This is a genomic window from Vibrio sp. 947, assembly GCF_033339115.1.
Taxonomy (GTDB): Bacteria; Pseudomonadota; Gammaproteobacteria; order Enterobacterales; family Vibrionaceae; genus Vibrio; species Vibrio alginolyticus.
Genome location: NZ_JAWOTX010000034.1, coordinates 1 through 52,057 on the forward strand (window position 1 = coordinate 1; position 52,057 = coordinate 52,057).

The 52,057-nt window shown below is 42.1% G+C and carries 49 protein-coding genes; 27 read left to right on the top strand and 22 right to left on the bottom strand.

From position 1 onward, the window contains the following. From R7Q39_RS26375 to R7Q39_RS26385, 3 genes are all read right to left on the bottom strand, one after another. Nucleotides 1–892: PAS domain-containing protein (locus R7Q39_RS26375; protein WP_318077063.1), on the bottom strand; the 892-nt coding region annotated here is incomplete at its 3' end. Between the two features lie 50 nt (nucleotides 893–942). Next, nucleotides 943–2,850, bottom strand: coding sequence for a methyl-accepting chemotaxis protein (locus R7Q39_RS26380; RefSeq protein WP_276404799.1), 1,908 nt, complete (start codon nucleotides 2,848–2,850; stop codon nucleotides 943–945). 120 nt (nucleotides 2,851–2,970) lie between these two features. Next, nucleotides 2,971–4,287 (bottom strand): EAL domain-containing protein, encoded by a 1,317-nt coding sequence (locus R7Q39_RS26385; RefSeq protein ID WP_225478009.1) that lies wholly within the window; start codon nucleotides 4,285–4,287, stop codon nucleotides 2,971–2,973. Between the two features lie 190 nt (nucleotides 4,288–4,477). Here R7Q39_RS26385 and R7Q39_RS26390 point away from each other — a divergent pair, with 190 nt between their 5' ends. Both R7Q39_RS26390 and R7Q39_RS26395 read left to right on the top strand, forming a co-directional pair. Next, nucleotides 4,478–4,843, top strand: a complete 366-nt coding sequence (locus tag R7Q39_RS26390; RefSeq protein ID WP_225478008.1) for a hypothetical protein — start codon at nucleotides 4,478–4,480, stop codon at nucleotides 4,841–4,843. Between the two features lie 9 nt (nucleotides 4,844–4,852). After that, entirely contained in the window at nucleotides 4,853–5,275 is a 423-nt protein-coding gene (locus tag R7Q39_RS26395) for a hypothetical protein (RefSeq protein WP_225478007.1), read from the top strand. 39 nt (nucleotides 5,276–5,314) lie between these two features. On the opposite strand, the gene R7Q39_RS26400 is transcribed toward R7Q39_RS26395, so the two are convergent. The 4 genes from R7Q39_RS26400 to R7Q39_RS26415 form a co-directional block, all read right to left on the bottom strand. Next, on the bottom strand, nucleotides 5,315–6,190 hold the full coding sequence (locus tag R7Q39_RS26400) for a hypothetical protein (protein ID WP_276404800.1): 876 nt from the start codon (nucleotides 6,188–6,190) through the stop codon (nucleotides 5,315–5,317). 16 nt (nucleotides 6,191–6,206) lie between these two features. Next, a complete protein-coding gene (locus R7Q39_RS26405; RefSeq protein ID WP_225478005.1) occupies nucleotides 6,207–6,677 on the bottom strand; it encodes a hypothetical protein in 471 nt (156 codons plus the stop codon). 9 nt (nucleotides 6,678–6,686) lie between these two features. Next, nucleotides 6,687–7,196 carry a hypothetical protein gene (locus R7Q39_RS26410; protein ID WP_053411085.1) on the bottom strand — a complete coding sequence of 170 codons (510 nt, stop codon included), beginning with the start codon at nucleotides 7,194–7,196 and terminating at the stop codon, nucleotides 6,687–6,689. Nucleotides 7,197–7,264: 68 nt separating this feature from the next. Continuing rightward, nucleotides 7,265–8,428: a hypothetical protein gene (locus R7Q39_RS26415; protein WP_225478004.1), complete on the bottom strand. Its 1,164-nt coding sequence runs from the start codon at nucleotides 8,426–8,428 to the stop codon at nucleotides 7,265–7,267. Between the two features lie 313 nt (nucleotides 8,429–8,741). Here R7Q39_RS26415 and R7Q39_RS26420 point away from each other — a divergent pair, with 313 nt between their 5' ends. Then, nucleotides 8,742–9,062 (top strand): hypothetical protein, encoded by a 321-nt coding sequence (locus tag R7Q39_RS26420; RefSeq protein WP_225478003.1) that lies wholly within the window; start codon nucleotides 8,742–8,744, stop codon nucleotides 9,060–9,062. Between the two features lie 54 nt (nucleotides 9,063–9,116). On the opposite strand, the gene R7Q39_RS26425 is transcribed toward R7Q39_RS26420, so the two are convergent. Then, nucleotides 9,117–9,530, bottom strand: a complete 414-nt coding sequence (locus tag R7Q39_RS26425) for a hypothetical protein (RefSeq protein WP_225478002.1) — start codon at nucleotides 9,528–9,530, stop codon at nucleotides 9,117–9,119. Nucleotides 9,531–9,842: 312 nt separating this feature from the next. On the opposite strand from R7Q39_RS26425, the gene R7Q39_RS26430 reads away from it, so the two are divergent. After that, nucleotides 9,843–10,169, top strand: coding sequence for a hypothetical protein (locus tag R7Q39_RS26430; RefSeq protein WP_169600725.1), 327 nt, complete (start codon nucleotides 9,843–9,845; stop codon nucleotides 10,167–10,169). A 37-nt stretch (nucleotides 10,170–10,206) separates the two neighbouring features. On the opposite strand, the gene R7Q39_RS26435 is transcribed toward R7Q39_RS26430, so the two are convergent. Then, the gene (locus R7Q39_RS26435; protein ID WP_053411090.1) at nucleotides 10,207–10,710 is read right to left on the bottom strand and encodes an OmpA family protein; all 504 of its coding nucleotides are present in this window, start codon (nucleotides 10,708–10,710) and stop codon (nucleotides 10,207–10,209) included. 563 nt (nucleotides 10,711–11,273) lie between these two features. Here R7Q39_RS26435 and R7Q39_RS26440 point away from each other — a divergent pair. Together R7Q39_RS26440 and R7Q39_RS26445 are read left to right on the top strand one after the other, a co-directional pair. Next, complete coding sequence (locus R7Q39_RS26440; RefSeq protein ID WP_225478001.1) at nucleotides 11,274–12,158, top strand: DNA replication terminus site-binding protein; 885 nt, start codon at nucleotides 11,274–11,276, stop codon at nucleotides 12,156–12,158. 55 nt (nucleotides 12,159–12,213) lie between these two features. Next, nucleotides 12,214–12,861, top strand: coding sequence for a hypothetical protein (locus R7Q39_RS26445; protein WP_225478000.1), 648 nt, complete (start codon nucleotides 12,214–12,216; stop codon nucleotides 12,859–12,861). A gap of 66 nt (nucleotides 12,862–12,927) precedes the next feature. Here R7Q39_RS26445 and R7Q39_RS26450 read toward each other — a convergent pair whose 3' ends face one another. From R7Q39_RS26450 to R7Q39_RS26500, 11 genes are all read right to left on the bottom strand, one after another. Next, nucleotides 12,928–13,146, bottom strand: coding sequence for a hypothetical protein (locus tag R7Q39_RS26450; RefSeq protein WP_225477999.1), 219 nt, complete (start codon nucleotides 13,144–13,146; stop codon nucleotides 12,928–12,930). A gap of 9 nt (nucleotides 13,147–13,155) precedes the next feature. Beyond that, nucleotides 13,156–14,466: a hypothetical protein gene (locus tag R7Q39_RS26455; protein ID WP_225477998.1), complete on the bottom strand. Its 1,311-nt coding sequence runs from the start codon at nucleotides 14,464–14,466 to the stop codon at nucleotides 13,156–13,158. 119 nt (nucleotides 14,467–14,585) lie between these two features. Beyond that, nucleotides 14,586–19,286 carry a conjugal transfer protein TraG N-terminal domain-containing protein gene (locus R7Q39_RS26460; RefSeq protein WP_225477997.1) on the bottom strand — a complete coding sequence of 1,567 codons (4,701 nt, stop codon included), beginning with the start codon at nucleotides 19,284–19,286 and terminating at the stop codon, nucleotides 14,586–14,588. A gap of 2 nt (nucleotides 19,287–19,288) precedes the next feature. Beyond that, nucleotides 19,289–20,713 carry a conjugal transfer protein TraH gene (locus R7Q39_RS26465; protein WP_225478017.1) on the bottom strand — a complete coding sequence of 475 codons (1,425 nt, stop codon included), beginning with the start codon at nucleotides 20,711–20,713 and terminating at the stop codon, nucleotides 19,289–19,291. Then, entirely contained in the window at nucleotides 20,713–21,753 is a 1,041-nt protein-coding gene (traF, locus tag R7Q39_RS26470) for a conjugal transfer protein TraF (RefSeq protein ID WP_225477996.1), read from the bottom strand. The genes R7Q39_RS26465 and traF (R7Q39_RS26470) overlap by 1 nt, the downstream gene beginning before the upstream one ends. 123 nt (nucleotides 21,754–21,876) lie before the next feature. Next, complete coding sequence (gene traF, locus R7Q39_RS26475; RefSeq protein ID WP_053410900.1) at nucleotides 21,877–22,152, bottom strand: conjugal transfer protein TraF; 276 nt, start codon at nucleotides 22,150–22,152, stop codon at nucleotides 21,877–21,879. Nucleotides 22,153–22,191: 39 nt separating this feature from the next. Continuing rightward, the gene (locus tag R7Q39_RS26480; protein WP_225477995.1) at nucleotides 22,192–22,713 is read right to left on the bottom strand and encodes a FlhC family transcriptional regulator; all 522 of its coding nucleotides are present in this window, start codon (nucleotides 22,711–22,713) and stop codon (nucleotides 22,192–22,194) included. A 3-nt stretch (nucleotides 22,714–22,716) separates the two neighbouring features. Further along, complete coding sequence (locus R7Q39_RS26485) at nucleotides 22,717–23,031, bottom strand: hypothetical protein (RefSeq protein WP_258520394.1); 315 nt, start codon at nucleotides 23,029–23,031, stop codon at nucleotides 22,717–22,719. Nucleotides 23,032–23,211: 180 nt separating this feature from the next. Further along, nucleotides 23,212–24,891, bottom strand: a complete 1,680-nt coding sequence (locus tag R7Q39_RS26490) for a hypothetical protein (RefSeq protein ID WP_225477993.1) — start codon at nucleotides 24,889–24,891, stop codon at nucleotides 23,212–23,214. A 1,011-nt stretch (nucleotides 24,892–25,902) separates the two neighbouring features. Further along, on the bottom strand, nucleotides 25,903–27,342 hold the full coding sequence (locus tag R7Q39_RS26495; protein WP_225477992.1) for a hypothetical protein: 1,440 nt from the start codon (nucleotides 27,340–27,342) through the stop codon (nucleotides 25,903–25,905). 131 nt (nucleotides 27,343–27,473) lie between these two features. Beyond that, nucleotides 27,474–27,800: a hypothetical protein gene (locus R7Q39_RS26500; RefSeq protein WP_318077064.1), complete on the bottom strand. Its 327-nt coding sequence runs from the start codon at nucleotides 27,798–27,800 to the stop codon at nucleotides 27,474–27,476. Between the two features lie 319 nt (nucleotides 27,801–28,119). Here R7Q39_RS26500 and R7Q39_RS26505 point away from each other — a divergent pair, with 319 nt between their 5' ends. Continuing rightward, the gene (locus R7Q39_RS26505) at nucleotides 28,120–29,052 is read left to right on the top strand and encodes a ParA family protein (RefSeq protein WP_053409734.1); all 933 of its coding nucleotides are present in this window, start codon (nucleotides 28,120–28,122) and stop codon (nucleotides 29,050–29,052) included. Between the two features lie 2 nt (nucleotides 29,053–29,054). Beyond that, nucleotides 29,055–30,308, top strand: a complete 1,254-nt coding sequence (locus tag R7Q39_RS26510; protein ID WP_225477991.1) for a ParB/Srx family N-terminal domain-containing protein — start codon at nucleotides 29,055–29,057, stop codon at nucleotides 30,306–30,308. Between the two features lie 113 nt (nucleotides 30,309–30,421). Here R7Q39_RS26510 and R7Q39_RS26515 read toward each other — a convergent pair whose 3' ends face one another. After that, nucleotides 30,422–30,808 (bottom strand): hypothetical protein, encoded by a 387-nt coding sequence (locus tag R7Q39_RS26515; protein WP_225477990.1) that lies wholly within the window; start codon nucleotides 30,806–30,808, stop codon nucleotides 30,422–30,424. Between the two features lie 12 nt (nucleotides 30,809–30,820). After that, on the bottom strand, nucleotides 30,821–31,903 hold the full coding sequence (locus R7Q39_RS26520; protein ID WP_225477989.1) for a PRTRC system protein D: 1,083 nt from the start codon (nucleotides 31,901–31,903) through the stop codon (nucleotides 30,821–30,823). 1,067 nt (nucleotides 31,904–32,970) lie between these two features. On the opposite strand from R7Q39_RS26520, the gene mobI reads away from it, so the two are divergent. The 19 genes from mobI to R7Q39_RS26615 form a co-directional block, all read left to right on the top strand. After that, nucleotides 32,971–33,465 carry a conjugative transfer protein MobI(A/C) gene (gene mobI / locus R7Q39_RS26525; RefSeq protein ID WP_053409738.1) on the top strand — a complete coding sequence of 165 codons (495 nt, stop codon included), beginning with the start codon at nucleotides 32,971–32,973 and terminating at the stop codon, nucleotides 33,463–33,465. Further along, complete coding sequence (locus R7Q39_RS26530; RefSeq protein ID WP_225477988.1) at nucleotides 33,465–34,172, top strand: hypothetical protein; 708 nt, start codon at nucleotides 33,465–33,467, stop codon at nucleotides 34,170–34,172. The genes mobI and R7Q39_RS26530 overlap by 1 nt, the downstream gene beginning before the upstream one ends. Before the next feature lie 15 nt (nucleotides 34,173–34,187). Continuing rightward, nucleotides 34,188–37,001, top strand: a complete 2,814-nt coding sequence (mobH, locus tag R7Q39_RS26535) for a MobH family relaxase (RefSeq protein WP_225477987.1) — start codon at nucleotides 34,188–34,190, stop codon at nucleotides 36,999–37,001. Nucleotides 37,002–37,010: 9 nt separating this feature from the next. After that, nucleotides 37,011–38,882 (top strand): conjugative transfer system coupling protein TraD, encoded by a 1,872-nt coding sequence (gene traD / locus R7Q39_RS26540; protein ID WP_072161358.1) that lies wholly within the window; start codon nucleotides 37,011–37,013, stop codon nucleotides 38,880–38,882. 9 nt (nucleotides 38,883–38,891) lie between these two features. Beyond that, on the top strand, nucleotides 38,892–39,530 hold the full coding sequence (locus tag R7Q39_RS26545) for a DUF4400 domain-containing protein (protein ID WP_225477986.1): 639 nt from the start codon (nucleotides 38,892–38,894) through the stop codon (nucleotides 39,528–39,530). Between the two features lie 49 nt (nucleotides 39,531–39,579). Further along, nucleotides 39,580–40,575, top strand: a complete 996-nt coding sequence (locus tag R7Q39_RS26550; RefSeq protein ID WP_225477985.1) for a S49 family peptidase — start codon at nucleotides 39,580–39,582, stop codon at nucleotides 40,573–40,575. A 125-nt stretch (nucleotides 40,576–40,700) separates the two neighbouring features. Beyond that, nucleotides 40,701–41,090, top strand: a complete 390-nt coding sequence (locus R7Q39_RS26555) for a hypothetical protein (RefSeq protein WP_017190581.1) — start codon at nucleotides 40,701–40,703, stop codon at nucleotides 41,088–41,090. Between the two features lie 68 nt (nucleotides 41,091–41,158). Continuing rightward, the gene (traL, locus tag R7Q39_RS26560) at nucleotides 41,159–41,473 is read left to right on the top strand and encodes a type IV conjugative transfer system protein TraL (RefSeq protein ID WP_053409744.1); all 315 of its coding nucleotides are present in this window, start codon (nucleotides 41,159–41,161) and stop codon (nucleotides 41,471–41,473) included. Between the two features lie 11 nt (nucleotides 41,474–41,484). After that, nucleotides 41,485–42,135: a type IV conjugative transfer system protein TraE gene (locus R7Q39_RS26565; protein ID WP_225477984.1), complete on the top strand. Its 651-nt coding sequence runs from the start codon at nucleotides 41,485–41,487 to the stop codon at nucleotides 42,133–42,135. Between the two features lie 8 nt (nucleotides 42,136–42,143). Next, nucleotides 42,144–43,385, top strand: a complete 1,242-nt coding sequence (locus tag R7Q39_RS26570) for a type-F conjugative transfer system secretin TraK (RefSeq protein ID WP_318077065.1) — start codon at nucleotides 42,144–42,146, stop codon at nucleotides 43,383–43,385. A 12-nt stretch (nucleotides 43,386–43,397) separates the two neighbouring features. Then, nucleotides 43,398–44,744: a TraB/VirB10 family protein gene (locus tag R7Q39_RS26575; RefSeq protein WP_225477982.1), complete on the top strand. Its 1,347-nt coding sequence runs from the start codon at nucleotides 43,398–43,400 to the stop codon at nucleotides 44,742–44,744. A gap of 33 nt (nucleotides 44,745–44,777) precedes the next feature. Then, nucleotides 44,778–45,173, top strand: coding sequence for a hypothetical protein (locus tag R7Q39_RS26580; protein ID WP_225477981.1), 396 nt, complete (start codon nucleotides 44,778–44,780; stop codon nucleotides 45,171–45,173). A gap of 123 nt (nucleotides 45,174–45,296) precedes the next feature. Further along, entirely contained in the window at nucleotides 45,297–45,746 is a 450-nt protein-coding gene (locus R7Q39_RS26585; protein WP_225477980.1) for a hypothetical protein, read from the top strand. 185 nt (nucleotides 45,747–45,931) lie between these two features. Continuing rightward, a complete protein-coding gene (locus R7Q39_RS26590) occupies nucleotides 45,932–46,795 on the top strand; it encodes a hypothetical protein (RefSeq protein ID WP_225477979.1) in 864 nt (287 codons plus the stop codon). Beyond that, a complete protein-coding gene (locus tag R7Q39_RS26595) occupies nucleotides 46,773–47,402 on the top strand; it encodes a TraV family lipoprotein (protein WP_225477978.1) in 630 nt (209 codons plus the stop codon). The genes R7Q39_RS26590 and R7Q39_RS26595 overlap by 23 nt, the downstream gene beginning before the upstream one ends. An 11-nt stretch (nucleotides 47,403–47,413) precedes the next feature. After that, on the top strand, nucleotides 47,414–50,029 hold the full coding sequence (gene traC / locus R7Q39_RS26600) for a type IV secretion system protein TraC (protein WP_225477977.1): 2,616 nt from the start codon (nucleotides 47,414–47,416) through the stop codon (nucleotides 50,027–50,029). 120 nt (nucleotides 50,030–50,149) lie between these two features. Continuing rightward, the gene (locus R7Q39_RS26605; RefSeq protein ID WP_225477976.1) at nucleotides 50,150–50,746 is read left to right on the top strand and encodes a hypothetical protein; all 597 of its coding nucleotides are present in this window, start codon (nucleotides 50,150–50,152) and stop codon (nucleotides 50,744–50,746) included. Continuing rightward, nucleotides 50,747–51,427 (top strand): hypothetical protein, encoded by a 681-nt coding sequence (locus tag R7Q39_RS26610; protein WP_225477974.1) that lies wholly within the window; start codon nucleotides 50,747–50,749, stop codon nucleotides 51,425–51,427. A gap of 89 nt (nucleotides 51,428–51,516) precedes the next feature. After that, nucleotides 51,517–52,057: hypothetical protein (locus R7Q39_RS26615; protein ID WP_318077066.1), on the top strand; the 541-nt coding region annotated here is incomplete at its 3' end.

A 52,057-nucleotide genomic window follows, 5' to 3' on the forward strand; every position in this document is an offset into this window, starting at 1 on the left:
TTTGTTCAATGATATCGGTGACAACATTTTTGCCGTGAACAGTGTGTTTGCCAGTTTCCTGCGATATATCATGCGCAACTTGGGCCGCTTCTGAAACTGCTTGTTCCTGCTCAACCTGACTGGTGATTACAGTCGCAAACTTTACTACTTTATAGAGCTCACCATTATCGTTGTAGATCGGATTATATGAAGCCTCTAACCAAACCACATTCCCATAGTTATCTAATCGCTTATACCGTCCGGTAGCATACTCACCTTTAGCAAGTTTTCGCCAAAATTCTCTGTATGCTTCTGAATCAACTTCATCCTGGCTGCAGAAAATGCGATGGTGCTTACCTGATACTTGAGTAACGTCATTAAAGCCCATTGCTCGAAGAAAGTTAGAATTCGCATTCAGTATTGTTCCTTCTGGAGTGAACTCAATGACAGCCATCGACTTGTTCAAAGCTTTGAGCAAATCAGCATGTTCACGTGACGTTGTTATGGTACGCGTCAATTCTGATGCAATGACCGAAAACTGAATCAACACTCCTTTTGTGTCAAATACTGGGAGTATCAATACTCGCAACCAAACCTCACTTTGGCCACGAGCTTGAATCTGCATAGCGCCATTCCAAATACGCTTAGCCGAAAGTGAAGCTACCATGCTTTTATAATGATCTGTTGATCTACAATTTTTTGGTGCCAATTCTCCAATTGGCATATCCAAAATTTCGTAAATGTCTAACTCTAGTTGAGATAAAAACTTTTCGTTGGCAGAAGTTATCTTTCCGCTTGAATCCAGTGTAAGAGTAAGCAAATCCTTCTGAATACCCTCACTTACTTGTTCTAACGAGAAAAGTTTCTCTTTTGTCGCTTCTAGCTCATTTTTTAAAGCAGTATTAAAGAACATAGAATACACCTAAATTACTATTCGTATCTGAGGCCACCAGCAACCGCACTTTAGTTCAGCTTGAATCGACCTACGATTGCATTGAGCTTTTGGTTCATTGCTGAAATTTCATCTGACTGACTTACAACACTTTCTCCGTTCTCATTTAGGGAACGAACAATGTCTTGAATCGCGCTCATGTTCTGGTTCACTTCACCAGTTACCGATGACTGTTCCTCGGCTGCAGTGGCGATCTGGAAAGACAGGTCTTTCACAGACATGATTTGTGTGACCAGTTCGTTCAACGTAGCGTTGACTGACTCAGTGCTATCAAGTGTTTTCTGGCTTTCCATTCGTGTAGATTCCATCAAACCCAATACATCATTGTTACCCGCCAAAAGTCGACTTAAGGCATTCTCAACTTCAACAGTGCTTTCTTGAGTACGTTTTGCTAGAGCTCTAACTTCATCAGCTACCACAGCGAAACCGCGACCTTGCTCACCTGCTCGAGCTGCCTCAATTGCTGCGTTAAGAGCCAGCAGGTTTGTCTGATCGGCAATATCACCAATCACATTTAAAATTCCGCTGATGCTTTCAGTTTCTTTTGTTAGGTGGCTCATTTGGCTACTGGTTTTCTCAACGTTTGACACCAACTGAGAAACATTTGCTTTTGCCTCGTCTAGAACCTTAATCGATGCTTCACCAATGGTCGCAGCATCTTGGGTTTGAGCTGATGACTCACTAGCGTTTTGTGCAACCGTATTAGCTGTCGCGCTCATTTCTTCAATAGCGGTGACAATCATGTCTGTCTCTTGAGCGTGTTGACCAAGCACATGACTGTTATCCGACGATGACATTTTTAGCTCAGAAGCATTGGACTCTAATTCTTTTGCAACCTCTTGAACTTGAATCATTAGGTTCTGCAGCTGCGCGATAAATTCGTTTATCCCTTTAGCTATAGCGCCAATATCGTCATCAGTTTTAACATCAAGACGCTGTGTAAGATCACCATCCCCACTTGATAGGTTTTGAATGGTATCTTTAAGAGCAATAATCGGTTTGTATAGCAGATTCAGAACGACCATCGTGGCAACGATGCTTAATACCGCACATATGATAGTTATGATGATTGAGTGATTTTTTGTGGCGTTGAGCTTCTCAAACACCTTATCTTTGTCCATTCCAACCATTAAATACCAACGTTTATCACCAAAGATAATTTCGTCGATGAACATTACTTTATCCGTTCCATCGATCGTGTAATCAACTACCGAGGCGCCGCGGCTTCCAAGTTGTTTACTCACTTCGCGCAGCGAAGAGTCTTTCGCAATGTTCTGTCCGTTTTTCACATACTTTGAACTACTCGTCAATACATTCCCTTGTTCATCTACGATTAGAGATATAAGGCTATCAGTGGCGAATTTCTTTACTGCATCTGAAAGGATGGTGAGGGGAATATCCGCTAGTACCACGCCATTACGGTCAGCTTTCATACCTATGGAAACCATCAGCTCCTTCGTCGTGGCATCTTCGTATGGGTCTGTATAAATCAATCCACTAGTGGCCATCGCACTTTGGTACCAAGGGCGTTTTCGAGGGTCATAGGAAGGTGGATTTTTGTGATTGGTCCATCCTGGTACATCAGCTGAGCAAAATGCATCACCGTTTGAAAATCCAACTGTTAAATTCGGGATGTCACCGGCTACTGCCGCCAATCTCATTCTTTCTGCATGATTATCCGTATGCCCATATCGAGCATATTCATTGGCAACCTGCTCAACGGTTGCGGCTTTGTTCTCTAGATATTTCGTGATTGCGTTCTTTTCTGCAGCAACCATAAACTCTGTGTTGCTGTATATGGAATCTTTAAAGTCGTCGTAGTAACTCGTAAAGTTAATATAACTCGACACACCCACAGCCAGTGTTATGACCGATAACATCGCTAGGATAAGCGTTTTTTTAAATCCAAGTTGGCTCATTGTTTCCTCATCTCTAAATAAAACGCATAGTTCTCTTAGGGACAGCGGCCCCTAAAAGTAACTACTTGTTTATGGAATTTTGCCGTTCTGAGTTCTATCGCTCAGTTCTGGCGTATGATCTTATATTGAATAGTCCGGGGCAGGACGACCAAAGAAGTAACCCTGCCCTATATCACACCCAAGAGCTAACATTGCATCTAACTGCTCTTGGGTTTCGATTCCTTCTGCTACAACTGACATGTCCACGATGCTGGCCATCTCGATCGCGGCCTTCGTTAGTACTATCATTTTCTCGTCATCGATGTTGTTACAAAACATCCTGTCCAGCTTCACAATGTTGGCTGGCATGTACATGAGATACGAGATGTTGCTCATACCGGTACCAAAATCATCAATAGAAATTTGGTAACCTCTTGCTTTAAGGGCGGCAAGAACTTCTAACCCCTTGTCACCCTTTCTAACGCCTACAGTCTCTACGATTTCAAACTCTATTAAATGCGGTGGCACTTTATATTTTCGTTGTGCTTTTTGAATGCTTAGTAGGCTGTTCTTATCCAATAGACATGAGGCATCTAAGTTCATGGCCACTGTTATCTCTTTACCTGAATCCAAGAACTCTCGACACTTAGCGAAGCCTGTATCTATGATCCACTTGTTGAGCTCACCCATTAGGCCATACATATTTACCCAGTTCAGAAAGTACGGCGGTAATAGAATGCCTAGCTCTGGGTGATTCCAGCGGATAAGAGCTTCCACACCAACTACAGTGGATGTTTTCAGGTCAACCTTCGGCTGATACCAGAGTTGAAACTGCTTTTGGCTGATAGCTCGTTTAATGTCGTACAGTGAGAAGGCCATAGCATGGGATGCAGAATCTCCACCGAGATCTCTTGAATTGCGGAATTTTGCTAAAGAGGCAACAGTACTATTGATTAACTGGTTTAAGGTGTCACCGCTTTCTGGATAAACCCCAAGGCCGGCGGCGAGTTGAATCAGTGATGGTGCTGAATGAATTGTGTTTAGGTCTTGGCCAGTTCCTGTTTGTAGTAAATGGTCAATGATTTTGGATATGCGTTCCCTTGGTACATCGTCATGCAGTGATATGAAGAAAGTATCTGATTCGACTTTTGACAGGGTGAAGTTTTCTGGTGATACGAGCTTACTGATGACCTCTATAATCCAAGGTTGAACCATCTCAATCTGTTTTTCTGTTTCTATGTAGCCATATTCTTCGTTCAACCGGTCTTGGTTACTTACCTTTAAAGCCAGCAAGAAGAACCGTTGTTTGAATGAAATGAGCAATTCAATTTCACTGAAAAACTCCCGACGATCTAACACCTTCTGGATAGGAGAAACTAACTCACTCAGTGGAGCTTTGACGGCTCTATTTTTGCCTTGCTTACTCTTATCCAAAATTACTGTCTCGTCTTCAATCATTGAATTCTGCTCGTAGTGGAACAACGTACAGAATGATTATATACAAAGTTTTTTAAGAGCGTAAGACTTTGCTGTTGAAGATATTCACAGACGGTGTATAACAGAGAAAAGTTTGCTGATTTAAAACTTACTGGTTTTAAATTGTTTTGAGTTTCAATGTCAATATAAAACACAGAGTTAGGTATAAATAATGAACAAAACCCTAAGCACAGTCCTGGTAACTTTGACGTTAGTTTCAGCCCCTGTACTTGCAAAAAAAATCCCCGAGTGGGTTTCGAGCACTCCTGCGGGGCAATCTGTTTATTGCGTCCCAGCCGGCGCTAACATCGATATGGCTCGTAAGGTGGCTTTGCAGTTCGCGTCAGAAGACCAAGGCCGAGGCTTTAACAAGGTTGATGTTTCTGGTTCGGAGAGTGCAAAAACTATCGCACGTGACGGCGCGGTAGACAGCCAATACAACATGAATACTGAAACAATCGCAACCGGCATGAAAAAATCGGTCCAATTGCTCGATGAAGCAATGGTTGATGGTTCTCTATGTGTTTTGGTCAAGTAAGGTGTGAATATGAATTCTGATCAAGGCAAATCAGCAGCACCTAACCATATTGTCCGTTTGCGCTATCCGGGTAAGGTTGAACGAACTGTTGGCCAAATGCTGGTGGTTTTAACGGGGGGAGCGATACTCTTTTCAATGTGGTTCTTCTCTGGTGACATGAACACTTTCGATACTGTTTTATGTTGCTTCCTAACTTGGGTGATTACTGTAATGATTGCCATTGCTCTAAAGGAAATGCCACCAGCGAATGAGTATTCAACCGACCCGTACATCTTATCAGTAGTCCTGATTGCAGCATTCCTTATTGCTCCAGTCCTATCAGATACGGTTGCCCTTTTTTATATGAAGCTACCTTTCTACGCTTTATCCATATTTACAGGACAGTCACTTGATACCTTTACAAACATGCTTTTCATAGATGTGCAGGGATAAAAAAAGGTGCCAATCGGCACCTTTTTTGTGTTGTTATGTTTAAAACAATCTGTAAGGAGAACCGTTATTTTCCCCATTCTTGATGAAGTACTGATCCCAACCTCGAACATCAAAAGATACCCGCTTACCTTGCACCTCGATGTATACCTTTTCTAACTTAACGCCATCCACGACCTTTGCCCGTGCAATAGGCCTAATAATCGCATTAATCATGTTTTGTGCATCAGCTTTGGAAGCTGGCTTGTAGATCAACGCAACCTTATTACCAACCTTCGCGCAGTGTTGACTGAAAGTAATGTCTCTACCGTAAACTTTTCCATAAACAGTATTGCTTATGTTGCTTACAGAGCATGTCGGTTTTTCTAGGTTTACAATCCCAAATCGGGCACCATAGTCAGTGTATTGGTTCTCTCTGTTCGCATATAGTATTGCGATGTAGTCATCGTTGGCGCTGAATGCAGGTTTTGGTAATCCATAGAGTGATTCTGACTCTTTAAGCCAGAAGTTATCGAACTGTGTTGGTTCGTTAAACTCAAGGTTATATCCATATTCTGCGCTTGCAACAAAGCCGTCACCATTAAATTTGAGCTGACGACCAGTTAGTTTCTGGTTTAATGAGCCGCGCTCCGGGTCAAGAAATTTAGCTTCTCTCGTTTGGATAGAACCATCACGGTTGAAATATTCTCTTAGGCGGTACAGCCCTTTCTCTAATTTATGTGAGCTTACTGAACCATCATCGAAGTGAGTGTAGTTCTCTTCGGTTTCAGTAACGTAGAACGTTGGCTTTTCTACAGGTTTCCTTTCTTGGATGCAGGGCTCACCCAAACACATTCGAACTTTTTTCTCGCTTGTCGTTGAGCACCCATTTAAAGCCAATAGTGACAATCCGACTACAAACAACCCTTGCTTTTTCATAGTTACATCCGTCTTTTTATTTTAATCCCAGCAAACAACTAATCTTTGTTGCTATTTCATTCTTTTTCTTATCATTTACTTTGCAATAGAACACAGATTCATTCAAATGATCATTGCTTATTACAAAGTAATACTGCTTGTCTAACGCCCCTGTTTCTACAAGGTTAAACTCTTCAAATGGTGCGCTCACTTGCTGTTTCTTATCGCCTAGCTTTAGTCCGAAAACCCTACTCTGGATTAGTAAGTGAGTTTTCTCTGTGTTCAGACCAATGTGCTTTCGATAACCAAAGGGAATAACAGACAACATGAATATTGGAATAGCCCAGTTCGGCATCGTATAACCATAGAGCATCGAATGATAAGCGCTGCTTAAGCATACGAACCCTAAAAACCCAGAAAGACATAAGAAAGCTTTAGAAACGGCAGATACGCTAAAACCAAAAACCTTCTGGCCATTAATCTGAGTGTGGAATGGAAGTACTAACATCTTTTCGTCCTAGTGCACTTTTGAGTCTGATGGCATGTCATTTATTAACACTGGCAAGATTACATTATCCAAGACTTGCTGAGCGCATTCTGTTCCTCTTGGCGTAACCTTCGGTGTAAGTAGCTTGCTTCTCAGATTTTTGCAGTCCTCTGATGTCAAGCCAATAGATTCTAACTTAACCTCTTTCGACCATTGAGCTGTTACAAGATGACTAAGTACAGAGTGAACAAAGCCTCGACGTCCAGACGGCATAGTCATGTCATTGCTTTGAGCAATACTGTGTATTGGTACTTCTACATGTGGCAGCTCAACTCTCGGAGATTTGAGTAGTGAGTGAACTTGAGAATTTAATGGTGTGCTTGTTACGCGGCCGCTATGAGTGTCTACCCAAAACTTGAGTTTCGCCACCCCTGAATCTGTTTCAGAATTTGCGATCAATGACATCGGATCGCGGTGGTAGTAAACATGTGACACGACAGCAACTGCGAGCATCTGGTTATCGCTCAATTTCTCTAACATCCTTTATTAATTCTCTTCTTCGATTGTTTTTTCCAGTATCAGCTATCATGCATATTGCACAATACCTATCATTTAACCTGGGCGATGGTGACTCTTTTACCGGTTTTGATTTCAAGCACTTCTACTGCTTCGTCAAAGGACATTTCTGCATCTACTAAAGCGGATAGCATTAATATGATTTGTTCGTCACTAAGGACGTTATTCGGTACAACTGTGGCTATTTTCTTAAATCGAGATACATGCCACTTCGTAAACCTACGATAGTAAGCCCCATGATAAGGACCAAATGCTATCGGTTTGACCTCTTCAACTACCTTTGCATTTGGAGAGTATTTCTGAATATTCTTCACCGCTACAGAATCCGCTTCCGCGAGGATAAATATTGATTTTTTAACGCCTTGCAACCCTTTGCTGCTTAACTCACTCAACGATTCATCACCAACAGCACAAGCGGGGATTCGCCTTGCTAACAAGAGACTTGCCAAAATCGGGTCTTCGACAACAAGAAGCCACTCAGACTTTAAATTGACCGGGTGGTTCAAATGACAAGGTGAACTGGGCTTGATGCTAATATCAAAACTAGGTTGGTTTTGTTGGAGGGAATCATTGTAACCCCATAGGAATACATCGTGATTTGGTAGTACCCAAGGTACAACTATACCGTTTTTAATCTTGCGTACAGACTTATAAAGGGACGTAGGAAGTCTATCCGTCACAACATTTTGAATTGCTCTACTTGACGGAAGGTACCCAATTGGCGCTTTGAACAGTAATTCCTTCTCCCAACCACTGCTCAATAAAGATTCTATAGCGTCATCATTATCTTTTAGCCACAGACGTAATTGGTCAAGCAGCCATCTGGTTGTAATCGCGGATGATTTTTTAGATTCAGTTTCTGCTTTATCGTGGGGCTCTGCAGTAATGTCAACTATCGGTGGTAACGCAAATCCAGCACTCTCAAGTAGACGTTTAGCTGCCTCTTGTTCTGTTACCTCGTCTAGTAGGCATAAAGCGCTTACTAGCGTTGTGTGTTGATGACAGCTATTACAGCGAATGCTTGCGGTACCAAAGTAATGGAAGGCATTATTACCCCAACAAGACGGGCATACGAGGCTACATGATTTACCATCACTCTTTTCAATCGGTCGCAATCCATTAAACAGATCGTTTCTAGTTAACTTGTACAACGGATAAAACTTTTCGGATAGATACGTATTTAGCCTGTTTGACACTTGCAAACCCTCCTGACTACTTCGTAATCATTATAAAGCGTTTGAAATTGTTTAACAGGTAATATGCGAAAATTCGAGTGGTAGTATTGCACTAGACCAAAAGTAATAATCACTTGCATTTAGGGTAGTAGAGGCTGATTTAATGCCCTTACATTGCATAGAAAAATCATCACAACTAGAAAAAAATAATTTGATAATAGCCTTAACTGGTTGCCCATTTGCAACTGTCACTTAGTGCGATAGTGCCACACCATAGGCATAGAGAAGCACAATACATGTATTTAATCGTGTATAGAGAATAAGAAAAGTTAATATGAAGCAAACACTTGAAAAACCAGAACAGGAGATGCCTCCATTGGCCATTGAAGATCGTCTAATGGACGCACAACAAGAAGGGTTCGAGATTGTAGCAGCTATTCGAGGCTTTCGAGTGGCACTTTCAACTCTTGTATATTTTTATATAGAACTTATTGCTAAGAAAAAGGAGCAGGAAGTAGAGATAGGTTTCTGGCCGGGCATGACTGATAACTTAGACAATGCAGTTCAGACGCTCGCTGGCATCAAAGACAAACACCCAACTGTTGTGATCATTCCTCCAAAAGACCCGCAGCTACAAAATAACTTGAACACTTGATTTGTTCTATTAGGTTTATTTCAAAAGTTTGTTCCAACCCTAAGCAAATCTGCTTTAGGGTTGGTTTTTAAGGACGCGAACAATTTGCTGGTTTGGGTAATTACCACAGAAGTACTCGGTAGCCTCTTCTGTCTCTCTGTAAGGTACAAACACAGAGCTGTCCGAAACGCTACAGCACAACTTGGTTCCATCTTCTAGTTTTGAAACGATTGAATATTCTGGCTTGACTGGTAACACAAACAAACATGAATCGTTACCCTTGCCATCCATTTTCGGAGATAGCTCTACCCTGGCGTCAACCGAGGGCCAATCTTGCATTGAAGTAGGCTTTAGAATTGACCAATCAATTTGACGGTCTAAGAATCCATATACCGCATAATTCTGTGTAACGTTGCTAACTACATTCTTAGCAGCCCAGCCAATAGCTAGCCCTAATGCAATTAGTTTTAAATCTATAAACAACTTCACACGACAGCCCCATAGCAAATTGGTTTTAAGATTGTCATTTAGTAACGCTCTTGATTGAAATCGTGGTCATACTACCAAAAACATTAAGAAATTTAACGCTTCGACTATCAAAAAAATTTATATTGATAATTAACTGAATAATTTCTCTACAAAACAGCCTTACCAATTAAAAGACAACTAGTTGATACATAGCGCATAACTGCCAATGACATACGTAATAGGATAATCAAGTCAATGACAAAAGAAGTATGTTGTCATATGATTACACTTATAAAACGCTTGTTATTAAAATCGAAGTATTAAGGAGTTGAAATGGTTTCTGCATGGCTTGGAGCTATCAGTGCACTAGACCGTCGTCTAGGTACTGGGAATATGACATTAAAAGAATACATGACGATCGCTTATGTACATGAGCAAACATCTGTAAGTGATGAAGATTTAGCAATGTTCGCTACTCACAACGAAGATTCAGACTTTGGTAATTCGATAATCAATCGACTGCTTGAGGCTGGTCATTTAACTCGTGATGAAGACACGAACGCGATCATCATTTCAGAACACGGTCATCACGTAATTGATGAAGTCCATCGTTTATGCAAATCAAGGCTTATTCAGCCAATTTTCGCAAACCCAAACTAGCTTAAAGGCGCTCAACTGGTTGAGCGCCTTTATATTTCTAGTAAAGCAATTCGACCCTACGGTTTCGCGCTCGAGCTTCATCTGAACTACCAGGATCTGCAGGATGTGTTTCTCCATAGCTCACACAAGTTAACTGTTCTTTTCGTGCTCCTAGAGTTTCGAGCATTTTACAAACATTGTTAGACCGCAGCTGACCAAGCTTTAAGTTAAAGTCGGCAGAGCCTTTCGAATCAGTAAAGCCAGCCACTAAAAGACGGATGCTTTTATCAGATGAAAGATAGTTCACATGCTGCTTGAGTTGTTCATTCCATTTCTGCTCAACTACAGATGAACTAAATGTGAAATAAACTGTGTGTTGAGGTGGTTGCGACAACAGGATTGGTTCTACCCTGTCACTAACTGCCGCTTCAACCGCCAGTTCAATCTGCTCACTTCGAGTCATTTTAGCTGCTTGGTTCTTAGCCATTTGTTCTTGCATGTAATTCTGGTTGTTATCCTCAAACAAGTGTTCAGGACCTGTTAGTTGTCCGACAGATGTCATTGGTTCTTCTTGAGATTCATCTGCTGGTGGCTGAAAAAGGCTACAGCCAGATGTCGATAAGATTAGACTTATCAAAAAACTCGTGTGAACTATCCTCATTTCAAACGTAAACCTCAATCTCCAATAATTTTAATCACATTCTAACGCTTATGATTGAAGGTGAAAACTTTTTTAAATCGATTGTGTTTGGCATGAGAATTGTTAAGTAAAAACAAGTGTATATGGAGATACCACGGGTTTATTTCGAAATGTTTACTGTTTAATGACACGACTAACTTTATAAAACGCTTAGTATTTACATCCTTTTACAAACTAACTGTATTGAAACCGTAATGAAATTTGCAGATAATTAAACACTGCTCGTAGCACTACTACAGACAGTTTTTGAAACTGATATGAAAAAGCAATAATTTCCCATAAATTTAGTGATTTACGTTAAATATCTTAAAAATTAGACAACATAATTATACAGATTGGGATATTATAAGGTTACAAGTTAGACAAAATGTGTATAGATTACATACATAGCTTTTGGAATGAGTAGTTTCTTAGTAGGTTTATGAATGGCTGATGCAGATTTAAAGATCAAACAAGAACTTTTAAATCAAATGGGAATCATAAATGAGCTCTTTGTTGAGTTGAGTGATTCCATAAATGCATCAGATCTCATTGGTGCGGAAGTCTACAAGCTACCAACAGTTCCAAAAGCAAAAGAGCATGTCGATGTTACCGAAATTCCAGTCGAATCGATAAAAGACGAATTCGCACTTTATGAAGGACTTCGTTCTTACAAAAAATTGTACGGCGAAGAAGGTATCTCGACCAAAGTTGTTTTTAGACTACCCGGCTACATACAAGTGGGAAGTTCTAATAGCAACATAAAAGAAATTATCGGCCGCATTAATAAGCATAAGGACTTATTCAAGTCTGCAGTGCTAAAAATAGATGGCCCCAAGAAAAAGCATGACATTGTTCATTCGCTATTTCCTGGATTGATAACTAAGCAGCTATACCGTAGTTTGTATGCTGTCGAAAACATAAGCTACATGGGCTTTTTCTGGACGAATAAGTTCGTTACGTACAAAACAAACAAGGATGAAGTAATTGCTTCCATTAAGAAGCAAATCAAGCATCCACCTAAAGGGAAAGACCCCAGAGAATGGGAGTCATTTTTGAATGGGGAAGTTACCGATATTCAGCGTCTACCCGCTGGTTCGGAGTTACGTATCAAACGCCCAGTTAGGGTAAGTGCAGCCGTAAATACTGATTGTGAGGAAACGCCCCAATTAAGCGCGCATCTCCCCATAATTATTGTTCAAGATCAACCCGTAACCGTCAGTCCTCTGTTGGATTACGATTCATCGCTTAGACGATGTGTAAGATCAGACTCAAAGATTGGCGGTAGGCCAATCATAAAAAGGCTACACCTCTACCTAAAGAGGCAGTAATGTCCAAATACACGAAGACCCTAGCCCGATCTTCGATAAAAGAAGTGTGACGAATATGAATAAAGAAATTAGTACAATTGAAACTAAAGATACCGACACTCTGGCGACTCCAGAGGACATGCTTTCTTACGAAGAAGTTCAGCAGTACGCTCATGAGAACAACATCAAAAGCATGCGTGAATGGTTCGGATTCCATAATGTTCGTAAAGGCGGCACACCTCGTCCACGCAACATTCCGGGAGATCCATCAAAATATTTTGGTCGTAGAGACCAGTGGGTCAGCTGGCCAAGTTTCTTAGGCACTGCAACCAAAGCAACACAAATCATCAAAGATGAATTCTGCGACATGTCAGAATGTAAGAAGTGGTTTGCTGATAACAAAGTTTACACGGTCACTCAGTTTCGTGAAATTTCTAAATCCGGTAAGCGACCAGGCTTCATTCCATCAGCCCCTGATAAAAAATACGATGTGAAGTTTTCAGAATTATTGTGCCCAAAAAAATCAGCTTATGTGACTTTTGAAGAAGCGAAGAAGTTAGTCAAAGGCTATGGGTTCAAAAGTTATCTAGAATTTCGTGAAGGTCGCCGTAACGACCCTAAGAACCTGTCAGTGGTGCCATGTAACCCAGACAAGCATTATGACCAAAGCAACGAATGGACTAGTTGGCCAGATTTTCTAGGATACTCTCGCCTAAGAAAGTAAGAATATTTGTCATTATATTACCACAAGTAAAAAGCCACCCTCGCGGTGGCTTTTTTGATCTTCATACTATTGAAATCTATCAAACAGTTCGTCTTTTAGATTCAACCCTTGTTCAACGATAGTGCTTAGATGACCATTCAAATATTCATTGTCAATTTCAGCTAAGGGCTTTGGTAACACGTTTCCATAATTCATAATACGATCGATAAATGATTCATTCGAACTGGCATAAACATTACTACCGACAATAATAACGAACAACATTGCTAAAACTTTGATTTTCAAACCGACACCTTAATCCGTAGTTACATAACTTGTATAGCTGAGACTTAACTTTCTCATTTTCTCGGTATCGCGCAACCGTTCTGATGATAATGGGACATAGACGTTAAACTCAGAATTATCCTTAGTAAACCAAACATACGGTGTAGCCTTATCCCACACAGGAGAGACGTATTCATTTTGGCTGTTACCTGCACCACCAGCGATGCATTGTTTTCCAATCTCATATCCCAACAAAGAGATTTCTGAGCAGACGCGGTATTTAGACAAGGCCTTGAGAACTGCTATCTTATCGGGATCAAGTCGTCCATCAATCTTGTTACTTGCTTTATCATACGTGACATTATCAACACCATAACCAACTAGATACCTACCGGGCTCTCTTGCGTTATCATCCAATTGGGTCACTGTTATTGCATCTTGCAAGCCGGCCACCGCTGTTCCTGGATGGTAAGTGAAAACCTTATTATTTGTAGAGACACGCGTATCTGGATAGTCACTCCAGTCTCCTTCCGAGACTCCAAGCTCCTTTGTCACCCACTCTACAAGATCTTCTGCGCCATCCGTACTGACTTTCAGCTTTAAGCGAACCCCACTTGTGCCATCACTATTAACAACGGGAACTTGCTGAACAATTTCATATGACACATTCTCTTTCAACTTACCAAGTAAAGCTTTGTATGTAGTTTTCTTGTTTTCTTTACCAATTTGCTTTAGGTCATACTTACCCTTTTCTGTTAGCAAATCTTCTAGAAATTCAGTGTCCACACTTCTCGCCGTTTTGCTTTCTGGCAGGCGACTAATCAGTTCAACAATTTCGTTCCTCTTACTCTGACGCTCTTTTAATTTCGCCACATCAATGCTATCGCCATTGAGTACATAAGATTCAAAACGTTCATCTTCAACAATCAATTTTTCTAGAACCTGCTGAACCTTTTTATCAAGGTACATTTGTTTCAATACCTTGTCTGCCAGTTCGGTATCGATGACAGCCTTAACAGATACGGTTGCACAAGTACCATCTTCACTGACACAGGCGCCGATGGATTCATCTGTTCGTCTTGAGCTAATTGTCGCGCCATTTAACAACCAGCTCGCCCGGCTTAGATACCCATTGCTATCCATGCTCTTTATTGATAACACTCTATCGGTAACCTGCTCACTGATACTTTCAAAGGCTTTTTGTTCTGCTATAGACTTTGCTGAGTTTATGCTATCGAATTCACCAAGTTGATAAACACCAGTCCCCGTAAATGGGATTTCTTGAGCAAATAGCCCTGATGAACAAAGCGAAAGCACTGAAATTAGGACAACTTTCTTCATAAACTTAAATCACATTCCTTTATCTAATTAACAATATGAAAACACACATCAATCCTTCCGCAATAGCAAAAATGAAAAAAGCCAGAGCAATTGCCCTGGCTTAATGGTTTTATTCAACCCTATTTTTCAATGGAAAGATTACTACCCTTTGATTCACTGTTATATAAATAATGGTTCTCACCGGTTTGCGTGTTCTCTAACTTCACGGATTCCATGCCGAAGTTAGTACCACTGGCTACCTTGGTAAATTCTTCACCACCAATTTCCAACTTACTACCGTTTTCGGCTTGCATCATATCCTTGAAACCATCAGCGGTAACATCGATACGATCTGGAGCACCATTAGTACCAGCCACTGTTTTAGAATCTATCGACACGGATGAATCACCACCCTGACCTTGCGCGGCATTACCAGCATTAGCAGGTGTTGTCGTGCCTTGGTCACCGTTACCAGCAGGTGCGTTATCACCATTCGAGCTCGGTTTAGTATCTGCGCCTTGGCCTTGAGCGGCATTACCAGCATTAGCAGGTGCTGTCGTGCCTTGGTCACCGTTACCGACAGGTGCGTTATCACCATTCGAATTCGGCTTGGTATCTGTACCTTGTCCTTGCGCAGAGTTACGTGCATCAAACCCAGTTTGAGTATCTAGCTTTTGAATTGCACTCTCAAGACGTGCGCCTGCATCTTCCATACCTGGAGTCGCCTTAAGCGCCTCTGCAGCATTAACTAAACCGCCTCGCATTTGCTCATACTGCTTCATCTGCTCAACGCTTGTTGTCTCACCAGTGCCAAAGCCCATGAAACCGTTTTTCTGTTCCGAACCGGACATTGCAGTATCGATGTTAGCCTTGTTCAATGCAGAAACATCTTTGCCACTAATGGCGTCAGAAATAACTTGATTACCGACTTTGCTTAACTCGTTATAGTTGTCGCGGCCATTAATACCATCACGGTAAGCACTGGTTGCAACAGATGCAGTATGTTCGTCCTTTTTCGACTCCATGAACTGTTCAGCCTGTTCAACTCGAGAACTCAAAAGTTGATAGTCAATTGTAGCGGTCTGCCCTTTATTCTCCATCTCGCTCATGATTGCTCGACCACCAGCAATATCGTTTTCCAACCGGTCGAATGCTGCTTCCTGTACCTTGTGGCCATACTGGTTAGCACCCTGCATTCCACCAGTATTAACATTGAAGCTACCCTCCGCAGCCTTTATCGGGTCATACTTATCATTCGTAGCCATTTGAAGGCCGGCGTTTGCCTGAGACAATGACAGCTCACCGCTATTAACTTTGTTAGCTAGTCCCGATAAGACATCTTTATCAATGCCAGATACGCGTTCCATAGCTGTGTTCACGGAGTTGACATTACGTTGCATTGTGTCAGCAAGAGCAGCATCTTCTTTGTCACCGGTTGCACGTAGTCGAGCAATTTCAGTTTCTGCGCCTTTAGCCGCAGCTAATGTCCCTAATGCTTCTTTCCTTTCTTGGTCGGTAGCATCAGATCGCAATCCATTAGACACGCTCTCAACCAAATCAGAATGTTGAGTTTTAGAATCCTGGCCAGTAATTTTTGCTGCAATATCTTTACTCACACCTTCACTAGCTGCCAACCTTTCTGTAGCTTGTTCTTGTTTGGTTCCATTGATTGTATTGTTTAACCACTTACCAGTATCTGCTGCACTTTGAGCTAAAGGTTCAAGTGCTTTAGCTGTTGGTACTATTCCATCGGTTAGTGGTTTAACAATCGCAGGGACCTCGTTTTGGGCGGCTCCTGTTCTGTCATCAGCCTTCTTAAGAACTTGGTCTGCCTCGCCTTGCTTAGTTGGATCAGCTACAACCTTTTCCTTAACCGCATTCTTATTTTCTTCATGGGTCTGAGATGGGTTTGTTGTTGCAATTACTGCCTGCTGACTTGCAACTGCAGCGACCGCACCAGCACGTCCTTGTTGATTAGCGGCCACGACAGATTGTTGAGTTGGACCGCCGTCCTGTGCTGCTGTTGGAGGTGGGCCGTTTTTAAGAGGCGCTTCTGCTGCTGCACCAATATTTCTTATATCGTTAGCTGCTGCTGCCCACTGTTTCATTCCTCCACCCATGTTCTCATTTAAAGTATCAAGATAGTTTGCACCTGCTTGAAACCTTTGGCTTCCGCTATTTTTCATAATATCTTTAAAGGCGTTGTCGGCATAACGACCCGTTGCTGCCATGCGAGCTTGTAGTGACTTATCATTACCTACGTCTTGCTTGATAGCTTGATCATACTCTGCAGCGTATTGGTCAGTCGTTTTAAACTGACTTGACATACCTTTCAGTGATTCACCATCTTTAGTACCAGAGAAATCTTTAAGGGCTTTCATATCACCATTAAGACCCGGTTCGTAACCACCTTGCTTTTTAAAGTCATCGAATTTCTGACGCTGTTCCGCATCCATTGAACCTAATGCTGTCTTCTGAGCAACACCTGCTAGTAAAGAACCATCTGCGAATTTTTCATCGTTCTTATTGTTTGCACCAGTAGATGTTACACCTGCCAAGTTGTAGCTAATCCCAGATGACATACCTGCAATAGCTGCTTGAGCACGACTTTCCTGTTCCACTTGTTTTTGGGCTTGAGTCCATGCGGTGCTTGCTTCAACAGCTCTTGAACCAGACTCACCAAAACCTGCATTTTGCCCAGTTGAACGAGAAGTCGATAAGGTTTCGGCTTTAGACAACATGGCACTACCACTTTCTGTATTGGCAAAGTTCCAGTTATCGCCCGATTGAGTTGTTTTTGATGCAACATTACTAATAGCTGCGTCGAGCTTCGATTTAGCATCTACACCAATTTCACCTTTAACTGCTGCACCAAATTTGGCACTTGCCACACCATCCTTTTTGCCAAACCCAAGTGCTGCTGCAGCCTCTGCTTGTGCTTTAACACCCATACCACCTGACAATGCTAAACCAAGAGTTTTAGCATCCTGAGCGCTAAACTGCCCAGTTTTCATCAAGGTATTTGCGTAAGAATTCGCTCGAGCAATACCTTCATTTTTGGTAGCCGCTTCTGTTTGAGCTGCCGTTGCATTTTCACCACTAACAGTCATGTTGTTATACATTTCCTGTTGAGCATTATTCAGTTTCGTTCCTTGTTGCTTGGCCGTTTCTGTCGCATTGGATAATGCAGTAGAGGTAGTGTTGTTAAGGTCAGTCTTAGTATTGTTTTGTGCCATACCAATTGGGGCGGCGTTTGAACCATTATACGAATCTACTGCTCCACCAGCACTCGCATCATACGCTTTGGTGTTTTGTCCAACAGACAGCTTACCGCCATCAGCCGAGCCAGTTGCTTTTGGTGTTGCAACGGAGCCTTCACTACCACCACCTTTAGATGCACTATTCGATAAGTTGATAGCTGTATGAACAGACCCATATAGAAGCATTAAACTCAAAGCTGGCACCATAGTTTGTAATGTGGCACCCATTGCTATAAATGACTCTAATTCGGTAAAGCTTGTGTTGTATCCAGCCCATGAGAAGGCATCGTAACTAGTCGAGTTGAATGACGCGTTATTCATCGCATTCTGCAGGTACATATTCACTCCGACTTGCAGAATTGGCCAAGTATTTACCCAAATCAACAGAAAGAAGTACTTGATCACCATTCCCATACCTTTCTCGCCAAAGGCAACTACAAAAGGCATGATTGGACCAATCAGAAATACAAATGCTTCGATGTATGTGATAAGTGGGATAGCCATTTCTGACCACAAGGAATACTGAACGGCAGTAGATACCCTTCGTTGGTCAATTGCTTGGAATTCAGCCTGGCTTGCCATTAGTTCAGCTTCACTTGCCCAAGGGCTACCCGCTTTAGCCTTTTTCCAATGGTATTGTAGAATTTGGTTAACTTTGATTTTCCATGCGTCATAGCTTGTTTGGGTCAACATGCTCTGACCTTCTTTCAACTGAATCTCGTCAGCATTACCACCTATTGATGCACCATGCTCAGCAACATACTTCCATTCAGTACCAATAGCATTACCAATTTTGGTATATGCATCACCACAACCCATGACTTTCCAGCCCTGACCCGCGTCTACATTTACCTCGGTAGTCCAACCGTTATAGGTAACCTTCATCGCATCCCAAGAGTATGGAAGTGTTGACATTGCATTCTCATTTATTTCTTGCGCGCCATTCTTTAGATATAAATCTTTTAGTACGCAATTTTTAATGTAGCTCTCTACCGATGAAGATAAATCAGTAGCAGATGCACCAGATGCAATGGCAGCTGTTGCAGCATATGTTTGGCCTGCCTTAAATTCATCAACGTCACCTGTGAATCGCATTTTCATCAATTCACGCAATGGCTCTAAACCATTACCAGCAACTGGAACTGAACTTGGGTCGTCACCATCAACCCCTATCATTGCGCGATAACTACCGGTTGCCGCACTACCGGGTACATAAGTTGTGTGGTAGAACTCTCGCAAACTATTGGCCATCGTATATCCAAACGTAGTTGCAAGTGTTCCACCTAGTGCAATACCAACTGGAATATCAGGCATTGCATCAGCACCACCATCGGCATGAATGAGTGTGACAGGTACGGATTTACCGAAAAGGATCAGAACTAGGAAGAAACCGATAAAAAACTGCTTGAATTCGATTTTTCCAGGGTTCCAAATACCGTTCCAAAAGACAGAAAGTAAACCGAGCATCAAACCAATTTTTGCAATCGAAATAGCGCCTTGCTCGAAAGCATGAGATAACCCCAGAAGCGCAAGTCGCATGAAGCTAGGGTCACCCATAGAATAAATTACAAAACCTGACATCCCTACACCCCACTCGCTGCCATTGCTTTAACTGCCTCAGCTAAAGTTTCATAAGTATTCATTAGATCATTAGCTGATTTTATTTCATCGCGTTTCTTCGTCTGGATGTCATCAATCTGAGATTGGAATTCGATCATCCTGCCTTTCAAGAAATCTATTAAGTTCTGGGTTGCCTTAGCGTCAGAGGTAGCACTCAATTCCGCTTTTTTGAGGATTTCTTGTAATTGGTACATCAAATCTTGTAACGACTTTTCCGCTACACGATAAGCTACTAGATTGGCTATCGCTTCTTGAGCACCATCATCTTTACCCGTCATAAATAGCCATGTCATCATCGGAACATCAGCATTTTCTACAAATTTCTGCTGCTCACTTGTCAGGTTTTGTTTGGTTAGAATGCGTTTACGGATGCCTACTTCTGAACCGTCACCGTTTAACAGTTTAAGAGCTCTTGGATAAATCCCTTCCCACTCTACTTTTGCTGCTGAACCTGATTTAATTTTCGTACAAGGGAGACGGTTATCGATTTTAGTTTCACTAGTATCACATCTAAGTAATTCAATCTTTTCACCTTCTTTGTTATAAAGAAGGTCCTCTGCAGAAACTGTTTTTGCGTATGGTGTGGTTTCAAGTTCATCACCATCACCAACGGTAATGACCTTTGTACCAATTAACGACATAATCAGTTCTTGAATATCGTCTTTTTCCCAGCCTGTAGCAAAACTCCATTGATCAACTTTTGCAGCACCCAATGCATCCCAAACGATATTCCCTTTAAGGCCTGGTACTTTGACAGATTTAGCGTCTCCATCTTCTGAACGTTCAGAGAAAAAGTCACCCCAACTACTCATGGCGTCAACTTTTGTTTCAGCATATGAACCTAATCGTTCTTGCCAACCATCTTTGTTTACAGTATCAGTCAGAGACTTTGCCAAACCTTGGCCAACTTTCGCTTCACTCAATGCATCCACAGTATCCTGACAACTCATACTTACTAAGTCATTGAAGTCATCAAGCTTGTCCTGAATCCAAGCCATACCCTGAGCACATGATGGACATATGGACTCAACTGCCAAGTTAAATGCATAGACAGCCGCACCAGCAGCTATCGAGCGGCCCATTTGAACAAGTTCCTCCTTCTTGATCAGCGATATTGAACCCGCAAAAAAATCAATTCCACCACACCCGGCATTCATGCTAGGTGCTTGAAAATTAATAACTTTTGGCTGATACATAGAGAACCTAGCACTAAACGTACCGAAGGCTACACCGTTGCGTTTCTGTGATTCATACACTTGAGAACCGGTTGCAGTGGTCATCATCCCGAATATTTCTTTTAAGGGGTCACCAGCCAAGGTTTGGCTAGGCATTAGCATAGAAAAGCTTAATGCTGTCGATGCTAATAACAGTCTTTTCTTACTATTCATCACGGTGTCACGTCCTGATTAATATTCTGGATGTCCTTCGTTTGGTCATATTGCTTTTGGAATTTGGCGCGTAGCTTGTTCGCTAGGTAATCTGGGTCACTGAACACTTTGTCTGGGTCGACTGTTAACTGACTCTTAGTTGCGTCATCCAAGAGGATTTCACGAACGTCTTGTGTCGCATCATATTGTTCGCCGGTAATCCACCCTTCTTTGCTTGCTAACATGATGGTTCGACGCATCAATTCATCTGGCGCGGTAAGTCCAACGGCCAAGTTATGGAATTCACTGCCATCTTTCGTAACGAGGTAAATTGTGGGTGTAACCATGACCTGGAGTTTCTGTTTTAATGTGCCTGGGTCAGTTACATAATCTGGAAATTCGTTATTAGGCAGCGGTCGGCCGTCAAGTGAGATCGCAAGTATGTCTATACCTGTTTCCATCTGCAGACGTTTGAGCATGGGTGCTTCTTTCATGCAGTAAGTACATGTAGAAGAGAAGAAAAAGAAGAACCCGACCTTATCTGCTAACTGTTTGATCAAATCACTTCGATTTTGTTTAGCCGCAATTTTTTGGTCAACTAGTGCAACTTGGTTTTCTGGTCGACGCAAAGTTTCATCCAAAGGCACTTCAAACTTTGATACTTGTTGTGCGACGGAGGCAAATTTCGAACTTTTATCCATCATGATTCGCTGGGCATAGAAATACCGCCTAACGTTTTCATAGGTTGGATTATCGATCGCTGAATCGCGTAATTTAGGTAAGTTCTCTCTAAGCCATGCAACATTGACAACTACTTCGTTGTTTTCAGTTGCTTCTTTCTTTGGCTTAGCTTCTTGTTTTGTTTCCGGTGCTTGTACTGGTTCTTTCTTAGGTTCTACCTTTATTTCTTGCTCAGGTTCCGGTTCAGGCTCATACCAAAACCAACCTTCACTTTTACGGTTATAGAAGGAGTCAGATGTATCGCTATTAGCAAATGCATTCGACGTATAAGCCGTCGTCAGGCAGACAGCCACAGCCAAAGATAAGATATGTTTTTTCATGCAATGAATATTGCAGGATTGGAATAGATTGCGTGTCGATTAAGTGGGTCTTAGTAGGCACACTTAATCGATATGATTTTGATAGCGTGGTAGCGCTAAAAGCGCTGGGTGGGAATAGGTATATTACTGAGGGTAAGTCGTAGAGTTAGCTTTCTTTTCAGCCATATCAAGCATAGCTTTTTGAGCGATAAAATATTTTCTAACGTTTGCTTCCGTTGGATCATCTATAGCTCTTTCACGAAGGATTGGTAGGTTATCTTTAAACCAAGCTTCTGTAAAAACGGATGGCAGTTCTAGATCGCTTGGAGAATCAACCGTTATCTGTTGTTCAGTTTCAATTGTAGAACATGAACATAGTGCAATTGCCAACAGGATTGGAGTTGTAAATTTGTTAATCATATTTGCCTAATGGGATTATTTAAAAAGAATTACAGATGACTAACGCTTACCTTTGTTATACAAGGTAGAGTCCTTTTCACAGAACGGGCATTGATTGTAGTTTCTTTCTGAGTGAAAGATATAATCTATCCCACATTTGTTGCAGACTTTTCTTGTGAAAGTACCATCCTTCAAGTACTCGAAAATATGATAGATTCTATTAATATCCATATACTGATTGTTATACACAACCAAATATGTACGCGCTAAAGACAGCAATTCAGTTGGCGTAGGTGGACGATGAAAGTCTGAATTATCAGGTACTGCATTGCAGTAATTACGATAAACAATGTTTGCATGAACTCGGTGAACAACATGAGTAGTCATCCATCCAGAACCCTTACGAAATTTCCCTAGCTCTTTGTTTATCGATTTCTCTAGTCGTTTATCAACAACAAAGAATTTTTTCAGTACACGAGTATTAGCACCGAGTCTTGCCATTTGGTAAGAGAGTTGCTGTTTTTCGTAATAAATATCTGGTTCCCAACTTTGGGTTCTACGCTTCGATGCAGCACTACTCACAAACTACCCTCTCGCCTTTTTTAATGGGGTGGTAGTTAAACCAGAAGTATTAACGGGTCCACTATAAGCGTTGATGTGTGCAGCCGTGTTGTGAAACTCGTCAGTATTAGATTCTAACGAGTCAAGAAGAGCTGTCATTGGACTTGCGCCGCGTAAAGTATCCTGGCCTTTAATCGTCAAGATTGGAGGGCAAGAATGTAAAGCGACCTGCAGATCATATGTTGACGTTTCTGCTAATCTACGTGCTTCTGCCGTGGAAATCTTAAACAATGCTGCCACACTGATAGGGTCAACACGCGCTAAATCTCGCATTGACATGATATATGCGGTCTGCGAATCCTGAATCGAGCGATAACTGTTATTGTCTAGTATTCCAATTTCCATTGAACGGTAGCCTTTAAAACGCAAATCATTAAACATGTAGTAGTATGATATGTCTGTTTGCTCGTTCGTTCAACAATTTTCCCTGTTGGTTATATACAATGAGTATTGAAAGGGTTAGCCGTATCCTAAATTACGTGGTGTTTCGTGAATTTTATTAAGCGCAGGATCTGTTTCTATCCAATTAACATCTGATTGATCTGCGAAAATATAATCGTCATGAAGCTTATCGATCCTTGCATAATTCCCTATTTCCCGGCGATTTGCATAGGTAACAACCTCACAAGAATTTTGCTCAGATGGCAATCTCTCCGTATTTGTAGAACGAACAGTGTTCGCAGTAGGTACACGCTTAGCGACCTCAGCTTCGACCGACTTCTTATGAGAATTTCTCTTACGCATTTGATATACATTGGTAGTTTTCCCTGCTGGTAACAATACTGGTATTGAACCACCACGAGGCAATGTGATTTTGTCTACAAATCGTAATACACCGTGTTCTAATAGCATTTGAGTATACTTTTTAGCTGTATTTCGGTTGCCTATACCACACCAATAGCACGCAAAGGTTAAGCTGAATGCAGTTGGGTCATCAATCTGATCGATGAAAGCTCGTTTACATTGTAATAGCTCTTTAAAACCAACATACAATCTTTCAGCTGACTTAGCATCAGTTGGCAACTCAGGTAAATCTGTAACTGGTTGAGGGATAATCAGCCCTGAATCTATCAATAAACGAGTTAACCAAGCTTTGTGCATACCAGATTTAAACTCTGTCTGAGGTATCCGACGACCACACTTCATCATTGCAAATATATGCGCCAAATCGAACTTAACAGGGCCTGAGCTTAAAGTAGTCTCATGAACTTCATTGAAAGCAAAATATACAAGCCTTGTTGTATCTGAAAGAAGGCCAAGGCTGCAACTTGGTTTTCTATCTTCTACACCCGGAATTACAGACGAAAATGATTTGGAATAGTTTGATTTGGAACCAATACCCTCTACCGGAAGACCCATATACTCTGCTGCGCGAAGCCATGTTCCCGGATGCGAGAGTAATTCATCGAACTGCTCCTTAGTAAATGGCGCCTTAAGAGCTGGTGGTACTACAAAACCATTAGCAGAGCCATTACTAGAGGCTTTTCCGAACTGGCAAGGTAATCTATCTTTCGAACCTTCACTTACTGAACTTAAGGAAACGTATCCTCTGTTCACTTTCTTTTTAGTTTTTATTTTAGGTTCTTTGATTGTTATCTCTTTACCGTCATTGAATGTAGAGAATACAAAGTCATTTAGTACATTTACTGATGGTAGGTAGAAAAGCCTATTAGCATTAGTACAAGTTTGATCAATTTCAATGTTAAAGCGTTTAGCAGTTCCAACGTATACCTTATGAAAATCTTCTGGTTGTATTGGATTTGATGGAAATAGGATTACTCTCCATCTTGGTGCTTCATAGGTAGCACTGTATGTTGAATGGATTATATGAGCATATCCTTCAAGCTTACTTTCGAGTTGGCTTAAAGTGTAAGTGGTTGTTTTACAATCAACATCATAAACGAGAAGTGAAAGTTGTCTCACTTCTTCTATCGCTTTAGTTTTTGGAGAGTTAAACGTTCCTGGAATGTATGCTGGAACAGATTTATCTGTAGCTTTTTGGTGATGGGTTAAGATCTCCACAAGTTGAGCTTTGGTTAATGCCAACTCTTCTGTATGTAGATCGCGTTCGTCATCAACAAATGTTAATGGGTATGTTTTCTCTATAGCCTTTAAAAAGGCGTGTTTAGTCCCTGCCATAAGACACTCTTTTTGAGAGCATCCATAGTTGGGGACATTGACCTAATTATGATAGCTAGTATAATTAGGGGTGAAGGGCGTCCTCCAAACTTAATTGGATGCTTGAAGGATAGAGATTGCAGTCTTTATCCATCACAATATTTAATGTTGTAATGAAGCTGTTAGCCTTGCAGGGCTTTCAGCTTTTTTTTTACCATCGTTATGGTTTTAGTTGTAGAAACACATAATTGCAGTTATGTTTTTGAATCTACGAACTTATTAGATTTTAAGTTGATCTTGTCAATAGATCAACGATCTACTGATCATAATAGATCGTGCTGTAACCTATTGTTTATGCGATAGATTTAATGAAAACGGCTAGATCTCCCCATATTTCCTTGATCAATTATCAAACTTTCAATACCGATCCGAACTTTCAGTACCGTTTTGAACTTTCAATACCGTTTTTCGATCGTTTTTTTGTTATTTTCAAGTTTTCACGTTTACTCTTTTTTCATGAATGCACGTAATTTTTAGCCATAAAAGGGTGCTTGATTTTTTAATGTTTTAATAAGTTGTTGATTAAAAAGAAAAATGTTTTTCTAAAGGATATTTGTTGAAATCATCTTTCCCGATTTAGGTTCAATTTATTTATTTTAATTCACTTTATTGGCCTTTAAATGCGTAGTGAATCCGTAAAATTTTTAAAAGTATGGAATCGTATTGGGCTGATATTGTAGTGATTTAGATCTCATTCTGAAATCTGTTGATTTATATACATTAATTATCAGATTCCCCTCCCCTATCCTATTATTGTTATGGTTTAGAGTTTTTATCTCTAGAAACAGTACTTGATAATACTTTTTGTACCGTTGATGCTCTCTAAAAGTTCCGCTGGTAAGTGACGACGTAACATTTTATTTTTATTACAAAACACTACCGTTTCTTCGCTCTAATAATTAGTAATTTTATTGTTTCCATAAAAAAGGTTGGCATTAAGGCCAACCTCGTTTATCTATTATTATGAATCGTTTAAAGGTACAGATTTTTCAGTATTAATGATGAAGTATCTATTTCTGGCAGTAACACGAACTGGCCATCTTCAAGTGACACCCTTATTCCACTTATGCAAGATGTCTCTTTCAATGCTATACCCTGATTGTTATAGATGGATTCGTACTCTACATCGATAACTTCAACTTCTCTATCAAGACTCTGGTCATACTCTTTTACTGACGCTTTAATCGCATGATTTTTTAGTATCTCGCTAAAGCTTTTCTTAAATTCCGTGATTGATAATTGTGGTGCTGTTCGGTCTTTAAGTTCCAGCCAATCTATTATTGCCATGCCTTTTTCACTGAAATAGTTTGATGTCCATAAATTAAATCCAAACACCAGACTATTCGATGTGGTTAGTGCATTTGAATACACTCGGGTCAATTCATGTATTGCCTCAGTGTTTCCGTCTATTTGTCTTTTTATTTGAGCAATAGTTTCTGGTGGGAATTGCAATTGCAGCACAATTGATCCTGGTGCTTCACTGGACTCTCCTTCGACTCTTAATGTCAGCATGTTTAGGTGCAAAGCAGAGTTGCTTGTCATCCCATATCTATGAAGAAACCATTTTGGTAGCTGTCGAATATGGAATGTTGTACCAGACAACCTCCTTATTGCTGTTAGTGCTGAGTTTTTATGGCCTCCGGTTTTGGGTAGCCTCAATGAGTTCAAAATTGCATTTAGAGGTATATTATAGGTTTCTGTAACTAACTCATCATTTTTGATTCTTTCTTTAATTATGTTTTCAAGGACAGTTATTGTTCCTATGTAGTATTTTAAATCGAATAGTAAAGCTATTCTTTCACCCTTACCGGAACGTGTTTCTACAGCAACTCGCTCTGGTCCCCACAAAACATGTGATTCAATCTTGGTTGCATTTCCCTTGCGGTTAAAACGTAAAGCACCAAATAGTACAGTTGTTATTAGGTCGCAAAATGCTATATCTGTCAGCTCATGTTGGTTTATTAAATCTACATCTTCAATTTGTACTATTGGACGCGTGTCATTCTGTTTACTGTCTTCTTCTACCAATTTCTCGAATACAGCTGATAAGTTCGGTTGCTTAAATACGTAAAGCATACCTCTACGTCTATTTATTGGATCAGTTGTACAGGTGACAGTTTCAACTACTCCTAACTTTTCTAATTCCTTTAGATAGCTTCTTATAGTATTGACTGATAAACCAAATGAGTCTGAAACTTTACTAAGAGATGTTATTGATTCTTTTGAGCGCTCGCAAATATCGAAAATGGCATTGACCATTTCTCTTTTTTTAGGAGCTACACCTACCGAGGGTAGGAAGCGGTTTACTTTTAGCTGGAGCTCAGCATCTTCAAATTTCACTAGTGGAGCGCTTAAACCTTCTTCTTCATGAAGATGTATAAGGTCCAATGCGTCTGTTTTATTTGTTGCCATTTGATAGCTCTCTATTGCTTTGTTGTATAGGTGGCTATACAGGTCTTTGATAACCACAGTACACCGAAATCGTTATTTGACGTTAGGATTACCCTAAATGTCTCCCACGTGGGAGACTTTGGTAAAACGACCTATTTATCTATATCTTTCAATTGGTTAGGTGCTATTTTAATTTTTAAAAAATTAACTCTGACCAGTACTGCCACACTCGTTTCAGAGTGAAATGTCTCCCACGTGGGAGACTTTTGCAAAACGACCTGTTTATCTTTATTTTTCAATAGGTTAAGTGCGAAATTAATTTTTAAAAAATTAACTCTGACCAGTACTGCCATGCTCGCTTTAGAGCGAAATGTCTCCCACGTGGGAGACTTTAGCAAAAAGACCTTTTTATCTATATCTGTCAATAGGTTAGGTGCTATTTTAATTTTTAAAAAATTAACTCTGAGCAGTACTGCCACACTCGTTTCAGAGTGAAATGTCTCCCACGTGGGAGACTTTAGCAAAAAGACCTTTTTATCTATATATATCAATAGGTTAGGTGCTATTTTAATTTTTAAAAAATTAATTACCTATAGTTACAAGGCTTGTTCAAATTATAAACAACAATCAGGTAAAGTAAATATAAACGGCCAATCGAACCGAAAAATGTACTACTTTTCAGTCAGGATATAAAAAACATGATGTTGCTGGGGTATTATGGCATAGATTTATTGATAAGGCCTAACTGGTGGCGTAATATCACTAAAAGCTTAGATTATTCAAGAGGAACTGGTGTTTATGGCTAAATCTAGAAAGCCCATTTCGCTTATTTGCTACAACCATAAGGGTGGTGTGGGTAAGACTTTTATTGCGAGTTGGTTAGCATACTTATTTGCAACCGGCGGAGTAGATAAGAAAGGTAAGAAGTATCGCGTTGTCTTAGTTGACCTTGATAGCCAACAAAACTCCAGTAAAACATTCTTAGAGATGCAATATAGAAGTGGGTTGCCATATCTATTACCGCCATTACATCCAGACTACGTAGATGGCGACCCAGATAACGGCACGTGGAATGGTTACTCAACGAGTTCAGACATACTCTTCGATCGTCAATTTGTATACTACCCAGTTAAAGATGTACCTAACTTGAAAGTTCTTCCATCTGAGGGGCGTGTAGATAGGCTGAATGACGTTTTCTCTGATAGAGATGCATACATTCCACTGATCTCTGAATTGACAGAAACATACCTTGAAGTAGAAGGTGACTTGGATGAAGTTGATATTATTATCTTTGATTCACCACCAAGTAAGACAGCGATTACTGAAGGCTTTATGACAAAGTGTTCACACGTGATCATTCCGACACAGCTGGAATATGATTCTGTAGAGGCTGTACCGAATCTACTTGAAACAATTCGAATCAACAATGAATCCACTGACGAACCAATAAACGTTGTTGGTGTTATTCCGAACCTCGTTCGTTCTAGTAGTTTGACTAATAGTGAGTTAGAACAATTCACAAACCTCATTGAGAATGTGAGTCGATACGAACCGGTACTAAATACTAGTAATCTTGTACCGGATGACTTCTTTTTAGTGAATCGAGTGATTTTCAAACCTAGACGTAAGCCAGATAACTTAGAAGAAGTTTTCTCATTAAAGAAAGATGTTAAAGCTACGGAAGAAATGACTAAGTTATACAAATTTGTAAGTGAAAGAATTGGTGTTTAATTATGGCCGAAAGTAAAAACAAAGTTACTGTAAGAGGACGTAATCGACGTTCATCTGGCCTCGATAAAATGGAGCAAGCTCGTTCTAAAGTACGTGAGCAACAGGAACAGCAAGACAATGGAAATCAAGAGTCTCAACAACCTTGGGAACCAGCAATCAATACAGGTGCTAAAGATTGTATCCGTGATGATTTAGCTATCGCTTCTGTCAGTCCTGACCCTCAGAATGCTCGTGACTTTCCTGTTATCAGGCCAACAGCTGAGGCTATGTTTCTTGCTCAGGCAGAAAATGTCGGTAAGCCTTATGTGATTATTGATAAAGGAACCATAGTTAATAAGACCCCTAAAAACCATCCGTTATACAAACACATTCAAACTCAGATTGATGAAATAGTTCTACTAGCTGAACAGATCCGTGAGGGTGGTGGAATTTACCAGTCAATAGAGGTGTACCGTGTCGGAGGTACTGATTACAGAATTGTGTTTGGACATAGACGTTTTTATTCAGTTGTATATCTAACTGGATGGGATGGTGTATGGCCGTTCCAGGTACACAGACAGAAACCAAAGTCTCCTAAGTTAAGACAGTTTGCTGAGAATAACTCCAGAAGTGATCTGGCTCTTCATGAAAAAATATATGCTTTTAAAATGGCATATGATGAAATCAAAGAAGACGAATCCAAAGATCTGACGGCTGTCGAAACCATGAAGTTGATGGGTTTGAAAAATGCGTCCTTCTACCGATATCTGATGCTAAACAAATTCCCGTTCATCTATGATGCCGTTCGTGATGGCATTGACTTTATGACCATCCGGGAACTTGAAGAAGCTCTCAAATTATCAGATGGAACGGAAGATGAAGAACTAGCTGTTAAGATGAACCTAGCAGAGATGTTCTTAAATAATTCCAAGCCAGTTCCTGAATACTTGAAATTAATTAATGAAGACGAAGATCTAGAGTCACCAAATGATTCTGATCTGGGCTTAAATGGCAATGACCAAAGTAACGAGAATGACGATTCCCAAGCAGGTAAAGAACCACAAAATGAGACTCGAAGAGGTCGTAAAGCCAAATATTATGTCCCGCCAAGAATCAAGAATACCAATGTAGTTAAAACGCTTCTCACAAGCGACATAACTAAAATGGAGATTGAAGGTATCAACTGGGAAGAGGTTAATTGGGAGGATAGGGCACAAGTAAACCAATGTCTCGATGCCACGATAAAAGCTCTTGAAGAGATGAAACAAGAAGATTAGGAATTATAAAGGTCACATCGTGACCTTTTTTTATATTCGAATGTGAAGTAAAGACTAAAGTAAACACAAAAAAAACCACCCTACTGGCCAGTAGAGTGGTTTGGAATATTGGATTAGTCTAGATCTAGCAAATCATCGCCAAAATCAAGATCACTTTGGTCGAGGGAGACAGTATTCGAATCTGCTGGCTTGGTAACATTCGAACTTGATTGACTGTCAGCCGATGTGCCACTACTCGTTATTGTTTCCGATGTAGGTGCGCTACTTGGAATATCTTGAGCAACTACCTGATGAACTGGTGATGCTACTGCAGGCAATCCTCCTAGCTGTCCATTCTTAACCATTAAGCCGAGTCTCATTAGATAACGAATTTCTTCCGCTCGGCCCTTTTCATTGATTCGTGAAAGATGGTCAAAAAGGTCAGGGTGGATGTCTTGAAGTACACGTAGATTACATCTTACAAACTCTACGTCGTTTTGAAGCTGTTGAGGCTTACTCATAACATGCTCCTATTACTTCTTGAAAAGACCTTTTCTCACCATTGCATTCATTCGTTGCATGCCACCTTCTTGGAAACCAATTACGTTTGCACGCAAGCTATCTTGAAGAATTTGAATATCATGGTTTGGAAATGCTTTCTGTAAAGCTGGTTTGTAAAGCGCAGCCGGGCCACCTACGATAATGATGCGGTCCAAATCTTGAGCGTCACCAACCTTGTTTACGACAGTTGAGATTGCTTCTTCCGCAACTGAATTGATAGCATCTGTGAAATCAAATTGCGGTGTTTTATCGCATCCTTGATGAACTGGGAAATCCATAGTACGACCAAACAATTTTAATTTACCAGTTACAAACGCTTGATCTAATAGCTCAACATTGATGTCGTTGATACGTGTAAATGACGGATGCTCTTTGAACACCTCTAATGCAGCATCTGCTACGGTTGCCAATACACGTGACATGCCAGCTTCATAATCACCAGAACGGTTTTCATTGGCAATTAGACCACGAGTAACAAGCCAGTCGACAGTTAGGTAACCTGGGTCAACTACAAGCAGGTTTTCATTCTTCATTTCATTAAAGCGACCTTGACCGCCTTCACGCGCATAAGCCAATAAACCACCTAGTGGCTGTGCAATAACCCAAGCTGACTTAATAGTAATCTCACGGCCTTCGCCAAGATCATGCTTTCCTTCTACCATTTGTTTTAGTTCTTCACGGCGAGGCATAACCGAAACTGGTAGACCACAAACAAGCAAATCTACTTGTTCATCAGGAATCATTTTTAGAGCGCCAAGTAATAATGCTTTGTATCGCTCAGAATCAATGTATCCCTCAGTGTTTAACACGCGAGAAGATCGCGGGTCAGAAGAAGCGTGAACATCTTCACCGACCTCATACTTATTTTTACCTACTGGTACCACAACGGTTTTACGTGAACTAAGGATGTCACTGCCTAAATTCTGCTTACTGTACTTAACAGGTACTGGTACGGATGGGTAAGTACGAATAACAAAGCCTTCTTTTGTTACTCCAGTCACTGTAGATGACGTGCCGTAGCCAATTTCAACAGATCTAACGATTGGATCAGTCATATTTTACTCCAGTAAATGGTTTCAACCATCATTCAAAAATTGGGTGGTGTCCTCTACGACCTTATAGCAGTCGCGTGGGACTTCTGAAATATAAACGCTACATATTGAAATTGCAATAGATTCATTAAAGTGTTCGTTGTGACTTCCATGAAGTCACACAAGACTTCTTGAATAGAATCCAAAATATTTCCAAATACAAGCAAGTGTCCTACATGACTTCTAGGGAGTCGCATGGAACACCCGTCACCATTGAGATTTTTGACTGATTAAAAAGAATTGGGCTAGAAGCGAATAAAAAACGAGCAAATCAAGCGTTTTACTATGGTTAGTAGTGCTGATGCTGATGTTAGGTAAGCCAATATCAGAAAATATCGACGTAATTGATACCTATGAGCGTCCCATTTAGAACTTAGTCATAGAAAATCGAACCCAAATTACCAATTAAAGTGGTGCAAATAAGGCTAGATAATCACCACGGTTGCAAGAAAACTCCTTCAAAATCTCCAGTCATAAATTCTTCAATATTTTGATTAAAGTCGGCGCCGAACTGAATGATTGCATTTGTTCATAATTTGCCGATTTGCATAAAAGTCGGCACCGAACTCGGTGCGGATGTTTGATAAAACAAAATTTGTTGAACTTGAGATAGTTTGTGGTTTGTAAGTCGGTCGGGACTAACTCGGCACCGAACTAGAGTGTTGAGTTAAACCTAACTTATGCAGGAAACCAGCAATGTCGGCACCGAACTAGTGCCGGATATTAGACGTTAATTTTCAGCGCCTGGATATGTCAAAAAACAACGAAGTTTAATGAGCATTAAACCCGGCACCGAACTGCAAAAGAGACGTATCTCTAACATTGCCGAAATCCAGCTAACTCGGCACCGAACTATTGCAGGGCTTGCTTGCACTTTCCTCTTCGTTTTTTACGAATTCATCAAGGAAATGCAAACCCGGCACCGAACTGAACGTGGAGGTCATTCCTTCACCCGTTGCCGGAATAATCAAACACGGCACCGAGCAAATAGGTGTAGAGATTGAAAAATAAAAAGAGGTTTGAGGGGGCGTATGCCAAGACAGTCAATCGAAACTGCTAGGGCAGAAATTAGAACCACCTTAGAAAAGCTCATTGAAGAGGCAACCACGGTTGTTGATGGCTATTGGATTGAATTCAGAATGATGAATATGAAACTCCAAGAGCGTGAGCGAAAAGAAGGGGCTCCAGAAGGTTATCTTCGAGGGAATTATGGTCCTCGCATTACCGTTCGAACGGGTAAGACATATATCGAGTGGGTTTTTTACGGGCCTGGTCGTTATGGGGGAAGAAAGAAATCGTGGGGTGAGCGAGTAGCTCCTAGAAAGGGTCCGGTATATCAAATGTCCCAGTTCGCTAAAAAGGCTCAACCTTGGGAACTTGAGATGATTGAAGAAGCTGAAAACAAACTTCGCCCTTTACGTTATGCAATTGAACATGTGCATGGAGCTCAGGCTTATCTAAGTCGTCTCCTTTCAAAAATGGATAAAACCGAAACAGAAACACTGAACTCTGAGGAACAAGAATAATGGCAGAACAAAATTCACAACAAAATGGAACGGAACAAGGCAATCGACCATCTGCGCGCAGACCACAGCAAAGACGCAATGAGTTTGTGCAAACACGCAAGTCAGTTCCTTACACCTTGCAAGTGCAATCAAATGCAATGCTGGATTATATGTCACGTAATGGTGGAGCAGCAGCTGGGGCATTCCAACGAGTAGCAGGTCTTATCCAGTTCACAGCGAATGACACAGTTGTACGTGAGCGATTGGATACGTGGTTTGAAAGTGTAATCGCCAATGCATCTGAGCGTGCTAACGCATTATCTGTACAGCAGGAAAAATATAGCGAAGGTATTGTGACTAATGTGCCTCGTCCAAAGGTTCCTGAAAACTACAAGTACGTCGTTGAGATCACTCACCCAATTTTTTGGAAACTGATTGGTCTGGTAGAGATGATTGATAACGTTATGGGAGAGATAGAGTTCCTATGGTTATCTGGCCAATTGGAAGACGTTCACCTGCAGAACGCTCAAGGCCAAGCCATCAATACTATTCGTACAATGGTCAATCGTATCTACTACGTTACCAATGCATCACGTAATCGTAAGGGTGGTTTATACAATCCTGATGCATACAACGAACTAATGCAGGCTCTAATCAAAAACGAAGAAGCTCCAGAGCACCAAGAGAATGAAACTGGTGAGCAGGAAGCCGCTGCAACAGCAGCGTAGTGATTGGAGTCCTTCATGCTTAGCCGCTTAAGAGGTGCGGTACACAAAATGTTATCAGGAGCTGCCGAAAGGGTGGCTCCTGATACTGGTAGTGTAGTTATGCCTGCACCAGAACTGTCTATTGAAGATCTGATTCGATACCCGCCAGAAACAAAAGGTATTCCAGTTATCACATTGGAAAAAATACTTGCTTCTCAATCAGAGATATTGCGATTGATGCATCGTGATTCTGGTCTGCCTGACCCAGAAGAGGATAAGGGGAGCTCAAAAGGTGACAAAAAGAAGAAAGAGTATCAGCTTAACTTCGATACACTTTTTCGTCAGGTTGTTACCAACTACATTCGATATGTCCATTTACTTCCTGCATCTGAAAACCACCATCATAGTGATGTTGGTGGTTTGGCTCGTCACAGTTTAGAGGTTGCACTCAACAGTTTGCGCCGTTCACAGCAACAAGTGTTGCCAGCAATTGGTCATTTAGATGAAGAGCAGGCTAGAAAACCACGTTGGCAATACGCAGCGTGGATTTGTGGGTTGCTACACGATGCAGGGAAAATTCTATACGACATGCGCGTATATGATGTTGATACCGGTGAAGACTGGAACCCATACCTTTCTGACCTAATTTCTTGGGCTCACGAAAACAAAGTATCTCGATACCGTGTTACGTGGAAGCCTGAGCATCGCCATAAAAAACACGAAAATTTAAGTGTCCAAGTTTTGGAATGGATTCTCACTCCAGAAGCCAAGTTCTATCTAATGGACAATTCTGATGAACTTCCAATAGCTATCAACCATGCACTTGCACATTACGGTGGAAGTGATGGCTATCTGCAGACGTGCATCCGTGAAGCTGATAGCGCGAGTACGGAAAAAGATATTCGAACTCAGTGGCATGAAATGATTGGTAAACGTCGCTACCCATTGGAAAGCGCAATTGTTAAAGCAATGCGCCGGCTTCGTGATAGTTGGGATGTAAATAAGCCCAAAGGTCATATATGGATTATTGGTGAGGAAGTTTATCTAGCGTGGCCTAAGTCAATTCAACTGATTGTTCAGCAACTACAAGAAGACAAGGTAGATGTTCCTGTAAACCCAACGCGAATTCTGGAGATTTTGGAAGAGCGTAATTTGGTTAATCGGATGGATGAAAGCGTTACATACAGCATGTTTACACCAGAAATGGAAGATGTGACTGGAGCAGAACGTGTCATTCAACTTGCTTGGCCGGGGCTACTATACGAAACCATGCCCGTTCCTAGATCGGTACCTGGAGTCTTGCGTTTAAATAACGATGGCAAGTCACTTGAGTATAGAAAAGATGGTTCTGTTGTTGAGATTGATCCAGAGCATGATGCTGATGAAAAAAACACAGGTGCATCGGAATCACAGTCTAGCCGTGAAGCGACAAAGCAGCGTAAGAATCTGAAAAATACTACTAAGGCTGAATCTGAAACAGATGTTGGGTCAGTGGATTCCAATGCCTCAAATAAAGCCGAAGAAAGTAAACCTAAGAAGCCACGCAAGAAACAGGCGGCTAAAAAAACAGTCGATAAAAAAGATAGTTCTACACAGGCATCAACTCCACCTAAAGCAACTGATAGTAACAAAGGTTTAGTGTTTGCTAATCAGGGTGCTCCAGCACAACAAGATAAACCAAACAAACAGAAGCCAATCGAAGAAACGCAAAAGCAGGTGTCTACTCATAAAGCTGTTGATACCGGCAATGACGCAAATATGGAAGTGCCAGCGTTCTTGATGGCCGATGAATACGACGGTGAATTCCAGTCTCAGGCTGGTGGTGATATGGATGTGCCAGCATATCTGCTTGAGGAACAGGAAGTAGAGCATAAACCTTCAACGGAGAAAGCAACGCAGCTTTCACATAATCCTGAGATGGAGACTGCTGCAAATAAAGAACCTACTAAATCTGTAAGTCAAGAAGCCTCACAAATCAAACCTAGAAAACCACAAGCACAAAAAACTGAGGGTGTTGTGCCTATGGGAACTCTTCTTAAGCGGAAAGAAGCATTTAAGAAAGAACGACCACAAGCTGCACAGCCGAAAGGTTGGTTAGGGCAGAAAAAACACGGTCGCTCTCAAGCTGATTCGTTCCTAATTGATTTGGCAAATGCAATGGCAAATGGCGATTTGAGTGTTGAAGCAGGTAAGGGAATCTTCCTGACCGATGGCCAGTTGCACATCGATACACAAATGATGACAAAAGTGCTCGATGTTGAGGCGGGTCCAATTTCATCGACCTTGAAGAATGAGCGTTTACTCGATTACGACAAGCTGAAACCAAACCTACTTGTTCAGCGAAAAACATTTGGTCGCCATAAGGCAATGGTTTTTTCTCTCATTAAACCAGTTAGCCAGCAAATTTGTTCAGAGCTCGGGATAACTATCACGAACATTGACTATTCCGCTGAGGAACAAAGCCAAACCGTCAAAGTAACTAATCCAAAAAGTGATGCCTTAAGCCCAAAAGATCCTAAAGGTAACAACAACGCTAAACAGCCTGTTCCAACCCCTGAAATAACAGGAGGTCAAGCCGTTGGAGAGGAAGACGAAATCACCATGCTTATGACGTACCTAAATGCGAAATCAGAAGCTGGATGTGAATTCATGCAAAAAACAAAAGATGGCCGTCATTGGGGGATTTACGCCCAAGGCGCTATCAAATCATTTATTCAAGATGTACGCCCGGGGGCAAGTCGAAATGGGTTATCTAAGGAACTGACTTTGATGGCTGATGGAGTGACTGACTTAGAAACCGATTCAGGGCGTAAGAAGCATCTCTTGATTCGAAAAGAACTAATTGGGTAGTGAGGTTCAATGATAGATAGAGGTAAACAATTCTGGATGGAAAACATGTTCCGTCCAGTATTCGAACTAAAACAGGCGCAGATATGGTTTTTTGGTGGCTTTATAACTCTGTTTACAGGGGGATTGGCCTTAGACACTTCTGTACCTATTCATGTAATCCTCTTTGGGTACATGATGATTCAATCTGGAATTCGCGTTAAACAAGGCCTGCCTTTGTTAAAGCGCCAGTTCAAGTTGTTTGTTAATTATTTTTACGTAATCAGTGCACTGGAGTTTCGAGAGAAAAATCTCAAGAAGAAGGATACCGCGTTTCTTGGGCGTGGCTTTCCCTGGGGGCCAGAACATGCCCAACGTGCTTATCAAGTTATGTCTATGTCTACGGACTATCTAGAGATAAAGCTGCCGTTGGTGCTTCGCCCATTCAGTAAGAAGTACGAAAAAACCACACGTAAGCTAGGTGGTCGTCCTTGGATACATGGTCTTGGTGAGGAAAAGGAAGTTACAGCAGATGAAAGCGTATTCCATGCTCACTCAGTAATTTTTGGAAATCCGGGTACCGGAAAAACAACGCTGTTAAACATGTTATCAAGTGGTGCGCTTCATCGTGGGAACGTAATAATCATTATTGACCCAAAAAACGATGCGGATTGGCGAAAAACAATTCAGCGTGAATGTAAAGCTCTTGGTATGGAAGATAAGTTCTATTTCTTCCATCCATCGCACCCAAGTAAGAGTTGTAGGATTGACCCGTTAACTTCGTATGTTCGTACCACTGAGCTCGCGTCTCGCTTGTCTTCGTTGCTTCCGGGCGAAGCGGAATCAGACCCATATGTTCAATTCGCATGGAAATGTATTTATCAGGTTATTGAAGCTCAGTTATACGTTGGCGAGAAACCGCAACTTACGAATATTGCCTATTACCTAATGAGCGGCAAGTTCCAACTAGCCAAACGATGCCTTGATAAATTGTTCTGCGAAGTTTTGGGGCCTGATTGGGTTACCACTATGGGTAAAGACATCGAGAAAATGGGACAGGGCAGCTTGATCGCTGGAATGTGTTTTTACTACACGCAAAATCTGCAAGCTGATCATCCAAACCCTGCGGTCAACGGTATTGTTGAGATGGTGTCACACCCTCAAGAACACATGACGAAAATGTTAGGCTCGACAGCACCATTGTTTGCTCAGCTGACATCTAAACCACTTGATGAATTGTTATCTCCAACTCTACGTATGGATGAAACCGATGATGAACGACCTATCGTTGACACGGATAAACTCGTTCGAACTGGTGGTGTTTTGTATGTTGCGCTGGATAGCTTGTCTGACTCAATGGTAGCAAGTGCAATTGGTAAGTTAATTCTTGCTGATGTTTGTGCGGCAAGTGCACGTCGATACAACTATGAAGAAGGTAAAGGACGTCGCGTTAGCTTGTTCGTAGATGAAGCCCACGCATGTATAAATGACCCACTAATCAATATGTTAGCTGTCGCTAGGGGCGCGCAATTTGAGTTGTATGTGAGTAGCCAAACTTTGCCCGATTATATTGCTAAAACCAATGAGGCACAGGCTCGTCGTATCCTTGGTCTAGCCTCAAACCTATTCTGTTTACGTGTGAACGACAACATCACACAAGAATATGCGACAGAGAACTTTGGTGAAGCCAGCATCCGTGAAGTTGGGTTCTCTTTGAACTCTGGTACATCGACTACAGGTGCACTAGGTGAATTCTCTGGTGGGTTGAAAGAGCAGCTCAGTCAATCCCGCGAGAAGGTTTTCCCTGCAACTTTGCTAGGTGACTTACCAAACCTCCAATACATCGCACGTTTATCTGATGGCCGTAAGGTGAAGGGGCGTATTCCGTTCCTCAAGGCTGCGTAAGGACTAAATATGTTTAGCGATAAAGATACCAATAAGCAGAAAAACTTCTTTGCCAGAATGGTGGGAGCTGTTGCCATGATCTCACTTGCGTATGTGTTGATTATGATGACACCAGAGGGTTACCGCCAAACCTTACAGGCTGAAATTAACGCCTTTAAAGGTGTTGTTGGCCCTACAGATTCAGCTCATGTATTACAGAATGCAGCTGACATGTATAGCTACGCATTTTTAGAAACCGGTGTTGTTTCTTCTATGGAAGAGTCAGTACAGATTACGGGGGTTGGTGGTGAGGAATTCTGGCGCACACCAATGATTCGAATCGTTGAAAACTTAAAGCTGATGTTCTACCAGACGGTTTTCAGAATGGCGGTGTTTTTCCACTGGTTAATACTTGGTGCTCCATTCATCTTCGCTTTGGCGTCGGATGGTTACTACAAACGAAAAACAAAGCAGTACGAGTTCGGTATTGCCAGTGCGAACTTATTTCGTATCTGGGTTAAAGCCGGGATGTTTGCCTTTTTCATTATCGATGTTTACTTCATTTTCCCCGCGGCAGGCGTGTTCGGAGTTCTACTGCCGCCGATTATGTTTGTAATCCTCGGTTTCTCACTCAGATATGCACTTAGCAACGTTAGTAAGGTCTTCTGATTTTATAAGCCCTCTCAATGGGGGCTGTTCATACACGGAGTTTTAAAAGATGTTCCCCTTTAGAAAGAGAAAGAAAGTACAAGAACCAAGAAACTTTAAGGAAGCAATCATTCAAGAGTCTGCTCGTCATCTAAAAGTTAAAAAGTGGACCGACGGCGTTAAGGCTGGCGCTATCGCAATCATGATGATGGTTAGTGTTGGGTACACTCTTAGCGATACGGCAAGTGAAAAGATTGGGCCTCACATCGCTGTCATTTCGCTAACAGGGCCAATTGAAACAGGGAACCGTGAAACTGATGGTTGGAAAGTAAGCCAAGTTATCACTGACGCTATTGAAGACGATAATGTAAAGGCCATACTAATTGAGGCTAATTCACCTGGTGGTTCTCCAAGTGACGCGGAGATGATTTATAAAACAATCATGAAGTACCGTTTCTCAGAAGAAAACACAAAACCAATCTACACGACAGTTAGAACTTCATGTGCAAGTGCCTGCTATTACATTGCGGCAGCAACAGACGAAATCTACGCAATGGATTCATCGCTGGTGGGGTCTATCGGTGTACGTATGGATGGTTGGGGCTTCCAAGATGTGATTAAGAAAGTTGGAGTTGAACGTCGAGTATTCCATGCAGGCACACATAAGGCATTAATGGACCCGTTTAAACCAGTATCCAAAGAGGAAAGGGCGTTCATACAAGACTCTATCTTAACCAAACTCCATACGCAGTTCATAAATGCAGTAAAGAAAGGCCGAGGCGACAGGTTGGTTGATAAGCCTGATATTTTTTCTGGGCTTATCTGGACAGGTGAAGAAGCTGTTGAACTTGGTCTAATCGATGGTGTAAAGACCCCGATGGAGATAGAAGCGTACTTGGAAAAACAACTTGGTGTTGATAAATACATATATCATGGACGACAGAAGTTTAAGTTGACTAATCTGTTTTCAATGGATGCGAGTACATTGGTTGATATGATTTCAGAGTCAATCTACCACGAGTTCAAATCTGACGTTAAAAGCAATTCCCTAACCCCTACATATTAATTAAATACCTCTAAAAAGCCCTACATAATCGCTGTGTAGGGCTTTTTTTATTGGCATTCTACCCTCTGTCATTAAGACACGATCAATCTACCATTCTTACGTGATTAATATAGAGAGTTAAGAAAATGCAAAATACTGCAGTAATGGACAAAAACATGCTTGGCGCGGGCTTCGATAGCAAGAAAGTAATGATGTTTCTCGTTGCGCTTGTTGGTGTAGTGGCATTTGCCCTAGCGTTCAACGCCTTAGCCGCGACCGGTACCCTTGAAGGTGAATTTGCTGACATGTGGGACGAAGTGAAAGGTCTAGCTGGTGGTGCTCCGGGCAAAATCCTAATGATGCTTATGGTAATGGGTGTTGTGTTCTTCTCAACTGTTAAGCCAAACCTAGTTGGTTTCGCTGGCTGTGTTGTGTCAGTTCTTGTACTAGCTAACGCTGGCAAGATCATCGATTCATCATTGACTTCAACAATTTTTGACGCTCCAGCTGCGTTACTACCACTTATTGGTGGCTAACCAACCCTTGATTGAGGCGCTGATCATTTCAGCGTCTTAATTTTTCCAATTTTGATGAATGAGAATGTATGGAAGATTCACAACAGCAAGCGCTTAGAAGTGACCAGCATTACCTCCCAATGCGAGTCAATGAACCAATGATGGTTATCTTTTGGGACGTAGACGAAGTAAGGCCAATCATCCTTTCTTTTGCTTTAGGTGTGCCGTTTGATGCTATCAACTACGTGCTACCTGTTGGGCTTTTGTACTTCTACGTGGCTAGAAGAATTAAAGCCAAATACGCCAAAGGAATTCTGAACCACATTGCATGGTGGCACGGGATTCTACCAATGAAAACCACGCGTTCAATGCCTGACCCGCTCATTAGAGAACTTTTCAGATAGGAGCACCATAAGTGTTTAAAAATTCCAATGCGCTGCGCTCATGGAGCTCAAGCGTAGCCTTATCTCGATTTCTAGTACAAAGCAACTTGGCTTTGGCCATTGCAGTAGTGGCATTGGCTTACGCCGCTTTAAGCAAAGATGAAACTGTCATCGTAGTGCCGCCAACGTTTACAGAAGAAATCACAATGGCAGGCAATAAGGCAAGCGAATCCTACAAAACAGGGTGGGGCTTATTTGCTGCGAACATGGCAGGCAACATCTCCGATCGTAACGCTTCATTCGTTGTCGATACGTTGAGAAAAATGTTCCTAGCACGTGACGCTGATGACTATGAACGCCAACTTCTATCTCAGGTAGAAGCCCTCAAGGTTCGTGGTGTAAGGGAAAACTTCACACCATTAGATCTAATTTACAACTCGCAAGTAGATACCGTTTGGGTTTACGGCGACAAGAAAACCACTTCAACACGCTCTGGCGCAACAACTACTCAAAAGTGGACATACGAAATCAAAATCGCCGCACGTAATGGTCAGCCTAAGATTACCCATTTTTCACAATATGCAGGCGCACCAAATACACGTAAGCGCGTAGTTGAACTTAAACAGCAGCAAGTTGAAGAGAAGAAAGCTGCGGAAGAAGAAAATAAACAGGCCGAGGAATAGAAAACCAAATGAAGTATAACTCTATGAATAAATCAGCCTTGGCAATGTTGCTTACTGTTGCCTTTTCATCATCTGCATTTGCTGCAGAGAAAGATGTAGCAGCTGACATACCTGTTACACCAATGAACGCAAGCCGAGTGCCCGTTGACATCTCTGGTTCAAATGGAAACGTCGCCAATGCTGTAGACCAAGCGATTATGGATGCTGTTGCTAAAAGTATGCCTGCAAAATCTGTTGCGGAATACAAGGCTTCACAACAAGCGCAGCAACCGGTAACCGTAGACTCTTATGGTATGCCAGTGGTTCAAGGTACGAAGGTTAAAACCGTAGATACTGCGCCAGTTTATACACAGCAAGGGCAGCCACCAGCTATTGCGGCAACTCCAGTTCCGTCTGCAGTGCCACAGGTTAAAGGATCTTCTGACCCAATTACTGACTCAGTACGTTCAAAATACAAACCACATCAAGAAGTAACTATAGAGCCTGGTCACGGTGAGTTATTACCTGTTGCTGCAGGGCTTCAAAACCGAATCGCAACGCCTTTTGTTGATGCCGTTGTTAAAACCGCTGATATGGAAGTGCCAATTCAAACAGATGGCGGTTTTGTTTACATCACGCCTTTAAGTCAGGCTCCAATCGGTCTAATGGTCGGTGAGCGCGGTATGCCAGAAACGATGGTAAGCCTAACTCTTATGCCTTTGGATGTTCCACCAGTAATGGTAGACGTCAAAGTAAAAATGGATGCAAAGACTAAAGCAAAGCACTCTGAATACATCGCCAAACTGAAATCCGATAAAGAGAAAAACGATTTCCTTACAGAAGCGCGTAAAGGTCCAACTGTTAAGAACGACCCTCGAGTTAATACTGAACATGAAGACCGTGCCACCAGCGTTCTGTCAGAAGTTGCGGGCGGTAACATTCCAAATGGCTTCGACATTACTACCGATATTCCAGCTGAGGAACGCTACCCATGTGACATCGTGCGTATGGGGATGTACCACGAAGTTGGTCAGCGCATGATTAGTGGCCGAGAAATTATCGATGTCGTTCTGGTTAAAAATGACATCAATGGATTCCGCGAAGTGCGAGAAGAATACTGTTTGGCTGATGATGTAATTGCTGTTGGTGTGTTTGACCGTGCAACACTGGCTCCGGGTGAAACCACAGAGTTATACATTTTGCGTGACAAGCTTTACAACGAAAAACTTAAGCGCGTTCGTACTCGACCACGTTTAACAAGTTCTTACTAAGGGGGAATCAGAATGGATATGACCTCTTTGAAAGGCAAAGCTAACCAGCAATGGCAGAACCCTAAAGTACGTTACGGCGTAGTGGGGGCGGTACTACTAGGTATCATTTGCTCTATTGCATTTAGTACTGACGACATCGATACAGGTGGTACTCGCAAAGACAATAATGGTGCTGTAGTTGTTCCTGAAAAATCTCGTCGTGTAGAAGCTAACTTCTTTACACAAGATGGCGCTGACGATATTGACCAAGGTCGAATGGATGAAATCTACGGCTTAATGGAAGACCAATTGGCAGAGCGTGAGAAAGCTATCGACGAACGCGAAGAAGAAATGCGCCAAATGGAAGGTCGCGTAATGAAAGAGCTTGAGTCGCTACGTTTTAACCAGAACGACCTTAAGCGTGAGTTGGAAGTGCAGAAAACCGCTTCTGAGGAAGTTCAGAAACAAGTTAGTAATCAGAACTCTCCAATTTTTACGCCACCAGCACAACAGCCTGTTACCCAGACGCAACAGCCTGTAGCCACGACAAACCCAATGGCAAATGCTGTACAGAAAGTTATGCCAAAGGTTATTGACCACAAGCGTATTGGTATCCGTACCATCGATAGCACTGGTGACCGATTCCAAGATGCGACGGGTGAGATTAAAGAACTACGAGTAACCGAAGAGGTTGAAGAAGAGGTTGTTGAGGAAGACACTGACAAAGATAAGACCAAGGATAAGGCAGAAATCTTCTTGCCGGCTGGTTCAATTATCAGTGGTGTACTTGTAACAGGTATGGACGTACCAACAGGTAACTCGACTAAGCGTGACCCGTTCCCCGCAATTCTTCGAATTAAAGAGGAAGCTCTGCTACCAAACAACTTTACCGCTGATATTCGAGAGTGTGTGATTGTTGCTTCTGGTATTGGTGACATCGCAAGTCGTCGTGCTTACTTACGAGCAGAAGCGATCTCATGTGTAACGGATGCAGGTAAAGCAGTTGAGGCGAATCTAAATGCATTTGCAGTAGGTGGTGATGGTCGTAACGGTATTCCGGGACGTCTAGTTTCTAAGAATGGTGAGGCAGCAATGAAATCGGCGTGGGCAGGTTTCTTGAGCGGCATGGCCAACTTAGCGGGTCAATCTACTTACAGTATTGGCGATAACGAAACAGGTATCTTTGGTCCAATGCAAAACCCAGAGATCATGAAATCAATGGCTGGTACCGCGGCGTTACAAGGTGCTGGTGATGCGATGGAACGATTAGCTGACTACTACATTGAACTTGCAGAAGAGATGAAACCTTATATCGAGGTTAACCCTGGTATCTCTATCGACTTTATTATCCAACGCGGTTCCAAACTACCCCTAGAGTAATCTAGGGGCCACAACCCTATTAAGAGAATGTATATGAACGTTACGAAGAAGAGTCTTTTTGGAATCCTGACAGTTTGGACAATCGTGCTTTGTGTTGCTTTTGGCTTAGTGCTTAAGTTCCTTGTGTTAACAGGTAATACAGAGTCACGACTCGACAAGGTTGATCATGAAATCAAGGTGCTTGCCCAACAGACAGCTGTATCTCCAAAGATTGTTGTACTTGATTTGGCTAAGGTAGCCAACGAGTGGAAAGGACGTAACGATAACCTGGCAATTAAGGCAGTAGAAACAACTATCAAGTTTTATAACGAGAAGGGTTACCTAGTGCTTGATAGTGCAAGTGTTGTTGGTGATATTGGCAAGTATTCAGGCATGGTACCAACACCTGAGAAAATGAGCCAAATGATTCGACAGGCAGAAGGCAAATAGTCTGAGTAAAGGAAATACAGGTTGTTTTGCAAAACTGCCTGTATTGAATGCGCAAGAAAAACTTGCAGAAGGATTTGTTTTTGTTTAACTAGGCGTATAAGTAATGCAGAGGTAATAACGTTTATGAAACTACGCTTAGGAAAAGCTCTACTATTGGCACTGACAGTAATGGGTACACATGTATCTCAAGCTGCTGTCACAGCACAACAAGTAGTAACTAGCGCTAGCTACCAACTGACAGAATACGACACGTCAAAAACTGGTCGTCAGCGCGCAATCGAAAAAGTTAAAAAGTCAGCATTAAGTAAAGCTGAATTTGAATACCTGACAGTCACAAAAATGGACTTATCTTCTGGTATTACAGAAACAAAGAGCGCTTCGACAGGCCGTGTGACAGATATGCACATACTAAGTGAAAGCTTGGCGCCATGCGATAACAAGCACTCTGCACGTTGTTATAACATCGAGGCAGAAGTCACGGTAACAACCGCTCGTATAGCACCATCACAGAGAGCAATCGAATCACGAGTTAACGCGGTAGAAATGGCGAAAGCTATGGAAGAATTGTTCTAATCTAATTCCAATACACCTCCCAATTTAGCCCTAACATGTTTAGGGCCTTTTTTTTAGTCAAAAAACCTTTCTAACGCTACTTGTTGATAGCGACAAATAACTCCCTCTAATTCGACCCACATAATCGCCACAACCGAAACCCCGGATGCTTACTATCTACGGATTATTTTAGGTGGAAGGTAATTATGAGACTACGGGGAGTATCAAAAGCATTGGTTGGTACTTTAGCAGCGCTAACGTTCAGCAATGCAATGGCTGACCCTTTGCTCGACCAAGCGGAACGATTAGCCCAGCAAGAAGCAGCTAAAGGTAAGTTGAGTGCTAAAGCATTGGTGGGTGGCATGAGCGATCTGGATGTTAAGACTGCACTCCAGAACTTCAACAAACTCCATTGGACTCAAATCCTTCCGGTTAACGACCTAATTATGGTTGAGAACGATAAGGGCGAAAAGTTACTAATGGATTCGAAGGCTCGTATAGCCATACGCGGCAACGTTGAAGTTTATGACATGTGGAACAAGCGTCCAATCAACACACAGGCCGATGCAAAAGCTGCATGGATGGTAACGCTAGACAGATTCGGAGTTCATACAGGTGATTTGGCTAGCTTTCGTTATGGCTTAAAGAAGGATAAGCCTGACGTGACGCTGCTGGTAGATCCGAGTGGTGACTTCAACGTAAAGCTTTTCGACCAAATGAAAGCTATGGCAGACAAATACTCTTTTGAGATTGTTCTTGCTCCGCTGCTTGGTGGTGAATCAATCAACGAATCCCTAAAACTCTGGTGCGCCAAAGACCGTCAGAAATCACTTGATGAACTGATGGCTCAAAAGAGTGCTACTGGAGAAATATTCCCTACTTGTAATAAAGACCCCTTAATCAAAGCCCTTGGTGTTGCAGGCGTTCTGCAAATCAAAGGTCTTCCTTATTTAATCAGAGCTGATGGACTTCAACTGCAGGGGACACCTGACAGTCTTTCTGAATTCATGAGCCGAAACGTAGACAACATTGGAGAGGTAATCGTAAATGATGTTAAAGCATCTAAGTAAGGCTCTGATTCTTGCTGGTATCACGCTAATGAGCACAGGCTGTTCTAGCATGTTCGAGATAGGTGAAGACCCAACAGAGTGTCCGAAGGCACAAAGTGGCGGTATCACCTGTACGAGTGCGCGTGAAATCTGGAAGTTGACGGATAACAAGAAGGATTTGGAAGAGGCTCGTCAACGCAGTAACGGTGAGCTTCAAGACGAAGATGAGTCAGACGATGACGAAGATAAAGAAGTTAAGCCAATGCCGTATCCTGGTGGTACGCCAGCTGAGCGCCAAGCCATCTACCGCGATTACCAGTCAAATCGTTCAAAGTTAGCAGCTCCAGAACCTATTGCAGTTCGTCAACCAGCAAAAGTTTTGCGTGTTCTGATGAATTCATGGGAAGACGATGCAGGTCGTTTACATATTCCTGGTTATACCTACGTTGAAATCGAGAAGCGTCGTTGGGTAGTTGGCCGCGGTGCGAGTACGGCGCCAGCGCGTATTACACCACTAAGCATTCGCAAGATTTCCCAAGAGGAAGAACGCCGCAATAACCCAGTAGCAGATAACGGCATGGGTATCATTCAACCTGTCCCTGTTCCGCAACCACGACCAGTTAAGTAAGGGGTAGCGATATGGCAGGAATCCTAGATAAACATAACGCTATAGTAGGGCATAACCAATACGGTGATGTCCTACCTGTGCTTGAGTATATCCCGGAGATGAACGGGTACATACTTGACGGTGGTTACATTGGTTTCACTTTTATCTGTCAACCACTGACAGGTGTAAACAACGACCTAATGAACTCTCTGGATGACCTTTACGAGCGTCAGTTTCCAGCAGACAGTTTTTTACAGGTGAGTTTGTTTGGTTCCCCTTACATTAAGTGGATACTCGAACGATTCGAGAATATCCGTGAAGGCCGTGCCGAAGGTGAAATGGGTGAGCTGTACGATGAAATCGGTCGTACTACATACCAGTACTATGAAGAAAGTACGGATAAGCCACTACACCCAGTAACAGGCTTGAAGGTGCGTGACTATGAGGTTTGGGTATCTTTCAAGATGCCACTCAAAAAGCAACAGCCTTCAAAAGCCGAATTGACCGCGTTCCGTCGTCTTTACCTACAGCTTAAATCAACGCTTGAATCTATTGGGGCGCACCCGGACGACATGACACCTGAACTTTATGTTCACCGGATGCAGATCTTACATAACCAAGCGAAGAATGCTGATTGGCGTGAAGGTGTTAAGGGCCATGATGCAGGTGTACCGCTTCGTTACCAAGTTATGGAGAGAGGTGGCAGTTGTTTCGTCCACCAAGATGGCTTGGAATTCGGTGACGTAGAGAAGGGTGAGGGCTCGTTCGTTAAGATGCTCTCCGTGCAGAAATACCCGGAGGTATTAACCTTTGGTGATATTTATGACCTGGTGTGTGATTGGCGTAAAGGTAGAGAGGGCTTACGTGAGCCATTCTTGATGACGTTAAACATTCACTTCCCGCCACAGGAGAAAGCTAAGCGTGAGTTTACCAAGAACCGTGGCTGGTTAACGCACCAGGCATCAGGACCGATTGCTAAGTGGGTTGACCGACTCCGCTTCCAGAAGAAGGACTACGACGAATTCTTCATGTCCTTGGAGAACAAGGGCGCGCAGATTGCCAACTGTTACCTGCAGATGATCATATTCAGTGAGTCGAAAGCCAAAGCTGAAAAGTCTGTCATGGATGTACAGTCATTTGCATCTAAGCGTAAATGGAAGTTTGTGGAAGACCGCTACATTTGTTTACCACTCTATCTGTCATCTCTGCCTATGGGTTGTGATGAAGCGACAGTTAAAAACCTTCACCGATTTAACCGCTTCGCCTCGGATGCATTGAAGTACATCACACCTATGATTGCTTCATGGAAGGGTAATGGTCTTGGGCGCCCGGTAGTGCCGTTAGTTACTCGTGATGGCCAGATGTTCTGTTTCGACCCGTTCACCTCTGATGGTAACTATAATATGTTTACCGCAGCGGCATCGGGGTCAGGTAAGTCTTTCTGGATTAACTACTTGGTGTCTCAAGTACTGACGTCAGGAAACATCGGCGGCGGTAAACTGTATCGAGATAACCCTCTACCGAACGAGCGTAAACCTCTAGACCGTGGCCGAGTATTTATCATCGACGTTGGTCGCTCTTACGAAAAACTCTGTGAACTCTACAATGGGCGATTCTTAGAGTTTGGCGAGAACTTTAAGTACTCACTAAACCCATTCAAGTCTATACACGAATTTGCGGGTAAAGACGGTCAGGGTGACATGGTATTGTCACTACTGAAATTCATGGCGTCACCATCGGGTACTCTAACCGACTTCCAGACGGCGCGTATGAACGTGTTGTTGAACCAACTATGGAATGAGAAGGGTAACAACTCGACCATTGATGACTTTGCCGAGATGTGTAAAGCCGATCCTGAGCCGCGTGTTAAGGATATTGGCTTCCAGTTAGAACCTTGGTGTAAAGATGGTCCATATGGTGAGTTCTTCGATGATAAGAACCCTCCTGTAGACTTCTCCGGTGACTTCGTTGTTATCGAGCTTGAAGAACTTAAGTCGCGTAAACAGTTACAGATTGCGGTACTTCTGCAGTGTATCAGCTGTATCCAGCACGAGATGTTCCTGTCAGGCAAAGACCGAAACAAGTTGTTCATTTTGGATGAGGCCTGGGAATACATTAAGATCAAGGGCGGTGCAGGTTTAGCAGTAGCGGAATTCTTGGAAGCTGGCTGGCGTCGTTTCCGTAAGTACCAAGCTGCGGGTATCTGTATTACGCAGAGTATTTCCGATGCGTATGAGACAGAAGTAGGCCGAGCTATGGCTGATAACTCACAGTTCAAAGTGTTCTTACGACAAGAGCCAGAAGTTATCGAGAAAGTACGAGAGAACAAACAGTTCGACGGTAACGAAACTGACTTCGCGCTGCTTAAGAGTATCCATACTGTGAAAGGTGAGTACTCTGAGCTTTATATCCGTACTGGTAGCTCGAGGGAAGTGTGTCGATTGTTTGTACCTCGATACCAACAGTTGATGTTTACCACTGATGGTAAGGAACTTGCTGCGATTGACCGATATAAAGCACAAGGCCTGACGATCGCACAGTCTATTCAAGCTGTAATTGATGAAGAGCACGCAACCGGTAGACGAACCTCCACTGAGGAAACTGATGATTTCTCTGCAGAGGAACTAGAGGCTATGTTGGCCGCGTAGAACGGTACTACTTCCAGTACTCTTAAAGGCACTCGAATTCGGGTGTCTTTTTCTTTATTGGAGGGATTGCGGGATTTGCAGATTGGCTGATGATGTAGGAATCAAATGTAAGAGGTAGCTATGCACAATCATCGATACATTACCGGCTTATGCTCTGATGATGCTCCAGAGAGCGAGAAACAGTTTCTGCGCGTCGTTACTGAGCGTCTTATGATGTCAGGCTACACTATGCGTACAGGCGGTCTTATAGGCTCGCCTGAGCCGTTTATACGCGGTGCTATGGACGCGGCAGATATTAAGGAAGTGTCCGTTCCATCTCTAGAGTTGTATGTGCCGTCTTTAGAAGTGGATACGTTTGGGTTAAACCCAAAGCAGGTATTTGACGTCCACCAGCTCAAAGAGATGAAGAGTGGCCGTATTATGGCGATGGCTGTGCAACACCGTGACCGATACTTAACTATCTCGAACAAACGAGCGCTTGAGTATGAAACGTATGTGCCGGCATTAATGGGCGACGACTTGAACGACATTAGTCGATTCATGATTTGCTGGGCGCCTATTCCTACATTTGATAAGAACCAACGACAAAACGATTGTCATGGCTGTATGAGCACTGCAATCAGAATTGCACACACATATGGCATGCAGGTATTCAATACCGCGATACCTGCTCACAAAACAAGATTGCTAAGATGGATAACTGGAGATGTACGCTAAATGACTAACAAAATAGAAACCCAAGCAGTAGAGAATTTCTGGAGCCGTTTCCCTGGACACATCAACTTCTTGGAAGAAAGCGTGAAGTTAGGCCACAACGAAGAGTTTCAGATCCGTTATGACGCAGTAAACAAGTCTGCCCAAGAGTTTCACCCGGCAGTACGTGTCGAATTCTCTCTTGATATGATGGAAGCGAAGGTAAACGCGATCATTATAACTTCAAAAGAGAAGGGAGAAGGTCGCAAGGTAGCTATGAAGCTTGCAAAAGCTTGCCCAGAAGAATATCGAGAGTTGGTTACACCATATCGCTTACCTGCATTGCCGTGGGATTCTGAGGTTACCCAAAACTGGGTGACAGACATGGCCGGACAGTATGGTATGAGAAGTATCGCTAACGAAGTTGGAGCGGTGCTATCTGATGTCACGGTTGCGGTTAAGAGCAATCCTCACAACGGCAAAGTGTTGATACAAGTTGGCTTCAAAAACAAGCGTGAACTGAAAGCGGTTGGTGAAGAAATTGTATTGGTAATGCTGGAGTTATTGCTTGGCGAAGAGATTATTGCGGAAGGTGTTGATCTTCTTAGTATTAAGACAGCCAAGGAATTGAGTTCTGGTAAAATGGGCTGGGAACATACAAGCGGCTTAAATGCCCGTGATGTAATTCTCCGTAACCTGCTCTAACGGTATCCATTTATGTACAATTAGATGTATAATCAAGTAAATAAGAGCAAGGATAGCTCATTACGGATGTAAATTATTAGGAAGCTGCAATGAATCATTTAAACCTGTTTATGCCAAAACCCATTCCGGTGCCAGATGCCGAACTGGAGGCGTTACAGGAAACAATGAATCATTTGCAGCACCTTAGTCATAACACTTCAATTCCCAATGGTAAGCAGGCTCTTACCGACTTCCTAGAAACTACCCCAATCTTACTTGCTGGTGGCTTTGCGAATCGCGGCATGTTGAACACAATGATCCCTTTTGCACACCAAGTTAAAGCCAGCACGAATTTTATCCCTTGGTTAAACATTCAAGACACTGTTAACGCATGGCTATCGTGGGCTGAGAAAAGACGTGATGGTCTGTATAACGATGATATAGATGAACAGTCACTTTGTGTTGATAGAGCCACAAAACAAATGCCTGTATTTGCGGTACAGCACAAAGGGTTAAAGCGAGTTATCTATCCAGAAGATTTACCAATTCAATTGGCTACGTGGTGCGTACACTCTGAACAAAAGGGGTACTGCGTATTTGCAGTTAATGAAAGTTCAGTCGTGGCTAACTTAGAGGTCTTTAAGTACACCT

Coding starts and splice junctions, on each gene's coding strand:
- R7Q39_RS26380 (WP_276404799.1), bottom strand. CDS start 2,850: ATGAGCCAACTTGGATTTAAAAAAACGCTTATCCTAGCGATGTTATCG.
- R7Q39_RS26385 (WP_225478009.1), bottom strand. CDS start 4,287: ATGATTGAAGACGAGACAGTAATTTTGGATAAGAGTAAGCAAGGCAAA.
- R7Q39_RS26390 (WP_225478008.1), top strand. CDS start 4,478: ATGAACAAAACCCTAAGCACAGTCCTGGTAACTTTGACGTTAGTTTCA.
- R7Q39_RS26395 (WP_225478007.1), top strand. CDS start 4,853: ATGAATTCTGATCAAGGCAAATCAGCAGCACCTAACCATATTGTCCGT.
- R7Q39_RS26400 (WP_276404800.1), bottom strand. CDS start 6,190: ATGAAAAAGCAAGGGTTGTTTGTAGTCGGATTGTCACTATTGGCTTTA.
- R7Q39_RS26405 (WP_225478005.1), bottom strand. CDS start 6,677: ATGTTAGTACTTCCATTCCACACTCAGATTAATGGCCAGAAGGTTTTT.
- R7Q39_RS26410 (WP_053411085.1), bottom strand. CDS start 7,196: ATGTTAGAGAAATTGAGCGATAACCAGATGCTCGCAGTTGCTGTCGTG.
- R7Q39_RS26420 (WP_225478003.1), top strand. CDS start 8,742: ATGAAGCAAACACTTGAAAAACCAGAACAGGAGATGCCTCCATTGGCC.
- R7Q39_RS26430 (WP_169600725.1), top strand. CDS start 9,843: ATGGTTTCTGCATGGCTTGGAGCTATCAGTGCACTAGACCGTCGTCTA.
- R7Q39_RS26435 (WP_053411090.1), bottom strand. CDS start 10,710: ATGACATCTGTCGGACAACTAACAGGTCCTGAACACTTGTTTGAGGAT.
- R7Q39_RS26440 (WP_225478001.1), top strand. CDS start 11,274: ATGGCTGATGCAGATTTAAAGATCAAACAAGAACTTTTAAATCAAATG.
- R7Q39_RS26445 (WP_225478000.1), top strand. CDS start 12,214: ATGAATAAAGAAATTAGTACAATTGAAACTAAAGATACCGACACTCTG.
- R7Q39_RS26455 (WP_225477998.1), bottom strand. CDS start 14,466: ATGAAGAAAGTTGTCCTAATTTCAGTGCTTTCGCTTTGTTCATCAGGG.
- R7Q39_RS26460 (WP_225477997.1), bottom strand. CDS start 19,286: ATGTCAGGTTTTGTAATTTATTCTATGGGTGACCCTAGCTTCATGCGA.
- R7Q39_RS26465 (WP_225478017.1), bottom strand. CDS start 20,713: ATGAATAGTAAGAAAAGACTGTTATTAGCATCGACAGCATTAAGCTTT.
- traF (WP_225477996.1), bottom strand. CDS start 21,753: ATGAAAAAACATATCTTATCTTTGGCTGTGGCTGTCTGCCTGACGACG.
- traF (WP_053410900.1), bottom strand. CDS start 22,152: ATGATTAACAAATTTACAACTCCAATCCTGTTGGCAATTGCACTATGT.
- R7Q39_RS26485 (WP_258520394.1), bottom strand. CDS start 23,031: ATGTCAATGCGAGATTTAGCGCGTGTTGACCCTATCAGTGTGGCAGCA.
- R7Q39_RS26490 (WP_225477993.1), bottom strand. CDS start 24,891: ATGGCAGGGACTAAACACGCCTTTTTAAAGGCTATAGAGAAAACATAC.
- R7Q39_RS26495 (WP_225477992.1), bottom strand. CDS start 27,342: ATGGCAACAAATAAAACAGACGCATTGGACCTTATACATCTTCATGAA.
- R7Q39_RS26505 (WP_053409734.1), top strand. CDS start 28,120: ATGGCTAAATCTAGAAAGCCCATTTCGCTTATTTGCTACAACCATAAG.
- R7Q39_RS26510 (WP_225477991.1), top strand. CDS start 29,055: ATGGCCGAAAGTAAAAACAAAGTTACTGTAAGAGGACGTAATCGACGT.
- R7Q39_RS26515 (WP_225477990.1), bottom strand. CDS start 30,808: ATGAGTAAGCCTCAACAGCTTCAAAACGACGTAGAGTTTGTAAGATGT.
- R7Q39_RS26520 (WP_225477989.1), bottom strand. CDS start 31,903: ATGACTGATCCAATCGTTAGATCTGTTGAAATTGGCTACGGCACGTCA.
- mobI (WP_053409738.1), top strand. CDS start 32,971: ATGCCAAGACAGTCAATCGAAACTGCTAGGGCAGAAATTAGAACCACC.
- R7Q39_RS26530 (WP_225477988.1), top strand. CDS start 33,465: ATGGCAGAACAAAATTCACAACAAAATGGAACGGAACAAGGCAATCGA.
- mobH (WP_225477987.1), top strand. CDS start 34,188: ATGCTTAGCCGCTTAAGAGGTGCGGTACACAAAATGTTATCAGGAGCT.
- traD (WP_072161358.1), top strand. CDS start 37,011: ATGATAGATAGAGGTAAACAATTCTGGATGGAAAACATGTTCCGTCCA.
- R7Q39_RS26545 (WP_225477986.1), top strand. CDS start 38,892: ATGTTTAGCGATAAAGATACCAATAAGCAGAAAAACTTCTTTGCCAGA.
- R7Q39_RS26550 (WP_225477985.1), top strand. CDS start 39,580: ATGTTCCCCTTTAGAAAGAGAAAGAAAGTACAAGAACCAAGAAACTTT.
- R7Q39_RS26555 (WP_017190581.1), top strand. CDS start 40,701: ATGCAAAATACTGCAGTAATGGACAAAAACATGCTTGGCGCGGGCTTC.
- traL (WP_053409744.1), top strand. CDS start 41,159: ATGGAAGATTCACAACAGCAAGCGCTTAGAAGTGACCAGCATTACCTC.
- R7Q39_RS26570 (WP_318077065.1), top strand. CDS start 42,144: ATGAAGTATAACTCTATGAATAAATCAGCCTTGGCAATGTTGCTTACT.
- R7Q39_RS26575 (WP_225477982.1), top strand. CDS start 43,398: ATGGATATGACCTCTTTGAAAGGCAAAGCTAACCAGCAATGGCAGAAC.
- R7Q39_RS26580 (WP_225477981.1), top strand. CDS start 44,778: ATGAACGTTACGAAGAAGAGTCTTTTTGGAATCCTGACAGTTTGGACA.
- R7Q39_RS26585 (WP_225477980.1), top strand. CDS start 45,297: ATGAAACTACGCTTAGGAAAAGCTCTACTATTGGCACTGACAGTAATG.
- R7Q39_RS26590 (WP_225477979.1), top strand. CDS start 45,932: ATGAGACTACGGGGAGTATCAAAAGCATTGGTTGGTACTTTAGCAGCG.
- R7Q39_RS26595 (WP_225477978.1), top strand. CDS start 46,773: ATGATGTTAAAGCATCTAAGTAAGGCTCTGATTCTTGCTGGTATCACG.
- traC (WP_225477977.1), top strand. CDS start 47,414: ATGGCAGGAATCCTAGATAAACATAACGCTATAGTAGGGCATAACCAA.
- R7Q39_RS26605 (WP_225477976.1), top strand. CDS start 50,150: ATGCACAATCATCGATACATTACCGGCTTATGCTCTGATGATGCTCCA.
- R7Q39_RS26610 (WP_225477974.1), top strand. CDS start 50,747: ATGACTAACAAAATAGAAACCCAAGCAGTAGAGAATTTCTGGAGCCGT.